The 57,671-nt window shown below is 54.7% G+C and carries 50 protein-coding genes (1 of these 50 running past the window's edge); 20 read left to right on the top strand and 30 right to left on the bottom strand.

Going from position 1 to position 57,671, the window contains the following annotated elements:
- The 4 genes from ACZM8Y_RS09105 to ACZM8Y_RS09090 form a co-directional block, all read right to left on the bottom strand.
- A protein-coding gene (locus ACZM8Y_RS09105) for an efflux transporter outer membrane subunit (protein ID WP_482330703.1) crosses the window boundary here: on the bottom strand, nt 1-483 show its 5' end (the start). The gene continues 2,610 nt to the left of window position 1, outside the view; 483 of the gene's 3,093 nt are visible here — the first part of the coding sequence; its start codon is at nt 481-483; its stop codon lies beyond the left edge, outside the window.
- Nucleotides 484-507: 24 nt separating this feature from the next.
- A complete protein-coding gene (locus tag ACZM8Y_RS09100; RefSeq protein ID WP_479858399.1) occupies nt 508-1,545 on the bottom strand; it encodes an HlyD family secretion protein in 1,038 nt (345 codons plus the stop codon).
- Nucleotides 1,536-2,147 carry a TetR/AcrR family transcriptional regulator gene (locus ACZM8Y_RS09095; protein ID WP_005027572.1) on the bottom strand — a complete coding sequence of 204 codons (612 nt, stop codon included), beginning with the start codon at nt 2,145-2,147 and terminating at the stop codon, nt 1,536-1,538. Before ACZM8Y_RS09095 ends, ACZM8Y_RS09100 begins: the two co-directional genes overlap by 10 nt.
- A gap of 808 nt (nt 2,148-2,955) precedes the next feature.
- Nucleotides 2,956-3,837 carry a YitT family protein gene (locus ACZM8Y_RS09090; protein WP_479858400.1) on the bottom strand — a complete coding sequence of 294 codons (882 nt, stop codon included), beginning with the start codon at nt 3,835-3,837 and terminating at the stop codon, nt 2,956-2,958.
- Nucleotides 3,838-4,131: 294 nt separating this feature from the next.
- Between ACZM8Y_RS09090 and ACZM8Y_RS09085 the strand changes: the two genes are divergently transcribed.
- A complete protein-coding gene (locus tag ACZM8Y_RS09085) occupies nt 4,132-4,554 on the top strand; it encodes a hypothetical protein (protein ID WP_479858401.1) in 423 nt (140 codons plus the stop codon).
- Nucleotides 4,555-5,237: 683 nt separating this feature from the next.
- Here the strand turns inward: ACZM8Y_RS09085 and ACZM8Y_RS09080 are convergent.
- On the bottom strand, nt 5,238-5,504 hold the full coding sequence (locus tag ACZM8Y_RS09080; RefSeq protein ID WP_479858402.1) for a hypothetical protein: 267 nt from the start codon (nt 5,502-5,504) through the stop codon (nt 5,238-5,240).
- Between the two features lie 190 nt (nt 5,505-5,694).
- On the opposite strand from ACZM8Y_RS09080, the gene ACZM8Y_RS09075 reads away from it, so the two are divergent.
- The 5 genes from ACZM8Y_RS09075 (at nt 5,695) to ACZM8Y_RS09055 (ending at nt 15,015) form a co-directional block, all read left to right on the top strand.
- Nucleotides 5,695-7,893, top strand: a complete 2,199-nt coding sequence (locus ACZM8Y_RS09075; RefSeq protein ID WP_482330704.1) for a hypothetical protein — start codon at nt 5,695-5,697, stop codon at nt 7,891-7,893.
- A 77-nt stretch (nt 7,894-7,970) separates the two neighbouring features.
- Nucleotides 7,971-9,200, top strand: coding sequence for an exonuclease SbcCD subunit D C-terminal domain-containing protein (locus ACZM8Y_RS09070; RefSeq protein WP_308771353.1), 1,230 nt, complete (start codon nt 7,971-7,973; stop codon nt 9,198-9,200).
- 10 nt (nt 9,201-9,210) lie between these two features.
- Nucleotides 9,211-12,909, top strand: a complete 3,699-nt coding sequence (locus ACZM8Y_RS09065; RefSeq protein ID WP_482330707.1) for an AAA family ATPase — start codon at nt 9,211-9,213, stop codon at nt 12,907-12,909.
- Nucleotides 12,910-13,061: 152 nt separating this feature from the next.
- The gene (locus ACZM8Y_RS09060; protein WP_302553169.1) at nt 13,062-14,444 is read left to right on the top strand and encodes a sodium-dependent transporter; all 1,383 of its coding nucleotides are present in this window, start codon (nt 13,062-13,064) and stop codon (nt 14,442-14,444) included.
- A 190-nt stretch (nt 14,445-14,634) separates the two neighbouring features.
- Nucleotides 14,635-15,015 carry a hypothetical protein gene (locus tag ACZM8Y_RS09055; RefSeq protein ID WP_482330709.1) on the top strand — a complete coding sequence of 127 codons (381 nt, stop codon included), beginning with the start codon at nt 14,635-14,637 and terminating at the stop codon, nt 15,013-15,015.
- A gap of 654 nt (nt 15,016-15,669) precedes the next feature.
- Here ACZM8Y_RS09055 and ACZM8Y_RS09050 read toward each other — a convergent pair.
- A complete protein-coding gene (locus ACZM8Y_RS09050) occupies nt 15,670-15,819 on the bottom strand; it encodes a hypothetical protein (protein ID WP_489501711.1) in 150 nt (49 codons plus the stop codon).
- Between the two features lie 182 nt (nt 15,820-16,001).
- Entirely contained in the window at nt 16,002-16,418 is a 417-nt protein-coding gene (gene ndk, locus ACZM8Y_RS09045; RefSeq protein WP_337432122.1) for a nucleoside-diphosphate kinase, read from the bottom strand.
- Between the two features lie 443 nt (nt 16,419-16,861).
- Here ndk and ACZM8Y_RS09040 point away from each other — a divergent pair, with 443 nt between their 5' ends.
- From ACZM8Y_RS09040 to ACZM8Y_RS09025, 4 genes are all read left to right on the top strand, one after another.
- On the top strand, nt 16,862-17,206 hold the full coding sequence (locus tag ACZM8Y_RS09040; protein ID WP_302551613.1) for a cupin domain-containing protein: 345 nt from the start codon (nt 16,862-16,864) through the stop codon (nt 17,204-17,206).
- 693 nt (nt 17,207-17,899) lie between these two features.
- Complete coding sequence (locus ACZM8Y_RS09035) at nt 17,900-18,907, top strand: methionine ABC transporter ATP-binding protein (RefSeq protein ID WP_302551612.1); 1,008 nt, start codon at nt 17,900-17,902, stop codon at nt 18,905-18,907.
- Nucleotides 18,900-19,562, top strand: a complete 663-nt coding sequence (locus ACZM8Y_RS09030) for a methionine ABC transporter permease (protein ID WP_308771239.1) — start codon at nt 18,900-18,902, stop codon at nt 19,560-19,562. Before ACZM8Y_RS09035 ends, ACZM8Y_RS09030 begins: the two co-directional genes overlap by 8 nt.
- A gap of 77 nt (nt 19,563-19,639) precedes the next feature.
- Nucleotides 19,640-20,449 carry a MetQ/NlpA family ABC transporter substrate-binding protein gene (locus ACZM8Y_RS09025; RefSeq protein ID WP_302551610.1) on the top strand — a complete coding sequence of 270 codons (810 nt, stop codon included), beginning with the start codon at nt 19,640-19,642 and terminating at the stop codon, nt 20,447-20,449.
- 396 nt (nt 20,450-20,845) lie between these two features.
- On the opposite strand, the gene ACZM8Y_RS09020 is transcribed toward ACZM8Y_RS09025, so the two are convergent.
- Nucleotides 20,846-21,076, bottom strand: coding sequence for a hypothetical protein (locus ACZM8Y_RS09020; protein WP_483971659.1), 231 nt, complete (start codon nt 21,074-21,076; stop codon nt 20,846-20,848).
- Nucleotides 21,077-21,545: 469 nt separating this feature from the next.
- Here ACZM8Y_RS09020 and ACZM8Y_RS09015 point away from each other — a divergent pair, with 469 nt between their 5' ends.
- On the top strand, nt 21,546-22,214 hold the full coding sequence (locus tag ACZM8Y_RS09015) for a YoaK family protein (protein ID WP_302551609.1): 669 nt from the start codon (nt 21,546-21,548) through the stop codon (nt 22,212-22,214).
- A gap of 323 nt (nt 22,215-22,537) precedes the next feature.
- On the opposite strand, the gene ACZM8Y_RS09010 is transcribed toward ACZM8Y_RS09015, so the two are convergent.
- The gene (locus tag ACZM8Y_RS09010) at nt 22,538-23,437 is read right to left on the bottom strand and encodes a GGDEF domain-containing protein (protein ID WP_487480030.1); all 900 of its coding nucleotides are present in this window, start codon (nt 23,435-23,437) and stop codon (nt 22,538-22,540) included.
- Between ACZM8Y_RS09010 and ACZM8Y_RS09005 the strand changes: the two genes are divergently transcribed.
- From ACZM8Y_RS09005 to ACZM8Y_RS08985, 5 genes are all read left to right on the top strand, one after another.
- The gene (locus tag ACZM8Y_RS09005) at nt 23,408-24,136 is read left to right on the top strand and encodes a hypothetical protein (protein ID WP_482330710.1); all 729 of its coding nucleotides are present in this window, start codon (nt 23,408-23,410) and stop codon (nt 24,134-24,136) included. The two genes, ACZM8Y_RS09010 and ACZM8Y_RS09005, sit on opposite strands and share 30 nt — an antisense overlap.
- Nucleotides 24,137-24,485: 349 nt before the next feature.
- Nucleotides 24,486-25,409, top strand: coding sequence for a DMT family transporter (locus ACZM8Y_RS09000; protein ID WP_308771235.1), 924 nt, complete (start codon nt 24,486-24,488; stop codon nt 25,407-25,409).
- Between the two features lie 13 nt (nt 25,410-25,422).
- Nucleotides 25,423-26,133 carry an SDR family NAD(P)-dependent oxidoreductase gene (locus tag ACZM8Y_RS08995; RefSeq protein WP_479858411.1) on the top strand — a complete coding sequence of 237 codons (711 nt, stop codon included), beginning with the start codon at nt 25,423-25,425 and terminating at the stop codon, nt 26,131-26,133.
- Between the two features lie 71 nt (nt 26,134-26,204).
- Nucleotides 26,205-27,086: an SDR family NAD(P)-dependent oxidoreductase gene (locus tag ACZM8Y_RS08990; RefSeq protein ID WP_337432306.1), complete on the top strand. Its 882-nt coding sequence runs from the start codon at nt 26,205-26,207 to the stop codon at nt 27,084-27,086.
- Nucleotides 27,087-27,136: 50 nt separating this feature from the next.
- Nucleotides 27,137-28,339: an amidohydrolase gene (locus ACZM8Y_RS08985; RefSeq protein WP_482330712.1), complete on the top strand. Its 1,203-nt coding sequence runs from the start codon at nt 27,137-27,139 to the stop codon at nt 28,337-28,339.
- Between the two features lie 152 nt (nt 28,340-28,491).
- On the opposite strand, the gene ACZM8Y_RS08980 is transcribed toward ACZM8Y_RS08985, so the two are convergent.
- Nucleotides 28,492-31,560: a sigma 54-interacting transcriptional regulator gene (locus ACZM8Y_RS08980; RefSeq protein ID WP_479858817.1), complete on the bottom strand. Its 3,069-nt coding sequence runs from the start codon at nt 31,558-31,560 to the stop codon at nt 28,492-28,494.
- Between the two features lie 364 nt (nt 31,561-31,924).
- Between ACZM8Y_RS08980 and ACZM8Y_RS08975 the strand changes: the two genes are divergently transcribed.
- The 3 genes from ACZM8Y_RS08975 to ACZM8Y_RS08965 all read left to right on the top strand — a co-directional run bounded on the left by ACZM8Y_RS08975 (nt 31,925) and on the right by ACZM8Y_RS08965 (nt 36,891).
- Nucleotides 31,925-33,565, top strand: a complete 1,641-nt coding sequence (locus ACZM8Y_RS08975; protein ID WP_479858816.1) for an FAD-dependent oxidoreductase — start codon at nt 31,925-31,927, stop codon at nt 33,563-33,565.
- Nucleotides 33,566-33,576: 11 nt separating this feature from the next.
- Nucleotides 33,577-35,292, top strand: coding sequence for an FAD-binding protein (locus ACZM8Y_RS08970; protein WP_302551600.1), 1,716 nt, complete (start codon nt 33,577-33,579; stop codon nt 35,290-35,292).
- 141 nt (nt 35,293-35,433) lie between these two features.
- Nucleotides 35,434-36,891 carry an SLC13 family permease gene (locus ACZM8Y_RS08965; RefSeq protein WP_479858815.1) on the top strand — a complete coding sequence of 486 codons (1,458 nt, stop codon included), beginning with the start codon at nt 35,434-35,436 and terminating at the stop codon, nt 36,889-36,891.
- A 467-nt stretch (nt 36,892-37,358) separates the two neighbouring features.
- Here the strand turns inward: ACZM8Y_RS08965 and ACZM8Y_RS08960 are convergent, their stop codons facing one another.
- The 6 genes from ACZM8Y_RS08960 to ACZM8Y_RS08935 all read right to left on the bottom strand — a co-directional run bounded on the left by ACZM8Y_RS08960 (nt 37,359) and on the right by ACZM8Y_RS08935 (nt 44,699).
- Nucleotides 37,359-37,601, bottom strand: coding sequence for a phage regulatory CII family protein (locus ACZM8Y_RS08960; protein WP_302551598.1), 243 nt, complete (start codon nt 37,599-37,601; stop codon nt 37,359-37,361).
- Nucleotides 37,602-38,555: 954 nt separating this feature from the next.
- Nucleotides 38,556-38,780 (bottom strand): hypothetical protein, encoded by a 225-nt coding sequence (locus tag ACZM8Y_RS08955; RefSeq protein ID WP_479858820.1) that lies wholly within the window; start codon nt 38,778-38,780, stop codon nt 38,556-38,558.
- A complete protein-coding gene (locus ACZM8Y_RS08950; RefSeq protein WP_479858814.1) occupies nt 38,711-38,923 on the bottom strand; it encodes an alkyl sulfatase dimerization domain-containing protein in 213 nt (70 codons plus the stop codon). Before ACZM8Y_RS08950 ends, ACZM8Y_RS08955 begins: the two co-directional genes overlap by 70 nt.
- A gap of 410 nt (nt 38,924-39,333) precedes the next feature.
- Complete coding sequence (locus ACZM8Y_RS08945; RefSeq protein WP_479858813.1) at nt 39,334-40,521, bottom strand: MFS transporter; 1,188 nt, start codon at nt 40,519-40,521, stop codon at nt 39,334-39,336.
- Between the two features lie 933 nt (nt 40,522-41,454).
- A complete protein-coding gene (locus ACZM8Y_RS08940) occupies nt 41,455-43,590 on the bottom strand; it encodes a bifunctional diguanylate cyclase/phosphodiesterase (RefSeq protein WP_487480029.1) in 2,136 nt (711 codons plus the stop codon).
- A 131-nt stretch (nt 43,591-43,721) separates the two neighbouring features.
- Entirely contained in the window at nt 43,722-44,699 is a 978-nt protein-coding gene (locus ACZM8Y_RS08935) for an ABC transporter substrate-binding protein (RefSeq protein WP_479859861.1), read from the bottom strand.
- Nucleotides 44,700-45,352: 653 nt separating this feature from the next.
- Here ACZM8Y_RS08935 and ACZM8Y_RS08930 point away from each other — a divergent pair.
- Complete coding sequence (locus ACZM8Y_RS08930) at nt 45,353-46,603, top strand: MFS transporter (RefSeq protein WP_482331925.1); 1,251 nt, start codon at nt 45,353-45,355, stop codon at nt 46,601-46,603.
- Nucleotides 46,604-46,926: 323 nt separating this feature from the next.
- Here the strand turns inward: ACZM8Y_RS08930 and ACZM8Y_RS08925 are convergent, their stop codons facing one another.
- The 14 genes from ACZM8Y_RS08925 to ACZM8Y_RS08860 form a co-directional block, all read right to left on the bottom strand.
- Nucleotides 46,927-47,106: a DUF6538 domain-containing protein gene (locus tag ACZM8Y_RS08925; RefSeq protein ID WP_482331929.1), complete on the bottom strand. Its 180-nt coding sequence runs from the start codon at nt 47,104-47,106 to the stop codon at nt 46,927-46,929.
- 270 nt (nt 47,107-47,376) lie between these two features.
- The gene (locus ACZM8Y_RS08920; protein ID WP_482331933.1) at nt 47,377-48,309 is read right to left on the bottom strand and encodes an endonuclease NucS domain-containing protein; all 933 of its coding nucleotides are present in this window, start codon (nt 48,307-48,309) and stop codon (nt 47,377-47,379) included.
- Between the two features lie 4 nt (nt 48,310-48,313).
- Complete coding sequence (locus ACZM8Y_RS08915) at nt 48,314-48,691, bottom strand: type II toxin-antitoxin system death-on-curing family toxin (RefSeq protein WP_302551590.1); 378 nt, start codon at nt 48,689-48,691, stop codon at nt 48,314-48,316.
- Nucleotides 48,688-48,933 (bottom strand): hypothetical protein, encoded by a 246-nt coding sequence (locus tag ACZM8Y_RS08910; protein ID WP_482331941.1) that lies wholly within the window; start codon nt 48,931-48,933, stop codon nt 48,688-48,690. Before ACZM8Y_RS08910 ends, ACZM8Y_RS08915 begins: the two co-directional genes overlap by 4 nt.
- 249 nt (nt 48,934-49,182) lie before the next feature.
- Entirely contained in the window at nt 49,183-49,311 is a 129-nt protein-coding gene (locus tag ACZM8Y_RS08905; RefSeq protein ID WP_482331946.1) for a hypothetical protein, read from the bottom strand.
- Entirely contained in the window at nt 49,308-50,855 is a 1,548-nt protein-coding gene (locus ACZM8Y_RS08900; RefSeq protein ID WP_482331951.1) for a vWA domain-containing protein, read from the bottom strand. Before ACZM8Y_RS08900 ends, ACZM8Y_RS08905 begins: the two co-directional genes overlap by 4 nt.
- A 25-nt stretch (nt 50,856-50,880) precedes the next feature.
- Nucleotides 50,881-51,858 (bottom strand): DUF3150 domain-containing protein, encoded by a 978-nt coding sequence (locus tag ACZM8Y_RS08895; protein ID WP_482331956.1) that lies wholly within the window; start codon nt 51,856-51,858, stop codon nt 50,881-50,883.
- 10 nt (nt 51,859-51,868) lie between these two features.
- Nucleotides 51,869-52,174 carry a hypothetical protein gene (locus ACZM8Y_RS08890; protein ID WP_482331960.1) on the bottom strand — a complete coding sequence of 102 codons (306 nt, stop codon included), beginning with the start codon at nt 52,172-52,174 and terminating at the stop codon, nt 51,869-51,871.
- 17 nt (nt 52,175-52,191) lie between these two features.
- Complete coding sequence (locus ACZM8Y_RS08885) at nt 52,192-53,181, bottom strand: AAA family ATPase (RefSeq protein ID WP_482331964.1); 990 nt, start codon at nt 53,179-53,181, stop codon at nt 52,192-52,194.
- 84 nt (nt 53,182-53,265) lie between these two features.
- Nucleotides 53,266-53,550: a type II toxin-antitoxin system RelE family toxin gene (locus ACZM8Y_RS08880; RefSeq protein WP_302551583.1), complete on the bottom strand. Its 285-nt coding sequence runs from the start codon at nt 53,548-53,550 to the stop codon at nt 53,266-53,268.
- Nucleotides 53,540-53,785 (bottom strand): type II toxin-antitoxin system Phd/YefM family antitoxin, encoded by a 246-nt coding sequence (locus tag ACZM8Y_RS08875; protein ID WP_227327165.1) that lies wholly within the window; start codon nt 53,783-53,785, stop codon nt 53,540-53,542. Before ACZM8Y_RS08875 ends, ACZM8Y_RS08880 begins: the two co-directional genes overlap by 11 nt.
- A gap of 78 nt (nt 53,786-53,863) precedes the next feature.
- On the bottom strand, nt 53,864-55,033 hold the full coding sequence (locus ACZM8Y_RS08870) for a hypothetical protein (protein WP_482331974.1): 1,170 nt from the start codon (nt 55,031-55,033) through the stop codon (nt 53,864-53,866).
- 64 nt (nt 55,034-55,097) lie between these two features.
- Complete coding sequence (locus ACZM8Y_RS08865; protein WP_482331980.1) at nt 55,098-55,793, bottom strand: ERF family protein; 696 nt, start codon at nt 55,791-55,793, stop codon at nt 55,098-55,100.
- A 690-nt stretch (nt 55,794-56,483) separates the two neighbouring features.
- Nucleotides 56,484-57,671: AAA family ATPase (locus ACZM8Y_RS08860; RefSeq protein ID WP_489501710.1), on the bottom strand; the 1,188-nt coding region annotated here is incomplete at its 5' end.

Here is a 57,671-nt window from a genome sequence, read left to right as displayed (position 1 = left end):
GATCGCCATCATGAGCCTGCGCGATTCCGGGGGCACGACCACAAACAGGATGCGCGCGGAAAGGCTCAGGAACAGCCCTCCCCCGAACCCCGCCAGCGCGTACCACAGGGTCATTTCGGTGAGCGAGCCGGAAGAGGCCGCCCCCACCCCGGCCACGGACACCACGCAGAGCGCGAGGAAGAGCGCCCCGCGCAGGCCGAGCCCGGCATGGATGTGGTTTACCAGCGGCTGCACCAGCCCCATGATCAGGAGGTTGCCGAGCGCCAGCCGCCCGAGGTCGATGAGATCCGCGTTGAAGTCGCCGGAAAGCGCCAGATAGGCCGAGCTGAGCATGGCCATGTTGGAAATCGGCAGCATCCCGCCGATGAAGGCCACAAGGATCAGGATGCCCTGCCGGGCGCTCCGGTGCGGGACCGAGCCGATTTCCGGCGCGGCGAAGAAACGGGCGAGGGCGTCCCCCGCCGCAATCAGGGAAACAGGCATGGCATCACCTTCCGGGCCGCCGCGTTAGAGCTGGATTTCAATGGTTCCCTGCATCCCGATGCGGAACACCACCTCGGGCTCGCCGGGGTCCGTTTCCGGGCTGTCGAGGCGCGGCAGGGAAATCTTCACCGGGACGCGCTGCATGATCTTGGTGAAGTAGCCCGCGACGTTCTCGGTGGAAATCAGGGAAAACACGGAGCACGCCGCCGGGTTGATCTCATAGATGCGCCCGGAGAAGGTGCGGCCCGGATAGCCGTCGATGGTGAACGTCACGTCCTGCCCCACGCGGATCTGCCCGATGCGGGTTTCCTCGATGCGGGCGTTGAGCCAGATGTCGTCGGTATTGACGAGCGTAAACAGCTTCTGCCCCGCCGCCACCAGTTCCCCGGCGCTCACGAGCTTCTGGGCCACGACGCCGTTGACCGGGGAAGGGATCACGCTGTCCTGGCACAGCACGTTGATCTCGTCGAGTTCGGCCTGCGCCTGCATGACCTGAGCTTCGGCGGCCCGGATGACTTCCGGGCGCGAGCCTTCCTTCTTGAGGGCAAGCTCCTCCTGCGCGGCGGCGACGTTGGCCTGCGCCGCACGGTAGGCGGAACTCGCGGCGTCCCGGTCGGCCTGCGTCACCCCGCCGTCGTTGCGGGCAAGCTGCTCCATGCGCCGGAAGTCGCGCCCCGCCCGCTCCAGCATGGCCTGCGCCTGATCCAGATGGGCCTGCGCCGCCATGATCTCCTGCCGCCGGAACCCGGCCTTGGCGTCCTCCCAGCGGGCCTTGGCAAGCTCGAGCGCGGCCTCGGCCTTGGCTTTGCGGGCCATGACGCTGCGGCTGTCGATGCGCACGAGCCCCTGCCCCTTGCGCACCGTGTCGCCCTCGTTCACCATGACCTGCACCACCCTGTCGGACAGGCGGGAAGCCACGCTGACGAGCGTCCCCTCAATGCGGGAGTCGTTGGTGATCAGGACGCAGTGGGTGCGGTACCACAGCCAGATGCCGCCGATGATCCCCGCACACAAAACCACGCCGAACGCATACAGCACGGGCTTTCTGACGCTTACCGCCATGCTTCGCCTTCCTTCGGGGCAACGCCGCCGATGAATACGGACACCGCGTTTTCGATGTATTCGTCCCGGACCAGCCCCGGGCGCTTGCGCCCGATCACCAGCGTCATGACGAAGCCGAAAATGAGGTTCCAAAACAGCGAGGAAACATACAGGCTGTCCAGCTGCCGGATGTGCCCGCGCCGGATCATCTCCTCGAAATACGCCCGCAGGCGCTCGCGGAACGAGGTGACGTCGCTGACCAGCTCCGTGCTGTGCTCGTCGATCTGCCCGATGGCGCTGAAATAAATCCGCCAGATGCCGATCCGCTGCTCGGCGATGTCCATGTAGCGGCGCATGAAATGGCGCAGGTCGTGCTCAAGCTCCCAGCGGACATGCGTGGTGAAGACGTCCTCGATCATTTCCGCATACGGCGCCCGGCGCATGGCCGCCATCAGCATGGCGTACTTGGAAGGGAAATGCCGGAACACGGTCATCTCGCTGAGGCCGACGGCCTTGGCGATTTCCCGTACAGACACGGGGTTGTAGCCTTTCGTATTCATGAGCCCGATGGCCGCATCAAGGATGCGGTCCGCCGTGGAAGTGGTACCCGGTTTCGCCGTCATGCCGTCCATCCTGAAAGAAAAACGTTTTGCCCTCTCCGCCCCGGCGGGGAGCCGCGCGGGGAGTCCTGACATTGCAAGCTGGCGGAGGGGCCCCCCGCGAACCCGGCGGGCGGGCAGGGAATCCCCGCAGCGCGTGAGTTAGTATAACTAACATTCCGGGCTGTCAAGCGGCCCTCCCCGCTTCCCTGTATGCCCTGCGCCAAGGTTGGAGAGGATTTCTTCCATCCCCTCAGCCGCTTCCCCCGCTCGCAATATATCCCAAGAAGAAACTGTAACGGCGGTTTCCACCCCCAGGATGCGGCGGAAGAATGTCTCCTAGGAGGAAGATGGAGAGGCCACACGCAGCGGGCGGCAGGGAACGGAACAGCGGCAAGGATGGAAAAAGGTCTTGGAGCTCAGCTATATAAGATATCTATCTGATTTTAATGCACTTCGCCATAGGCAACATCCATCTTTTTTGGGAGGCTCTGGCATAGCAGGTGGTTGTTTTATCTCCACAGTATAGTGAAAATACAGATGTTTTCTCCAGTTTTCCGTTGATTGACTCAGTGCTTGGGACATTTTATTGATTATTCCTTCGGAATTTCAAGAAATAAAGCATCAACTTTTTTCTATGACACAACCTTTTGGGAAAGCCATGCGCGATCCAGTACATGGCACTGCCTGAGCACAAGCACTCCCTTTCGGGGAAAGCAGTCCGAGGAGACGTTTCGAGCGCCGAGAAGAAGATAAGCGGGGGAACGGGCGGAACCAAACGGCCCCGGCTCGCCCGGCATGTTGATTCGACGCGCCATGCGCCCGTACCGCCTCACTCCCAGTTTTTGAAGCCGAGCCCCACCACTTCCGTCACATCGGAGAAAATAAGGAACGCTTCCTGGTCGATTTCCGCGATATACCGCCGCAAATCTACTGTCTGCCGCCGGGTGAGCACGACAAGCAGCATGTCATGGGGCCGATCAGAATACGCCCCTTTCGCCGGGATGACGGTCGCAGAACGATCAAGCTCCTTGAGGATAAAGTCCGCGATGTCCTGCGTGCGCTTGCTGATGATCAAAACCTGGCTGCGCCTGTCGAATGATTTCAATACCCTGTCGATGGTCACCGTCTCCACGTACAGCAAAAGCCCGCCCATGAGGATCTTTTCGATATCCACGACCACAAAGGACGCGAAGAGGATAACCACATTGATATAAAAGGACATTGACCCGATATCCACGCCCCAGCGCTTCCGGGCCACCATGACGATGACATCCGTCCCGCCGCTGGACGCCCCCACGCGGAAAAGCATCCCGAAGCCCACCCCGCCCACCGCCCCGGCCAGCAGCGCAGCGAGGATGGTATTGCCGATAACCGGATACTGGAACAGCTCGAAGGCAGGGATAGCCACGCTGGTCAGGGCCGTCACGTACAACGTCCAGAGCGCGAACCGGAGGGACAGCGCCTTCCAGCCCCACAGCAACAGGACGGCGTTGCCGATACTGAGCACCCATGCCGGGGATATCCCCCACGCATAATTGCTGATCAAAGCAAGCCCAAGCACGCCGCCGCCCGCGAACTGATACGGCACCGTCAGCCCGACGACCGCGAAACACGTCAACAAGGTGCCGAGGGTGGCGGCCAACAGGGTATGCCACTCACGCCGTAACGACAGGTGCGGGTTCCGCAGCACATGCCCCTTCAAAAGCCCCATATCTATATCCTGTAAAAAAGCTATGTTGTACAAATAGTTAGAGAGATGTCTCCCCTTCCTTAAGCCATCCCCAAAGCCTTGGCAATCCGCCCTGAAAGCGTATCCCACGGCCCGGACAAGAGCCACTCCCCTCTCGCCCCCTTTCCCGCTCCAGCCTTCACAACGCCCTTCATTACTCTTTATTTCACTATTAAGAGCAACATTTTTTGAAAGAGGTAACATAGCTTTTTTCCTAGGCTATTGACCTGTTATCCTGCGTGGGTTATGCTCAAATCAAACCTAACGGCGGATCTCATGACGTTGTTCCCCTTTGCCAAGAACAGGCTCTTTATCAAGAGTTTATTGAGCATACTGATGCTGCTTACGCTGTTCTGCACGCCTGACGTGCCGAGGGCAAATGCTTCTTTTGACACTCTCATCACAATAAGCCTCTCCCCCAGTGAATACCTGCCCCTCGAAACGGAGCAGGTCGCCGCCATTATCCGAACAAATAAGGTTCTTCTCCCTGAACGGGGACTCAACAGGGAAACAGGGTTCCCACTCCTCGCCCTGCTTTTCCTCCTGCTCTATCCGCTCTGCACGCGCTCGCTCAGGACGCTCTCATGGGCGGATCTCCTCCTGCCCAAGCTTGCTGAAATCCGTGGCATGCTGCCACTCCCCGGCGCGCCGCCCTTCCATCGGATCTCCTTCGTTTCCACTATCAAGGCTTGCGGATAACGCACATTTCCCACGGTCAGGGACGCCGCCAAAAGGGCGTGCCGGAGCCGCGAGGCGGCTAGCCCCGCCTTGGCGGGACACTTCGCCCTTCCCTGAAAAACGACAAGGAGTTCTTATGGATCTCGGATTGAAGGTTATCCTCATTTGCGCCGCTTTCATGCTTCTTAGCACGGTTCTCGGACTCATCGGCAAGAAGCTCGCCGACTAGCTCGCCCTGCAACGTCATATCCTCGGAATCCGGGAGGCTGCCGCTTCGGCGGCGTGCTTCCCGGTTCTCCCTCAACAAGCGATAACGGCACGCTTTTTCCTCCCTTTCTCCCCTTTCCAGCCTTGAAGCCGCTTTTTAAAGAGAAAGGCTCTGTCTCTGTTAGAATGTGGCTGTTTTATCTCCACAGTATGGTGAAAATAGAGACTTTTTCTCCAAGCTTTCCGTTGGCGGATTCTCTGGTTGGGGGATTTTATTGGCTATTCCCTTGGAATTTTGGAGAAATAAGGCATCAACCATTTCCTATGTAGTGCGGTGAAAATACAGCTTTTTTATACAGTTTTCCTATTGCGGAATCCAACGCTAAGGCATTCTGTTGGTTATTCCTTTGGAACTTCAAGGAAAAAAGCGTCAACCATTTTCTATGACACAGCCAATAAACAATAGAAAGGGGCCGAAACGATCCGGCCCCTTCAACTTATTCACCGATGGTGTATTCAACCCACGGCAGGCTGACCACACGCACCTGCTTGAGGAAGGCCACAACATCATCCGGGCCGTGATAGCGGGTCACCTTGAGATCATCGTAACTCAACATCGCTACCGGAACGCCGGGAAAGAGGGCTTGGGCGCGTTCCGAAAACGCTTCCAGTTCGCTGGAGTTCAGAAACAGCTTGGGGTCGACCAGCACCACCGCGAAATCTAATCCGCATTGCGTCACTCGCGCCGCTTGCAATTTCGGCATCGTCATATCCTTTAGGTTTCGGTTATGCCTTTTCAGGAAACTCCCCCTCCATTGAGGTGAGATTTTCTGTTTGTACGTCTTCTTTGTCCAAAAGGCTACGCCCCGCACGCACCCCCGCCGCACATTTTCATTTGAAACATCCCCGATCCGGGCTACAGCCAAAAGGACATTACACTTAGAGGAGAACGCCATGCCCAATCATGCGGCCTTCAGTTGGAAGTTTCACAGAATCGGCGGCCTGGATCAGGTGACCTTGCGGACGCCTGAAGAATTGCTGCACCTCGACGAGCTTGACCCCAAGCTCTGGGTCGCACTCAGTTGCCCCATCGACAAGCTCCAGTTTGACGCCCGGACGCTGGAACTGCTTGACGCCGACAAAGACGGACGCATCCGCATTCAGGAAGTCCTTGATGCCGTACGCTGGACTGTAGCCCGTCTCAGCGATCCCGCGCTGCTGGCCGAAAGCCGTCCGGGGTTGGCTCTTGAGGAAATCAGGCAGGATACGGATGAAGGCCGCCTGCTGTATGCCGCCGCAAGCCGTATCCTCACGCAAAACGGAAAAGAGGGGCCCCTCACACAGGAAGATGTGATGGGAGCCATTGACGCGGCGACACAGACGGCCTTCAACGGCGACGGGGTGATGACGCCGCACCCTTCCTTCGCTCCCGATATGAACCGCTTCATCGAAGACATCATCACAACCACGGGCGGAGCGACCGATGTTGGAGGCCAGCAAGGCGCCACGCTTGAACTGGCCCAAACATTTATGCGCAACATACAGGATTACAAGGCGTGGTTCAACGAGCTTGCGGCCTATGCGGACACGTTTCCGCTTGGTTCCGGCACGGACACGGCCTTCCGGGTTTTCCAGTCCGTCCAATCCAAAATCGATGACTACTTCACGCGCTGTCGACTTGTCGCCTTTGACGTTCGGGCCTCGGATGCGCTCAATGCCCCGGAAACGGTTTTTGCCCAGCTTGTCGATCACGACCTCAATACGAATGACGAGGCCATGCGCGAACTGCCCCTCGCGCATATCGCGGCGGATCAGCCGCTTCCTCTTGAAAAAGGCCTCAACCCCGCATGGCGCGATCAGATCATCGCTCTGAAAGATACGATTGCCGTTCCCCTCCTTGGCGTACGGGACGAGCTGACCTCCGATAAATGGCAAGCCATCAAAACGCGTTTCGCCCCGTATGCGGAACTGGTTGCCCGCAAACCCGAAAGCGGCGTGGAACAACTCGGCATGGAACGGCTTGAAGAACTGCTCTCCAGCGATCTCCCCTCCCGTTTCGAGACGTTGGCGCAACAGGACGAAGAGGCGGCGGGCCACCTCAAAACGCTCACGGACGTGGAGCGCCTCGTCCTCTACCATCACCACCTGCACCGGCTGTTGATGAACTTCGTTTCCTTCTGCGACTTCTACGCCCTTTCACGGCCTACGACTTTTCAGATCGGCACGCTGTTCATCGACGGCAGAGGCTGCAATCTCTGCCTGCGCGTAGACGACATCACCAGCCACGCAGCACAGGCCCAGCCCAGCCATCTCTGCCTTGCCTATTGCGAGTGCTCACGCCTCGACACGGGCCAAAAAATGAATATCGTCGCTGCGGTTACGGCGGGTGACTCCAACCTGCTGTTACCGGGGCGGCACGGCGTTTTTGTGGACACGCAAGGCCAAAGCTGGGAAGCCGTTTTGGTCAAGCTGGTGGATAACCCCATCAGCATCCGTACAGCCATGTTCGCGCCTTACAAACGGTTCGGGCGCATGATCACCGACCAGCTCGAAAAGCTGGCGTCGTCCAAAGATTCCGCGCTCATGTCCGACGCCTCCAAATCCATTGAAAAACTAGCCACGGATACCCAAAAGGATGCCAAACCGTTCGACATCGGGCGGAGCATGGGGATCTTCGCGGCTATCGGGCTCGCCCTCGGCGCCATCGGCACGGCGCTCGCCAGCATCGCGGCGGCGTTGTTCGCTTTGTCGTGGTGGCAGTTCCCCCTGCTTTTCCTGGGGATCTTCCTGTGCATATCCGGCCCCTCCATGTTCCTTGCGTGGCTAAAATTGCGGCGCAGGACGCTTGGGCCAGTCCTTGACGCATCGGGGTGGGCGGTGAACAGCCAAATCCCCATCAATTTCATGCTCGGTTCCTGCCTGACCGACGCGGCGGCCCTGCCTCCCAATGCCAGCCGCTCCTTTGACGATCCCTTCCGCAAACAGAACCGCTGGAAAAAATGGGCCGTGGCGTTCGGCGTCGCCTGCCTCGCCGCACTGCTCGCCGGAAGCGGCTATTGGGGCTGGAAAGAATATCAGAAGCGGCATTCGGCAAAACAGGAACAGGCCAGCGGCATCGCCGCTCCCAAGGTTCCCACCCCTCCGGTCAAGTAAGGGGCTTGCCCGCCCCGTGCTCAGAGGCTATCTGTAGCAACCGGCCTCCAACGGAGGCCTGCTACGGAGCCTTCAAGATGAAAACAACGTCCTTACGAATATTGCATACGTCCGACTGGCATATCGGGCGCACCCTCTACGGGCGCAGACGCTACGAAACCTTTTCCGCCTTCCTCGACTGGCTGGCGGATACAATCCGTGACCGGCAGGTCAATGTGCTCATCGTCGCCGGGGACGTGTTCGATACCAGCGCCCCAAGCAACCGTGCGCAAGAACTCTACTACCGCTTCCTCTGCCGGGTCGTGCCTTTCTGCCGCCACATCGTCGTAGTGGCGGGCAATCATGACTCGCCATCCTTCCTGACAGCCCCCAAAGAACTCCTGCGCGCCCTTAACGTCCATGTCGTAGGCGCAATCACGGACGACCCCAAACACGAAATCCTTCGGCTCAACGGCCCGGACGGTGAGCCTGAGCTCATCGTCTGCGCCGTCCCCTATCTGCGGGATCGGGACATCCGGGTGGTCGAGGCCGGCGAAAGCATTGAAGACAAGGAACGGAACCTCATCGACGGCATCCGCCGCCACTACGCCGCGGTCAGCGCGCAGGCCGAAACGTACCGGACGCGCCCGGATCTCCCCGTGCTCGCAACCGGGCACCTCTTCGCGTCGGGCGGCCAGACCGCCGACGGCGACGGCGTGCGCCAGCTCTATATCGGATCGCTCGCACAAGTGACCGCCGACTGCTTCCCGGACACCATCGACTATCTCGCCCTCGGACATCTGCATATCCCGCAAAAAATCGGCGGCTCCGAAACCCGGCGCTACAGCGGTTCCCCCGTGCCCATGGGCTTCGGGGAACGCGGCGCCAAGAGCGTCTGCCTTGTGGATTTCGCGGGCCGTCAGGCATCCGTGGAGTGCGTTCCCGTTCCTGTTTTTCAGGAGCTGGAACGCATTGAAGGGGCATGGGAGGCCATCGAATCCCGGCTGAAAGCTCTTGCCGCCGAGGGCGGACGCCCGTGGCTCGAAATCATCTATACGGGCAGCGAACTCATCAGCGATCTCCGTGACCGGGTCGAAACGCTTACGGCGGGAACGGACATGGAAGTCCTGCGCATCAAGAACGCCCGGCTCATGGAACGCGCCCTGGAACGGGATGACGATGCCGACACGCTGGATGCGCTGGACGTCTACGAAGTGTTTGAACGCTGCCTCGCCGCCCACGGCGTGCCCGACGAGCAAAGGCCGGATCTCCGTCTGGCCTACAGGGAAACCGTCGCCTCATTTCTCGAAGAAGACCCTCACGCCTAACGGAAACACCATGCGCATTCTCCAGATCCGCTTCAAAAACCTCAATTCCCTTGTCGGGGAATGGGCCATCGATCTTACGCACCCGGCTTTTCTGTCGGACGGCATTTTCGTCATCACCGGCCCCACGGGTGCGGGCAAGACGACCATCCTCGATGCCGTGTGCCTTGCCTTGTATGGGCGTACGCCGCGCCTGCCCCGCGTCACCAAAAGCGAAAACGAAATCATGTCCCGCCAGACCGGAGAATGCTTCGCCGAAGTCACTTTTGAAACGCGGGCGGGCACGTTCCGCTGTCATTGGGGCCAAAGGCGGGCGAGGAAAAAAGCCTCCGGGGAATTGCAGGCCCCCCGCCGCGAACTTTCCGACGCCGCTTCGGGCCGGCTTATCGAGAACTCTATCCAGGGTGTGAACGACAAGGTGGAAGAAGCCACCGGAATGAATTTCGAACGATTCACGCGCTCCATGCTCCTTGCGCAGGGGGGATTCGCCGCGTTCCTGCAAGCGCCTGCGGATCAGCGCGCCCCCATTCTGGAACAGCTCACGGGTACGGAAGTCTATTCGGATATCTCTAAATGCGTACATGCGCGGGTCGTGCTTGAGCGCACCAGGCTTGAAACGCTGGAGGCGGAGCTGGCGGGCATCCACCTCCTTGAAGAAGCGGAAGAACAGCGCCTCCATGCGGATCTGGCCTCCTTGATCGAGCAGGCTTCCGAAGCGGCGCGGCAGTCCGACCGGACGCAACAGGCCCTGCTCTGGCTGGAGGGCATCCGTACCCTTCAGGCTGAACTTGCCATGCTGGAAAGCCGCAAGAAGCAGCTTGCGGAACGGATTGAAGCGTTTCAGCCGGAACGTCATCAACTGGAACGTGCCAACAAAGCGCTGGAACTTTCCGGGGCGTATGCCGGGCTCGTCTCCCTCCGAAATGCCCAGACGCAGGATCTCCGGCAGCAAAAGGAATACGCCGAGGCGTTGCCCGCGTGCGAAACCGAATTGCGGCAAACGGAAGCGGCGTTCGCTTCAGCAGGGACAGTGCTGGAACAGGGCAAGCGGGAACGTGAGCAAGGCTTGCGGACAATCCGCGTCGTGCGGGAATATGATGTCAAAATTCTTGAAAAAGAGACGGCCCTGTCCGCCCTCAAACGGGAACTTGCCGAGCGGGAAAACGCCTTTGCCGCCGCGCAGTCGGCCCATCAAACCCTGAACGCACAGCTTGCCGACACACGAACCGGCCTCACGGAAGTGCTTGCCGCCCTGCAACGCACGGCGGCGGATCAGGGGCTTGTCGAAAACCTGTCCGCCATACAGCATTCCTGTGGACAGTTGCGCCAACTGGCCGAAACGGGACGCGAAAAGAAGCGCGCCGTCGAAACGGCGTTGTCCCGCCAGCAAGAGACGGCCCAAGCGCATAAGAACGCGCTTGCCCTCAAGGAACGGCAGGAACGGGAAACAGCCCGTCTGGAACAAGCGGTTGCCCTGCGCCGGAAAACGCTGACGGAGCTCTTGGGTGATCGGAACGTCGCCGACTGGCGGGCACGCCTTGTGGACGCGGCAACCCGCAGCGGCCTGCTGGACAAAGCGGAAGAAGCCCTGCGGCGCTATGAAGCCTGCCTCATGGGAATCAAGGGGCTTGAGCAGCGGCAAGAAAAACGTGCCCGCAATGAGGCCGAACTCACGCAGCGCCTGCAAGCCGCCGAAAAAGAGCACCTCCGTCTGGAGGCGGAATATGAAAAACGGGAAGCGGAACAGGCCGAATACTCTCGCCTGCGGGCTTTTGAGGAAGCGCGTCGGCATCTCCATAATGGGGAACCGTGCCCGTTGTGCGGAGCCACGGAACATCCCTTTGCCGGACTTTCCGTCCCCGCCCCCGCCGCGCCGGAAGCCCATCTTGCACGGCTCAAGGATGATCTGAAGCGATCTGGAACCGCTTTAGCTTCCCTCCAAAGCGATCTCGCCGGGCTTTCGCGCGAACGGGAATGGGTGACGGAACAACTGCAAAAAGAAGCCGCCGCACTGTCCGAACACGAAACGCACATGCGCGAATGCCTCACCGCGCTGGCGCATCCCTCCATCCCCCCTGCCCCCCAAGAGCAGCCGTTTCCTTCTTCCCTGCCCCTCTCGCTTCAAGGGCTGCGGGAAACGACGGAGGCCGAGCGGCGGCTGGCTGAACGCATCTTGCAGCAGGCCGAACAGGAGGACATCGGGCTGCAAGCCGACATGGCGGCATGGGAGAAGGCCCGGCACGAAGCGAACCGGCTGGAACTGGCCCTGCAAACCGCCCTCCACCATAAGGACAGTGCCGAACAGGAAGCCGTGCGCACCGAACGAGAGCGGTGTTCGCTGCTGGAACAGTACACGGCACTGCGCCAAGCCGTTTTGCGGGAACTGCGGCCTTACGGCATCGAAAGCCTCACGGTGGACGGGCTGGAGGGCTTGCTCCACAGCCTATCCGAACGGCGCGACCATTGGGCATCTCTGGAAAAACGGCGCGATCTTTTGCAACAAACTATGGGCGCGTTGGAGTTGGAATCCCAACATCTCGCTTCCCGGCTCCTCGATATGGGGAAGGATCTGGGCAAGCAGCGGGAGGCGGTACGTTCCTTGTCGGAGGGGCAGGAAAAGCTGCGGCTCGACCGGAGGCAACTGTTTGGGGACAAATCCCCGGATGAGGAAGAAAAACGGCTCAACGGGCTCGTCGAAGGAGCCGAAAAACGGCTTGAAAGCGTCCGCCAAACCGTCGATGCCGCCAGGCAGGGACTTGCGGGGCTGACCAGCAAAAAGGAGACGCTCGATCGCGCCATCGCGGAACGCCAGGCGCAGCTTGGGCCGCTGGAAGAGGATTTCCGGCTTCGCCTTTCGCAAACCGGCTTTGCCGACGAAACGGAATACCGGGATGCCTGCCTCACGGAAACGGTACGGAATACGTTGGCCCAGAAGGAACAGGGGCTGCTCACGGAGCGGGCCGAACTGGAAGCGCGCCTGGCCGACCGGATCGCGCAGTTGGCCGCCGAACGCGAAAAGCAGGTAACGGATCGCACCCAAGAAGAACTTGACGAAACGCTGGCAAGGCTTCGGGATACCCTCAAGAACCAGCAGGAAGCCATCGGCGGCCTGCGGCAGAAGCTCCATGATAACCATATGGTCAAGCTGGCGCATCAGAAACGCACGGCGGCGGTAGAGGCGCAGCGCCGCGAGTGCCGCCGCTGGAACAATCTGCACGATCTCATCGGCTCCGCCGACGGAAAAAAATACCGCAATTTCGTGCAGATGTTGACGTTTGAAATCATGATCGAGCACGCAAACCGCCAGCTCCGGCGCATGACCGACCGGTATCTGCTTCTCCGCAGCAAGGAACAGCCGTTGGAACTCGACGTCATCGACGGCTATCAGGCTGGGGAAATCCGCTCCACCAAAAACCTTTCCGGCGGCGAGAGCTTCATTGTGAGCCTTGCTCTCGCCCTTGGCCTTTCGCAAATGGCGAGCAAGAAGGTACGGGTGGACTCCCTTTTCCTCGACGAAGGGTTCGGCACCCTGGATGAGGATACGCTGGACACCGCGCTGGATACGCTGGCCGGGCTGCACCGGGACGGCAAGCTCATCGGCGTGATTTCGCACGTGACGGCCTTGAAGGAACGCATCGGGACGCAGATACAGGTCACCCCGAAAACCGGAGGCCGCAGCGCCGTCAGCGGCCCCGGCTGCACTTCGGCATAAGGGCCCGGTATGGAGACAAAGCCTAATCCCCGATAACGTATCGCCTTTCCCCTTACAACAGGAAACCTGAGCGTTTTCCGGCTATCAGTCTCCGCTTGCCTCAGACGCAAAAGTCACCTATTCATCCTCCCACATCCTAAGGAGGAACAACAGTGGAACAAGGTATTGAACGTGAAAAGCTGGGGAGCCGCCTTGGTTTCCTGCTGCTATCGGCCGGCTGCGCCATCGGCCTCGGCAACGTCTGGCGCTTCCCCTTCATCACCGGAGCCTACGGTGGGGCGGCATTCGTCCTCATCTATCTCATTTTTCTCGTTATTCTCGGCCTTCCCATCATGGTGATGGAATTCTCCGTGGGCCGTGCCGCCCAACAGGGCATCGGCCTGGCTTTCCGCAAGCTGGAACCCAAGGGAACATTTTGGCATCTGTACGGTTACGGGGGCATCATCGGCTGCTACGTACTGATGATGTTCTATACGACCGTCACCGGCTGGATGCTGTCCTACTGCTGGTATATGGGTTCGGGCCAGCTTTCGGGCCTTACGCCCGAACAGATCGGCGCATTTTTCGGCGGGACGCTCGGCGATCCTTTTGATCAGGTCGGCTGGATGGCCGTTACGGTCATCGCCGGGTTCATTGTCTGCTCCATGGGCTTGCAGAGGGGCGTCGAACGCATCACCAAAATCATGATGGGCTGCTTGCTGATCGTCATGACCTTTCTAGTGCTCCGCTCCGTCACCCTGCCGGGGGCTGAAAAGGGCATCCTGTTCTATTTGAAGCCGGACTTCGGCAAGATGTTCCAGCACGGCATTTGGGAACCCATCTATGCCGCCATGGGACAGGCGTTCTTCACCCTGAGCCTCGGCATCGGCGCCATGACCATCTTCGGCAGCTACATCGGCAAACAGCGTTCCCTGACCGGCGAGTCCATCCACATCATGCTGTTGGATACGTTCGTCGCGCTCATGGCTGGCCTTATCATCTTCCCGGCCTGTTTCGCCTTCAACGTCGACGCGGGTTCCGGCCCCGGCCTTATATTCGTCACCCTTCCCAACGTATTCAACAGCATGCCCGGCGGCCAGCTGTGGGGTATGCTCTTCTTCGTCTTCATGAGCTTCGCGGCCCTCACCACGGTCATCGCCGTACTGGAAAACATCGTGGCTTACGGCATCGACGTGCTCGGTTGGACCCGTAAGAAGGCGGTCGCCGTCAACTTCGTTCTGGTCTTCCTGCTCTCCCTGCCCTGCGCCCTCGGCTTCAACGTGCTGTCCGACATCCAGCCCTTTGGCCCCGGCTCCATGATCCTCGATCTGGAAGACTTCATCGTCAGCAACAACCTGCTGCCCCTCGGCTCCATGGTGTTCCTGTTCTTCTGCTGCTACAAGCGCGGCTGGGGATGGGACAACTTCATCGCCGAAGCGGACGCCGGCAAGGGCCTCATGTTCCCGAAAGGCCTGCGCCTGTATGTCAAATATATTCTGCCCTTCATCGTCTTCTTTGTTTTCGTGCAGGGCTATATCGACAAGTTTTTCAAATAGCGCTTCAGGCGCGCCCGTTTCCGTATGGGGAAGGCTCCGGCCTTCCCTTTTTTATGTCCTAATGACGCGAACCTCTGATTCCCACTTATCACTGACAGCCGCCTTTCTGGTGCGGTATGCTGCAAGCCTGCCTGTTCCTCGAATCCAGCCGAACGTTCCGGGAACGGAATCCTTTTTCTGCGGAGGGCCCATGCGGAACCCCCATTGTACCACGCAGGCGCTGTTCAAACGGTGCGACGGAATCAAGGGCGGCGCGTCGTCCTCACCTCGGCGTTCTTTCCTTTTTCTATCGAAATCCTCAATACGGGAAGCGCCGCCGTACCGCCCCCCATCAGAAACCGGGGAAGTGCGTATCCTTTGGGATTCCTGCAACGTCAACTGCGGCAGCCGCTGCGCCCTGCGGGTGCACGTCAAAGACGGCGTGATCACCCATGTGGAGACGGACAACAACGGAGATGAGCGCTACGGTATGCAGCAGATCCGGGCCTGCCCGCTCGGCCGCTCCATGCGTCAGCGCATCCATGCCGAACAGCGTATCCCCTATCCTCTGTGCCGGGTGGCTACAGGATAGAAGGAAGTTCGAGCGCATCAGATGGGAGGAAGCCTTCGGGGAAATCGGGCAGGGGCTGCGCGGCACCGTAGACACCTACGGCAACGAGGCCGTCCATCAGAACTACGGCACGGGTGCGATCGGCAGTACCATAGGCAAAAGTCGGCCTCCGAACGCTACGCCCGTTACCCGGCTCATGAATCTTGTAGGCGGCTCCAGACCGTTATGCGGGTTGCTGCTGCGGATGGAACTTTCCCTACGGCGCGCCGCAGTTTACTCCGATACGCGAGGAGATGACCAAACGCGACTTCTGCCGCGGTTATCTTGAGTAAGGCCAGCCCTGTCCTGCGTCGCGGCCTGCCCCCTGCCGCGCGCTGGATTACAATGAATACGAAGAACTTGCTCAAGCGTTATGGGAAACAGGCCAGCATCGTACCGCTTCCAAGGCCGGAATTCACCCGCCCCTACTTCACCTGTGCTTCCAACCTTCATTCCAAACCGCAGGGCAACACTGAAGGGCTGCACGGGAAACATATCAGTAACCCCGGAGGAGTTTAGCCATGCACGGTTATCAGAGCCTCGCCATCTTCACCCTGCACGGTATTGGCCTTCATCCTTCAACTGTCGATGAACCCGTTACAACTCTTGTTGGTACAATCGCCGTTCTCCACCTAGCTACCGATAGCATTCGACGATCCTGCTCTTCAGCGTAACGCCGAACCCTCTGCTGTTCATCTGTAGCGGCGTCAACAAGATGCTTCCGGGCGCTTGCCGGGCCTGCCCCTGCCCGCTCTGGAGCAGGGCCGGTATCATTCTCCTGCTCATCGTGGCGGGTGAGGTTTGCGGACACTTCCCGCTCTACAGCGGCTGCACATGGTTCGGCATGTAACGAAAAACCCCGGTATGACCGGGGCTTTTCACAAAGGGAGGTTTATATGATTACCACATCGTTGGTTTTATTGTTCGTCGTCCTTGTGGCCTTCATGTTCTTTTTGAACAGGTAAACCCTATACTATTTCAAACGCGTTGAAGAAATAGCGGGTTTCAAAGGCCGCCGTTTCCGGCGCGTCGGAACCATGTACGGAGTTCGCCTCGAGGCTGACCGCATATTTCTTGCGGATTGTCCCCTCAGCGGCTTTTTCCGGATTGGTGGCGCCCATGAGTTCACGGTACCGATGGATGGCGTCCTCACCTTCCAGAATGGAGCAGACCACCGGGCCGGAACTCATATAATCGGTCAGGCTGTCAAAAAAAGGACGCTCCCGGTGTACGGCGTAAAACCCTTCCGCCTGTGCCTTGGTCATGTGGATCATCTTGAGGGCCACGACCTTGAGGCCAGCCCCCTGGATCATGGCAAGGATTTCGCCGGTCAGATTCCGTTGTACGGCATCGGGTTTGATCAGGGAAAGGGTACGCTCGATCATGTTTGTTCACTCCTGTAGGTAAAAAGGGAGAGCCGACACATGTCTTCCTGCCTAAAGGACTCCTCGGCAAAAAGCAATCACTCCGTACCGCCGCCTTCATATACTGATACCTTTCCCTTGCTTCTTTTCATTCCCCATACATGAAAACGGGGACGTATTTTCCTTCATACTCACCCCGGACAATAGATCGTGTCATCAATTATATATAATTTGTTGAAATTACTTAACTATTTCTTCAGGCTATAAAAATTATTTTAAATAATCTCAAATAGTTATATGTACCGCAACGACACAGCCTACGGGATGGATCGGATTGATGCGCTGGACTGCGGCGAACATATCGAAGATGCTCCATATACATTTACGGGAATTAAGCAATGCTGCACGCCCATCATTCACAAAAGTCATGAAGTGCCGTATCATGGGCCGAAAGGAGCATTTTCATGATACGGCACTATGATGAACTGAACAAATTAGACATGCCGCACAAAGGCGGCAAAGGGCATATCCTCGCTGTGGAACTGCTCAGCGGCGATGACTTCGCGGGCAAGGGCCGCCTTTTCAACCATTGCGTGCTCAAGCCCGGCTGTTCCGTCGGCCGACATCGCCATGTCGGTGATTTTGAAGTCTACCATGTCCTCAGCGGCACTGGCCTTTATTTCGACAATGGCGAGATGAAACCAGTAACCGCCGGTGACGTAATGATCTGTAAAGACGGCGAGGAACACATGCTGGAGAATAACGGCACTGAAGATCTTGAATTTATCGCCTTGATCCTCTATACGTAATCCTCATTTCAACACCCGAATAACAATCACTCGCATAACGGGTTGGTTATTGGTTCGATCGCTTCACCCCCTCAATAGGCTAAAAGCCATAATGCAAAGCTCTCCTTTGAGGAGAGCTTTTTTGTTGCACAACCCCTTACTGCTTTCCAATATGGACAAAAACCGTTTGATGCCGTGATGTATAGCGGAATGTTGCAGCGTTGACATAGAATTACGGTTACGTCTTTATATTGTTGTAACAAATCTGGGAAGAGTCCATACATATTTCCTTGTCATTCCTCCTCTCCTAAGTTTCTTTCTCAGCTATCTGTGCCCTGAGACGTTCACTTTTGCAATGAAAGATACATTTTAACTATATGAAATTCAAAATAATTTTTTTAAAATCATCGAGAAGGTGAACGTCTCGTGTCCTTCGGGGATTGACGAAAACCGCACATCAAATCTATAAGTTTGAGATCACAACCCCCGCCCGCCGCGAAGCATGATGGGAATCACATTTCCCCTTTCGTGGGAAACATGATGACACCCTATTCTATCTATTAGGAATAATAGATTAATTTTTTCATTAGAAAAATAGTGTTTCCGGCGTTCTCAAAGAGCCAAAAGTAGGTAATAGTATCGCCCGCACGGACGTTTGACGGTGTGCGTGCACGCTACTATCGTAGCTCCTGATGTAAACGGAACAGGAGAAAAATGCGGATGACGGAAGCCATCATTCAAATCCAGAACCTCGAAAAACGGTTCAGGAGCAAAAATACCGAAGTCTATGCCCTCCAAGGCATCAACCTGACCATACGGAAAGGGGATATTTTCGGGATCATCGGCAAAAGCGGAGCAGGGAAAAGCACGCTGGTGCGCTGCATCAACATGCTTGAGCGGCCCACCGGCGGCAGCGTCATGTTTGAAGGCAAAGACATGTGCCGTCTGGGTTCGCGGGATCTGCAAGTGGCCCGCCGCAGCATGGGCATGATCTTCCAGCAGTTCAACCTCCTCATGCAGCGCACGGCTGAGGAAAACATCTGTTTTCCCCTGGAGCTTGCCGGGGTCAAAAAGGACGCCGCCCGCGAACGGGCGCGTGAACTGCTTGAGCTCGTCAACCTGTCCGACCGGGCGCAGTCCTACCCGTCGCAGCTTTCAGGCGGGCAGAAGCAGCGCGTAGCCATCGCCCGCGCTCTGGCCACCAACCCCAAGATCCTCCTGTGCGATGAGGCCACCTCAGCCCTCGACCCCGCCACCACGGAATCCATCCTTTCGCTGATCAAGGACATCAACCGGCGTCTGGGGATCACCGCCGTCATCATCACGCACGAAATGAGCGTGATCGAGAAAATCTGCAATCAGGTCGCCATCATCAGCCACGGGCGGATTGCCGAAACGGGATCGGTCGAAGAGGTTTTCTTCCACCCCCAGACCGAAGAGGCGCGCCAGCTCGTCATCCCCGAAGCCTTGCAGGATATGCCGCACAGCAGGCTGTACCGGATCATCTTCAACGGCCGTTCCTCGTTCGAGCCGGTCATCAGCAATCTGGTGCTGGAATGCGGGGCCCCCGTCAACATCATGTTTGCCGACACGCGCGACATCGGCGGGACGGCATTCGGCCAGATGGTGCTGCAACTGCCGGACAACGAGGACGTCGTCCGGCGTATCGTCGCCTATGCCGACTCCAAGGGACTGATGCTGGAGGAAATGAAGAATGTTTGATCAGGCCACCATCGAAATGCTGCTTGAAGGCGTCGTGGACACGCTGTACATGACGCTGGTTTCCACCTTTTTTTCCTATGTGTTCGGGATGATGATGGGGACAGTCCTCGTCATCTGCCGTCAGGACGGCATCACGCCCCGGCCCATGCTCTATGCCGTGCTTGATGTCGTGGTGAACCTGACCCGCTCGTTCCCTTTCCTCATCCTCATGATCGCGGTCATTCCCCTGACCCGCCTGCTCGTGGGGACGACCATCGGCAACAACGCCACGGTCGTCCCGCTGGTCATCGCCGCCGCGCCCTTCGTGGCCCGGCTTGTGGAATCCTCCCTGCTGGAAGTCGACGGCGGCGTCATTGAGGCGGCGCAATCTATGGGGGCGTCCACCATGCAGATCATCATGAAGGTGCTTTTGCCCGAAGCGTTGCCTTCGCTCATCAACGGCAGCGCCATCGCAGCGACCACGATCCTCGGCTATTCCGCCATGTCGGGAGCCGTCGGCGGCGGGGGCCTCGGCAAGCTGGCGATCATGTACGGCTACAACCGTTACCAGACCGACATCATGTTCATCACCGTCGTCCTGCTCATCGTCATCGTGCAGGTGTTCCAGAGCTTCGGCAACTGGGCCACGAAGCGAAGCGACAGGCGCATTTCCTGATTTTTTCCGCGATAAACGGCTTCTTGGGCCCACGCCCGCGGCCGTGAACCTCTAACACTTGATAAGGATACGGTATCATGAAAAACTTTCGCTCCGCCCTTCTGGCCGCGGCCTTGTCCCTCGCCGTCGCCGCCGGCTCTGCAACCGCGGCTCAGGCCGCCACGAAAATCCGCGTCGGCGCTTCCCCGACGCCCCACGCGGAAATCCTCAAGGTCGCCAACGACGTTCTGAAACCGCAGGGTTACGAACTTCAGATCATCGAATATTCCGACTACGTGCAGCCCAATATGGCGCTCGAAGGCAAGGAGCTGGATGCCAACTTCTTCCAGCATAAACCCTATCTTGACGACTTCAATAAAGAAAAGGGTACCAAGCTGATATCCATCGGCACCGTGCACTATGAACCTTTCGGCATCTACGCCGGCAAGACGAAGTCCCTTGACGCCTTGAAGGACGGCGCTATGGTGGCCGTGCCCAATGACACCACCAACGAAGCCCGCGCCCTGCTCCTCCTCCAGTCCAACGGCCTCATCAAGCTGAAGGACGGCGCCGGACTCACCGCCACCCGCCGCGACATTGCGGAAAACCCCAAGAAGCTCAAGATCGAAGAAATCGAAGCGGCTCAGCTTGTCCGCGCCCTGCCTGACGTTGACCTCGCCATCATCAACGGCAATTACGCCATCCTCGGCGGCCTCAAAGTGGCCGATGCGCTGTCTGCCGAAAAAGCCGACTCCATCGCCGCGACGACCTACGCCAATATCCTCGCCGTACGCGCCGGAGATGAAAACCGCCCTGAACTCAAGGCGCTGATCAATGCCCTCAAGGGCGATCAGGTCAAGGAATTCATGACCAAGAAGTACGAAGGCGCCGTGGTTCCCGCCAACTAAGCCGCTTTTTGTCTCCCCGCCTTTATGCCCTGCCGGGACTCTCGGCAGGGCTTTTGTTTGCTGCGGCGAACTCCCCATTACCGAACCTGTTTTTTCCTGAATATTTCCGTACCGTCCGAAGACATCCCTTTTAGACATCCTTTCAATATCCTATAAGACTGTATTTTACTATGCTGTGGAGATAAAACAACATACTATGCTAGAGCCTTCTATAAATAAGTTCCACATGTGCTGAATACAGACATAGCAACACAGGATGCCCTTCTTTTAAGCAGTCTTGCAAGCATGAAAAAGCCTCACCGACAAGTAGCGGAGCAATGTGAAATGCTCATCTTTTCCCTTTGTGATGTCTATAGCTTTTGTCTGGTTTCATGCAGAAATACAGCCGACATTTCTTCAACGCTCCAATAGGGATACCGTATAAGGAGTATCTCCTCTCCATGATGGGGTGGTGTGTTCCCCCAAAGACATGCTGCGTACGTTTTTATTGGCTCTGTCATAGTATGTGGTTGCTTTATCTCCACAGCACGATGAAAATACGGCCTTTTTATCCAATTTTTTCGCTGAAGGACTCCAAGCTTGGATCATTTCATTGGTATTCTTTTGGAATTTCAAGAAATAAAGCATCAACCATTTCCTATGGCACAGCTTTTTATTTTTCCAACGCGGAAAGGGATGGGAAAAGGATAATTCTGAAAAACGGAATACATTGCCCCTAATAATGTATCACATTGCTTTACTTGACTTCTCAATCCAACGGGGATACCTGTTCACCCCGTTGCGCCTTAAACGGTTTCTGTAAAAGGCTGCGGGGCGCAGGTGGACGGGAACACTGTCAGCCGTCCCCCACAAAAAAGGAAGGCTGTGTCATAGAAAATGGTTGATGCTTTTTTCCTTGAAGCCCCAAAGGAATAACCTGCAAAATGCCTTAACCAGGGATTCCGCAATGGGAAAACTGGATAAAAAGGCTGTATTTCCACCGTGTGTGGAAATGAAGCAATCACATGCTATGACAGAGCCAAAAGAAAAAGCTCTCACCGGCTGAAGCATCCGGCAACTTTCCAAGGGAAAGTCAGCCGTCCGGATTGGGTCAAGGATGAAACACAGCAAACACATTCAAGTATCAGAATCATTCCTGCTCTGCGCCCTGCTGACGATGACGGGAGGGTTCCTTGATGTCTACACGTACATCACGCGGGGAGAGGTCTTTGCCAACGCACAGACGGGGAATATCGTGCTCCTTGGGCTGAATCTTGCAGAAGGCAACCTCAAGGAAGTCGCCCTTTACTTTTTCCCCATCATCGCGTTTGCCTTGGGCATTCTGTTCACAGAGTGGATACGGGCCAAATTCAAGGAATACGATCTGCTTCACTGGAGGCAGATTGTTGTTTTCTTTGAGGCGCTTCTTCTCTTTTTTCCGGCCTTCATGGCCTCCGGGGTATGGGATACTGCCGTCAACATCCTGATTTCCTTCGTCTGTGCCGTACAGGTGGAAAGTTTCAGAAAAGTCAATGGGCACAGTGTGGCGACGACCATGTGCACCGGCAATCTCCGTAGCGCCACTGAGCAGATATTCCATTATGTCCGCACGCGAGACCCCGATACAAAGAAAACCATCCTCAGCTACTACGAAATCGTTGTCTTTTTCGCGCTCGGCGCAACGCTGGGGGCCGCCCTGTCCACCCTCTTCGCTGAAAAAGCCATTCTGTTCTGCTGCCTCTTTCTTATCATAGCCTTCTTGAGCATGTTTGCGAAAGAAATATGAGCCCAAAGCCGCATCTAGGCCGTGTGGAAAAAACTGACGGACGTTTCGAGCGGAGGGCAAGACGGCCCGGAAGCCCCGGCTCCTTGCGCTCCCTATGCCTGTTTGAAAAGGATCTGTCACAGCATGTGATTGTTTCATCTCTACAGCACGGTGAAAATACAGCCTTTTTATCCAATTTTTCCTCTGGCTGGCTCTATAGCTGAGGCATTTTATTGGTTATTCCTTTGGAACTTCAAGAAAGCATCAGCCATTTCCTATGATCTGGCCTTTAAAAAGCAGGCACGGCATCCGTAAAAGGACATCGTGCCTGTTTTCATATTATTTTAGGCCGTATCGCCACGCCGGGTACGGTATTCGGCCTTTTCCTGATACATACGCTTATCCGCCTGTTTCACCATATCCATGATGTGCACGTCCCCTTCGGCCCATACCTGCCCAAGCGACAGGGATTCAGGATATGCTTTATTGGCCTCGCGTCGAAGCGCGGCGAGCTTCTCATGAAAAACCCGTTTCGGAATGTTCCGGCAGAGGAAGACGAATTCGTCGCCGCCAATGCGGAACAGATCGTCCCCCCGGAAATAGCGGCTGAATATCCGGCTGATGTCCCGGATGTATTTGTCGCCGGAGTCGTGCCCTTGCTGATCGTTGATGCGCTTTAACCCGTTGAGATCCACAAAAACGACGCCAAGCGAATCCGGGGGATTTTTTTCAAGCTTCTGCAATACGGAAATATAGCTGTTCCTGTTATGCAGCCCCGTCAAGCCGTCGCAGTAGCTCATCCGCTTGAGCTCGCTCTGCATATTGCGCTTCCGCTGCTCATTCGTAACGAAATAGGCCAGCGAATGCAGCAGGGAATGATCGTCCTGATTGGCCTTTGGGTTATCCACGCCGATGAACCCGGAAATGACATCATTCAGGACGAGAGGGACAACGATGAGCCTCTCGATCCCCTGCGGCTTGAGTACGTTGTACATATCCAAATCGCTGTCCCGGATTGACTCAAGGTTGTCGATAACCACATCCTCACGCCGCTCAAACATCTTCTGCCAGCAACTGATGCAGCTGAAAGGCACATTTTGGAGGGCTTCTTTCTGAGGGGAAATACCTTCTGAGCACCATTCATAGGTGTTGTTGGCGATGAGTTCGCCACTTTTCAAAACGCTGTACTCGAAAATATAGGCGCGATCAGCCTGATGCATCGTTCCAAGGTTCTCCAGAACCATGTCCACGGCTTGCGGGAAATTTTCTTCCCTGTTCAAAATACGGATGCACTCCAACAGGGTACTCTCAATATCAAGCTTGCGCTGCACAGCTTGGCTGATGTTCTCCTTTTCCGTAATGTCGACGGCAAATTCCAGCCGGGCAAGATGCCCATTCCAGTGGATCAGCTTGTCTCTGAGCAAATAATGGCGGTGCGAAACGGGATTGGTAATTTCCCAAATGTAGAATGTTTCACAGTTGAGAAACGGATTGGTACAAAACGGGCATGGAGCATCAAGGCCTTGCAAGACTTCATAGCACTTTTTGCCATTTCCGATGTCCGTAATCCCGAATTCCTTTTTTCCGAACTCGTTCAGATAGAGGATCTCGTATGTGGTGGTATCGCTTACATAAACGATTTCATCCACTTCATCCATAATAATCTGCAACAGGCTCTCAGGGCAGTCTCGGCGGTTACCGGAAAGAGATTGCGCATTGGAAAAAAATGTTGTCATGCTGCGGATCCATTCACATTTTGGATGACGGCCATTTTGGGAAGACCCTGCCATAGAAAATGGTTGATGCTTTTTTCCTTGAAATTCCAAAAGAATAACCAACAAAATGCCTCAGCCATAGATTCCGCCAAGGGGAAGACTGGAAAAACTGCATTTTCACTGTGCTGTGGAGATGAAGCAACCACATGCTATGGCAGAGCCTTTTAAAATCCCTCAGCCACGAATGCCCCGGCTGCTCAGCCAAGGGGAATGGCGTTTCCCTCTACACGTTTTCCTTCTCATTTTCCAATAAGGAGAAACAAAAACATTCTTGGATTGCATTATCGGCTAAATTATTTTATTTTACAACAGAAATAATATGTTATCAAGATGTCTGGCAACCATCCAAAGGGCCTCGAGCATTCCTCAAATACGCACCAGCCGTTAATGCTATGGTTCTTCGGCATCGGCGAAAATAAGTACGTAGGGGGCCTTTGCCGTGCCTCATCGCCGTGTCACCGAAAAAGCCTCTTGAGCTTTATTGCATCCCCGGCCTTCTCAGGCTATCACACCGCCCATGAACACGTTGCAACTCAGGAACTCCTTTCTGCTGTTCCTCACCGCCGTCATTTGGGGAGTGGCCTTCGTCGCCCAGAGCGTAGGAATGGACTATGTGGGCCCCTACACGTTTACCTGCGTGCGTTCCTTCATCGGCGGCCTGTTCCTCATCCCCTGCATTGCACTGCTCAACAGGCTGAACCCCGTCTCCCCCGACTGCATCAAGCCCTCGGATACAAAAACGAGGGGGCAGCTCTGGATCGGCGGCGTGTGCTGCGGCGTGATGCTCTGCTTCGCAAGCTGTTTTCAGCAAATCGGCATCATGTATACATCCGTGGGCAAGGCAGGGTTCATTACGGCCTTCTATATCATCATCGTCCCGCTCCTTGGGCTGTTCTTCAAAAGACGGTGCGGCCTGTTCGTCTGGATCGGCGTAGTGCTGGCCATCATCGGCCTCTATTTCCTCTGCATTACGGAGAGCCTGACCATCCAGTTTGGGGATTTCCTGATCTTCATCTGTGCCATCCTGTTTTCCATCCATATTTTGATCATTGATTACTTCACCCTGCGCGTGGACGGCGTCAAAATGTCCTGCATCCAGTTTTTCGTCTGCGGCCTGCTCTGCGCGGTTCCCATGCTGCTCTTTGAGGCGCCGAACCTCACGCAGCTCTTCGCCGCATGGAAACCTATCCTCTATGCGGGGATCATGTCGAGCGGCGTTGCCTATACGCTGCAAATCGTGGGGCAGAAGGGCATGAACCCCACAGTCGCCTCCCTGATTCTCAGCCTTGAGGCCGTGGTGTCCGTGCTGGCCGGATTCGTCATACTGAACCAGCAATTGACCATGCGGGAAACGGTGGGATGCGCCTTCATGTTCTGCGCAATCGTGCTTGCGCAGCTCCCGCAGAAGAACGTAAAAAACGCTGGGGCGGCTCCAGCATAACACGGGGTGCGGCATGAGGGTATGCGTCATCACGGGCGGCACAGGCGGCATCGGTTTCCACCTTTGCGAAGGCTTCCAGCGTGCGGGGTATGCGGTCACGGCCCTCGACGTGGAACAGCACAAAGCCTTGCCTGAAGGCATTGGCTTCATCCGAACCGACTTGAGGCAGGCCGAGGCTGTCAATGATGCCTTCCAACGGGTGACGGAACGGCACGGCGCCGTCCACGTTCTCGTCAACAACGCGGCCCTCGCCCATTTCCACAAGCCCATCATGGAAATGACCGCCGACGAATTCGACAGCGCCCTTTCCGTAAACCTGCGCGGCGCGTTCCTGTGCGCGCAGGCATTCATCAAGGCCAATGCGGGGCAGGATTACGGGCGCATCATCAATATCGCCTCCACCCGCTGGAACCAGAACGAAGCGGGGTGGGAGGCCTACGGCGCTTCAAAAGGGGGCCTTGTCTCCCTCACGAATACGCTGGCCGTATCCCTGAGCGCCACGCCGATCACGGTCAACGCCGTGAGCCCCGGCTGGATACAGGCCGACGGCTATGAAGCGCTTTCCCCTGCGGATCATGCCCAACACCCTTCCGGGCGTGTGGGCATCCCCCGCGATATCGTCAATGCCTGCCTGTTCCTTGCCCACGAGGAAAACGATTTCGTCAACGGGCATAACCTTATTGTTGACGGGGGGATGACCAAACGGATGATTTACGTCGAATAACGGTTTCGGAACACGACGTCTCGTTAAACGGCACTCAGCAACACAACAAAACTACGCTGTCGGAGGCTCTCATGGATTGTCAACGCGATACGGAAGCACGCTCCCCTCTTCAGACGCACCTCTTTTCGCTCCAAGGCCATACAGCACTTGTCACAGGCGCGGGTTCCGGGCTCGGCAAATATATGGCCCATGCCCTGCTCCACGCTGGAGCCAATCTCATCCTCGTGGGCCGCACGCCGGATCGTCTTGAAGCCTCGGCGGAAGAGATCTTTGCCAGCTTGAAGCAGCAGGGCTGCCGCCTTGCGTATGACTCCGATCCCTCGGCACGCTCCGCCCATCGGGATCCGGATCAAGACAAGCGCATCGCCTGCATTGCCTTCGATGTGAGCGAACTCAAGGCGCTGCCGGAGCTCGTCCAAAGAGCGTCCCAGCCTTTCGGAGCGCCGGACATCCTCATCAACGCCGCCGGCCTGAACCCGCGCAAGCCGTGGGACGAACTCACGCCCGAAATTTGGGAATATACGCTGCGGCTCAACCTTTCCGCGCCGTTCTTTCTTGCTCAGGCCCTCGTACCCGAAATGATGCGCCGAGGATGGGGGCGCATCATCAACATCGCCTCCCTTCAAAGCAGCCGCGCCTTCCCCAACGGCCTGCCCTACGGGGCGTCAAAGGGCGGCATCGCCCAGCTCACGCGGGGCATGGCCGAAGCATGGTCACGCCCCGGAACGGGCATCACGGCCAATGCCATCGCGCCGGGCTTCTTCAAGACGCAGCTCACCGCCCCGCTCTTCGACAGGCCGGAAGTCGTCGAGGCCCTCGCCCGGCAAACCACCATGAAGCGGGTGGGCTTCGCGGAAGATGTTCAAGGGTTGACCATGTTCCTCGCTTCCCCTGCGTCCGACTATATCACGGGGCAGATCATCCATATTGATGGAGGCTGGACAGCCATATAAACGAGCCCTACGCGCTGATTGAGGAGGCGTTGGCCTCCTCATCATTTCTTATGGATGCCCGTTTTTGCGCCTTCCACACCTCACTGCGCCACATGGGGTATACAAACCCGCTCGGACTCGCCAAACTCGGCGTCACCGCTGATTTTTCCGTTGAGGGCGAGGTGGTTGTACTCGGCGATGACGGCATGCCGGAGGGCCTGCTCAAAGAAAACGCCTATTTCGCGGTATTCCAAAAAATTCCGGCCTGCCCGCCTGAGAAGCTTCCCGAAAAAATCGAATATGCGATCGCCGACTACAATCGCGCGGGTTTTACGATGTTTCAGGATGGCGGCATAACCCTCGGCAACGGTGCCCACGGCATACTCCGCGCCTACAACCGGCTGGCCCGGGAAAACCGCATGAATGCCCGGGGCTATCTGCACTTCATGCCCAACATCATGGATGAAATGCTCGAACTGGGTACATGGGACATGCCCGTTTCCGACTATCTCTACTACGGAGGGGTGAAATCGTTTGCGGACGGCTCGATCCAGTCCCTAACCGCCGTGCTCAAGGAGCGTTACGCCTGCAAACCCGGTTTTTGCGGAGATTATGTCCTCACACCCGAACAGATCGCCGAACTGATTGCCAAATACCATTGCCAAGGCGTCCCCGTCGCCTTCCACGCCAACGGCGACGCCGCCATTGAATTCGTCGTGCGGGGGTTTGAGGAGGCACTTCGGAAGTGCCCCCGGAAAATCCCCGGAGACATGATCATCCATGTACAGATGGCGACCGACGAGCAGTTGGCCCGGCTCCATGCCTGCGGGGTCACGCCGACGTTCTTTGTCCGCCACGTCAACGTCTGGGGCGAGCGCCACGTCAACCTGTTCCTCGGTCAAGAGCGGGCCGCGCGGCTCGATCCCTGCGGTTCCTGCGCTCGCATGGGAATTCCCTTCGGCCTCCATGTCGACTCTCCGGTGCAGCCCGTGGATGCCATCCGTTCCATCCATACCGCCGTCAACCGCACAACCACGGCGGGGCGTATTCTCGGCCCAGATCAGAGAATCTCCCCGCTCGACGCCCTCAAAGCCTATACCGTCAATGCCGCCAAGTGCAGCGCACGCGACCATGTGGTGGACACCATCGCTCCCGGATACTATGCGGACTTTGTGCTGCTCTCTGCAAATCCGCTGACCGTACCGCCCGAATCCATTGAGACGCTTTCCGTGCTCAAAACCATCTCCGGCGGGCGTATCGTCTACGAATCCTGAGAGCATCTCCGCGGCTGCCAGCCGTTCACGCAAAGGTTGGCAGCCTCTTTTCTCCGTCCCGCGTTTGCCTCGCTTCCCCGTTTTGAATGTTTTTATGTCGCTTATTCTTCATGTTTTACTTTAACTATGACAACCTTCAGAGGCATTAGTCCTCAAAAGGGCCTCTTCACTCCATACCGCCGCATCTTGTCGTACAATGCGGATCGGCTTATACGCAGCACGGCGAGTGCTCCCCTCTTCCCTTCAATCCGCCAGCCCGACTGCTCCAGCGTCCTCTCGATATACCGTTTTTCGAGATCCGCCAGAGACGGGTTTCCGGAAAACAACTCTTCGGGCATTCTCCTAGTTTCCGACATCTCGACATCTTTGAAAGTCTCGGTATGCTCCACCGTTTCAGGTAGCGTCAGGTGCCGCCCCCCGGTCAAGACGACCGACTGCTCGATGACGTTGCGCAGCTCGCGTATATTCCCCGGCCAACTCCAGCTTTCCAGAATACGGCGGTTTTCCGGAGAAAAATCCTGAACGCATTCCCGATGATGCCAGTGCGAAAAAAAATGCAGATAGTAGCGGGCAATGGCGAGGATGTCGGCCTTGCGTTCGCGCAGCGGAGGGATTTTCAGGTTGATCACGGCGACGCGGTAGTAGAGATCCGCACGGAAAAGCCCCTGCCTGACCGCATGGGTGATGTCCCTGTTGGAGGCCGCGATAAGGCGGAAGTTCACACTGATGGTCTGCGTTCCGCCCACGCGATGGAAGCAGCGCTCCTGAAGGACCCGCAGGAGCTTGGCCTGCACCCGCGTGCTGGCTTCCGTAAATTCATCCAGAAACAGTGTGCCGTTTTCAGCCATTTCCACAAGACCGGGCTTGCTGGTCATAGCTCCCGTGAAAGATCCCTTTTCATGCCCGAAGAACTCGCTCTCGAACAACTCGTCCTGAAGGCTCGCCATGTTGATGATGACAAGCCTGCCGCTCCTGCCGCTTTTCTCGTGGATGTACCGGGCCACCATCTCCTTGCCCACGCCGGATTCCCCGCAAAGCAGGATGGAAGCATCGGTTTTCGCCGCAAGTTCCACATCGCCGAGAAACCGTTCCATCTCATCGGAAACGCAGATCATTTCTCCAGAGCTATCCGCAAGCGTCTCAAGGCGATCCGTATGACGCCGCTCCCGCTCCATGACGCGGGAACATTCCCACGCAAGGACACGCCCGATATCTTTCAACACATTCTCTTCAAGGACGGTACGGACCTCCGGCAAAAAAGCCCCGACATGGCACAGCGCATAAACCCCATCGGGACGGCAGTCTATGGGGATGCCGATCAACATGCTTCCGAACCCCCATCCCCCTTCCTGCACATTGTCCAGAATAAGCGGAGTTCCCTCGGCTACGAGCTCCATGAGATCGGGCAGGGAGGCATAAGGATATGTCACGGATTCGAGCTTGCCTCCGAGAACGGCCACAAGGCGAAGCGGCGCATGCGGATACGGGACATGAAAGAGGTATCCCTGCGTAGTGCCGAGGATACGGGCCGACTCCGCCAGTAAAGCCTGCGAAAATGCCTCGAACTGTTCCCATGTCCTGTTGGGGGAAAAACTTTCACGGTAGGCTTCGAGAAGGGCCCGCGAGGAAAGATTGGCGTCCCCATGCTTGCGCATGTAGGAGGGAAGCAGAGCAAGCAGTTCCTCCGGCCAGAAAAAATCCTTGAGATAATCGTACATGGGCCATGCGTCGCTCACGAGCAGCACGGCCTTTTCCTTATCGTTGCGCCGCAACGCCAGTGAAGCCAGCGCCAGCCGCGTTTTCGCCGCCTCAAGCGGGCAGCCTATCTTTTCAAGCAGTGCGAGGCTGTCCTGATACAGGCCGAGCGCCCCATCCTCATTTCCTCCGCGCATCAGCGCATTGCCGAACAAGCGGGCCGCAACGCCCCGCAACATACGGTTGGGCCCCTTGAGGCAGCGTTGCAGCTCCTGCTCCGCCGAATAGCAGGGAAGCGGCGGGCATCCCTGCTCCTGAAAGGCGCACAAAAGCTCAAGCAGTGCGCCCCCCAGATAAATCGGGCGCTCATACCCCTGACGCCGTGCCTCATCCAGTGCCGAATAGAGCACCTTGTAGGCCGCCTTCGGATTTCCGGACAGCATATGGTAGTAGGAAAGATGGCGCGCATTGGTGACGCCGCTGACGATATCCACCTGCGGCGAAACACCTATTTGCGCTATGTCCAGCTGTTCCAGCGCCTTTTCATATTGCCCCATGCGCAAGTACAACGCCGCAAGCTGCCCACGTATGGAACGGGCGAGCTGATTGTCGCTGCGCGCGGCGAACATGCGTAGCCGCGAGAGCAACAGCTCGGCCGCCAGCTCAAAATTCCCCCGGCAGGAAGCCGCAAAGCTCCAGTGCCTGATATAAAACATTTCGACGAGATGGTGCTCCTGCGCGCGCAGTTTCCGGCTTGCGCGGGAAAAGAGGTTCATTGCCTGTTCGTAGTTCCCCTCAATGAAATGGTAAATGCCCAGATAGGGCGTCGCCTGTTCAAACAGATCCGGTTCTTTGAGCGCCTCAAGCGCCGCATACCCGCGGGCCATGATAGCGTGGAAACGCGGGTTCCCGTGTTCCGGCGTATTGCAGACGTTTATGGAGCCGATGAGCAGGTCGAAGAGCGCCATGTCGCGTCTGTCCCCGAACTTCACGGCCAGCCCCCGCGCCCGGAAAAAGAGCCGGGCGAGCGAAGGCGTATTGCTGCCCGAACAAACGATAAGCGGGTGCACGTCACGGCAAAGACGCCGGTACCGCGTTGCCCCATCAGCGCTTAACCCTCGCAGGACTATACCCAAAAGGCTCCGATGGACGAGACGGAGGACACTATTGATCTCCGCTGGGCGCAAGGTGTTCATGCGGCTTAATCCCAGCCCCAGCAACATTTCCAACGCCCCAAGCTCTTCCCCCTCCGCAGCCAGCCGCAAAAACGATTCGAGGCCGGAGCCGGAGGGCCGAGCCAGCAAAAACGAGCACGCCTCCTTGTGGGCTTGGACACGCTTCATCAGACGGAACCGGCGTTCCCTCCCGGAGGAAGGCGGACAGCCGGGGAACGTACCCCGCTCCGCTTCAGCGAGCGGGATCTGGGCAAGCTGTGCGAGCAATTCGGGGGAGCATTTCCCTTCAAACAGATCCGCGAGCAACGTCCCGACAGCACTGTCCGCATACCACGCCTTTTCTTTCGCCATATCCTTCTCCTTCGCCGCGGTCCATCGACCGTTCAGCCTTCGCCAGCATAGCCGTCCGAAAACAAGACGGCAATATACAAAATTGTATGTTTTTAAGACAAAAAAAGAAATATGAGGGAGTCCTTTTCAAATAAAACTAATAAAAACACTACAATAACGAGATGGAACGCCCTTTGCTTACTCTTTATCAACGACGCACAACATTTCGCTGCCGTGACGTTCATTCCCATGCATCCTAGAGGAGGGTTTCCTTTCAACTTGTTTTCCTGACCAAAGAAAAACACTACGGCGGCAGCCATGTTTCGGACGCACTGTCCCCACAGGGGCAGTCACCTTCCCAATCAGATGCGTAAAAGGAGTTCATATGATCCACAGCATCGATCCTGCGGCCTGTACCGGCTGCGGAACCTGCACCAAGACATGCCCACTGGATGTTTTCAGGCTCGAACCCGCGCAAGAGGCCCTTTCCCCTTGCATGGCGGCTTGCCCCGCCGGGGTCGACATTCGCGGCAACCATTACCTGATCCAGCAGGGGCACCTTGGCGAAGCGGCCCGGCGCTACCGCAGCGTCCAGCCGTTTCCGGCCATCACAGGCCGGGTATGTTTCCATCCCTGCGAGAAAAAGTGCGCCCGAAACCATGTGGACGAGGCGGTAAACATCAATGCCGTCGAGCAGATCATGGGTGACTGGGACCTGAAAGCGCCTCTCGAAAAGCCCGTCCGCAGACACATTACAAAGGTCGCGGTGATCGGTTCCGGCCCGGCGGGGCTTTCCTGCGCGTGGTTCCTCGCACAGATGGGATACCCGGTGACGGTTTTCGAGGCTATGCCGCTTCCCGGCGGCATGTTGCGGTACGGCATCCCCGCGTATCGGCTTCCCGACGCGATCGTTGCGGCCCACATCGCCAGGCTTGAAACGATGGGCGTCGCCTTCCGCTGCAATACGAAGATCGGCGAAGGCGCGGACCTGAGCCTTTCCGACCTGAAGCGGTTAGGATTCAAGGCCATCATGCTGGCCCCCGGAACGACGGTCAGCCGCAAGGTACACATGGAAGGCGTCGAGCTCCCCGGCGTCCACTGGGGCCTTGAGTTCCTGCGCGCCAACCGGGGCGATGAACGGCCTAGCCTGTCCGGAGACGTGCTCGTCATCGGGGGCGGAGACGTTGCTGTAGATGCCGCCATCACAGCTAAAAGGCTTGGTGCCGCCAAAGTGAGCATGGCCTGTCTTGAATCGCGCGAAACCATGCCCGCGTACCCGCACAATCAGGCGGACGCCCTGAGGGAGGGCATCGAATTCCATTGCGGGTTCGGCCCCGGCGTCATCCTTCAAGAGAACGGGCATGTCGCGGGCATGGAACTGAAAACGTGCATCCGGGTCGTCGACGAACAGGGGCGTTTCGCACCTCTGTTCGATGAAAACGCCACCATGCGCATCCGGGCCGATCATATTATCTTTGCTATCGGCCAAGCATCCGAACTGAACGGGTTCGCCAAGGACGTGCGCACTGAACGGGGACGTATCGAGGTTGAAGACGTCACCTTCGCTACCTCGACGTGGGGAATCTTCGCCGCGGGCGACGCCGCCACGGGCCCTTCTTCCGTCGTCAGCGCCATTGCCGGCGGACGCGAATGCGCTTTTTCCATCGACCGCATGCTCAAGGGCGCGGACATCCGGGGCGAACGCGGGCGCAAACGTCCCGATCTCCCTGAGGAACAATGGCCCCGCGAAGGCATCCGCCATGAACCGAGACAGGAGCGCGTCAGCCATCCAGCTCCCTCCAGCGATCCTTTTGCGGAAACCTTGCAGCCTTTGGATATGGAAGCCTGCTTTGCCGAGGCCCTGCGCTGCATGACCTGCGGCAGCAAGTCCCGCATCACCTATACCGACGACTGCATGACCTGTTTCAACTGCGAGCTGAACTGCCCTTCTGGGGCCATCTATGTGCATCCCTTCAAGGAACGTTTCGCCCGCACCCTTGATCAAATTGAAGCCGACAACCAGTAAGTGAGGCGCATATGAAAGAACAAGGCTATCAATATACGACGGATCTGCTGGTTATCGGCTGCGGTTTCAGCGGAATGTGGGCTGCCATGCGTGCCAAGGATTTTCTGGGCGATGTGCTGGTCGTGGACAAGGGGCCTCGAGACTGGGGCGGGCTAGGCGGGCTTTCCGGAGGGGACATGATCGTCAAGCAGCCCGATATGAAGCTGGACGATCTGCTCGACGATCTCGTGTATTATTACGACGGGCTTGCCGATCAAAAACTTCTCGGACAGATCCTGACGCAATCCTATGATCGGTTCATGGACTTTGAGAATCTGGGGCACAAATTCGTCCGCAACGACAAGGGAGAACTGTGCTTCATCCCCCAGCGCGCCCTTGATTACATGCGCTATTACTACTACCACCCCTACGGGATGGGCGGCATCGAAAAAGCCCGCCTGCTCAAGCAGGAATGCGAAAAGAGGGGCGTGCGGCGGCTTGGGCGCACGGTCATCACCGACGTCATCACCGACGGCGAACGCGTGACCGGGGCCGTGGGCTTTCACAGCCAGAGCGGGGTGCCCGTCTTCATCAAGGCCCGCGCCGTCCTGCTCGCCACCAATACGGGCGGCTGGAAGCCCTCCTACCATCAGAACACGCCAGCCAGCGAAGGCGTCAGCATCGCTTGGAACGCAGGCTGCGCCATGCGGAACTTTGAATTCTGGAAGGTGTGGAACGTGCCTGTCGATTTCGCGTGGGAAGGGCAAACGGGCCTTCTCCCCAAGGGAGCCCGGTTCCTGAACGCCAAAGGAGAGGATTTCATGAAGAAATACTCCCCCAAATTTGGAGCCAAGGCCGATCCCCATTACAATACCAGAGGCATGGTGCACGAAGTGAGAGCCGGAAACGGCCCCATCCGTTTTGACTGCAGCCAAATGAAGCCGGAGGATGTGGAAACCATGCGCCCCAGAGCGGGCTGGATGGGCCTCAACGACAAGAAGCTGCGCGAACTCGGCATCGATTTCTTCGGGCAAAAACTGGAATGGATGCCGCAAGTGCGCCATACGTACGGCGGCATTGTAGCTGATCTCGACGGTTCCACCGCCATAAAGGGGCTCTATGCCGCCGGGCTTGCCCGCAATCCCGATCCGGGCGTCTACATGGGCGGCTGGGCCACATGCATCACGGCGACGACGGGTTATTCGGCTGGGGAAGCTGCTGCGCAGTTTGTACAGGGGCATGATGCCGTGGCCTTTGATGAGGCGTACGCCGCCTCCCGGCTTGAAGCGTTCACCGGATACCTCGGCAAGGACGGCATCGCGCCCAAGGATGTCATCTCCGATATGCGCGAGGTCATGAGCGCCCCCGACATCGCGCTGATGAAGACGGGCAAGGGGCTTTCGCGCGGGCTCGACCGTGTGGAAGAAATCCGCTCGGAAGTGCTGCCGCACCTGGGAGCGCGAGATCCGCACGAACTCGCCAAGCTGTTTGAGGCCACGTCCACAGTGCTCCTTACCGAGCTGTGCCTTAATGCGGCCCTGATGCGCAAGGAATCCCGCGCCGGGCATTACCGCGAAGATTATCCTGAACGGGACAACGAACACTGGCTCAAGTGGATCGAGCAGAAGCAGGTCGACGGCAAGCGGGAAGTCCATACCGTCCCTGTTCCCTTGAACGACTACCCTATCAAGCCATACCGCTACTACATGGACAACTTCAACTGGCCGACGCCTCACAAGGCCGTCTGATTCCGAACCTATCCCCCTTTTATCCGGTTTTCAGACCCGCCGTTTCCCGTCTCCACAGAGGGACGGGAAACGGCCTCCCTCCCTTTTTGCCAACAGGCAAGAACCCCCTGTTACAGAGGCACCACGCAAGGAGAACCGGTCATGCAACTTCCTTCCTCTCTCAAAGACAAAGAGATCGTCTACTACGCCCACTCCCTGACAAGCCTTCTGATCATGTTCGGCTGCGGCCAGCTCACGCCCATACCCCCTTTGACTCCGCTGGGGATGAATCTCATCGGCATCTTCCTCGGAGTACTATACGGCTGGATTTTCATAGACATCATTTGGCCGAGCATGGCGGGCCTGCTGGCGCTCATGCTCATCGGCGGCATGAAGCCCAGCGAGCTGTTCCAGACCAGTTTCGGCGATCCGCTCGTTATGATGATGTTCTTCATTTTCGTCTTCTGCGCGACCATCAACTATTACGGCCTGTCCAAGTTCATCTCGCTGTGGTTCATCACCCGCAAATGCGTCGCGGGGAAGCCGTGGCTGTTCACCTATACGTTTTTCCTGTCCATCATGCTGCTGGGCGCACTGACCAGCGCATCCCCGGCGGTCGTCATCGGCTGGAGCATCCTGTACGGCATCTGTGACAAGTGCGGCTACCAAAAGGGCGAAGGCTATCCGACGATGATGGTTTTCGGCATCGTGTACGCCGCGCAAATCGGCATGTCGATCATCCCGTTCAAGCAGGTTCCGTTTACCGTACTCGGCGCATATGAAAACATGTCCGGCGTGACCATCGATTACGCGAAGTACATGATCATTGCGATAACATGCTGCGCGCTGTGCTCCCTGCTGTTCATCGTCATGGCCAAGTACGTGTTCAAGCCCGACATGAGGAAATTGATCTCACTGGATACCGAAGGGCTGGACACCGAGGGCGCGCTGCGGCTGAACAAAGTCCAAAAAATCGTGCTGGGTTTTCTGTTCGCGCTGGTCGTCCTGCTGCTTTTGCCTAACATCCTACCCGCCACATCCGGCATCGCCCGCTTCTTCAAGACCATCGGGAACACGGGCATCTGTATGCTCCTCGTAACCGTGATGTGTCTCCTCAAGGTCGATGGCAAGCCGCTGCTCCGGTTCAAGACGATGGTGGATTCCGGGGTGACGTGGGGGATCATCCTCATCCTCGCCGTGGTGATGCCCCTTTCCCATGCGATGGCCAACGACGAAAGCGGGATCACCAAGTTCCTCATGGCATTGATGACACCCTTCTTCGGAAACGAATCTTCGCTGGTATTCGCACTGTGCATGGGCTTTTTCGCTACCGTCCTCACGCAGTTCATGAACAACGGCGCAACGGGCATCGCCCTGATGCCCGTCGTCTACAGCTACTGTACAAGCATGAATGTTCCTCCCGAGCTTGCCATCATCATGGTGGTCATGGGAGTCCACATCGCGTTCCTCACTCCGGCCGCCAGCGCCAGTGCCTCGCTGCTGCACGGCAACGAGTGGTCGAATGCGAAAGCCATCTGGAGGACTGCTCCTATAGTCATCCTCGCAACATGGGCCACTATTTCGTTTATTGTCGTTGTACTGGGCAAAACCCTATTCTAACATTTCACAGAGCCTTTCTCCCAATACAGTATCCTTAGCCCGTGTAACTTTAAAAGGCAGAAAGGGTATACATGGGATGGTAATCTTCTCATGTATACCCAGCAATCAGTTAATGTGAAACAAAATATTAAGCTTCAAACGCAAGTTCAATACAGGAAGCGGCGTAACTCTCTTGATGAGTACCGGAAATGAACTCTACGCGGTAACAATACTTTCATCGACGGAAACTTTGCCGTAGGATGAAAATTCCAGATATTCCCGCACAAAAAAGAGGAGAAACTGTTGCTTCCCCTCTTTTTTCTATTCTGTTGCCAAGGGCAGTTTTCTACACCTCCAGATGGTGCGGCTTCACAACGGTTCGTCCGTCCTCCAAAGAGCTTCGTTTTCCCTGCGGGATAAGCACCGAAAAGAAACTTCTCACTGCGATGGCTTGCCTCCCTCGATACGCCCCTGCGACGAAGCCGACATCACTTGTTGGGGATAAGCTCGTAGCCAAGTTCGTGTGCCATCACTTTCAGAGGCGTGGTGTCTCCCGTAGTCTCGATGATCGCCATAAACGTCTCCACGCCAAGCTTCGCCCCCTTGTCATAAGGGTTGATCTCCCGCATCAGCGTCGAATAGGGCTTACCGACTGCTTCAGCGACACTTTTGGCAGGAACTTCCCCATCTCTCACCGTCTTCTGAATCTCTTTGATAAGCTGTTCGTGCATGTCCGTTCTCCTTTCAGTCGTCATTGCCAACATCCCTCGCCAGAGGGACATTTTCCTAACGCCGCCAGATGTAGAATGAGACACCTTATATCGTTTTTTTGATATATATAAAATGATAAATAGTCAAATACTCTTCACCGTAACGTGTTATATACAAAAAATGTTTTGTTACAGCATATTATATACAATCTTCAAAGTGTGTCCTTACCGGATCGGAGGAGGCGAAAACATGGGGCAAACATCTCCCCCAACTAGGCCGTGTCGTCATTTGACATGCAGCTATTTTAATTTATTGAAAACAATCTTTTTATAACTTAAAAATAATTTAATAGTATCAATATATTATACAATTAACAACACGATCTAAAGGAAAAAAACGAAATACTGCCACCTCAAAAATTCCAAAGGCATCGTCCTAAAGAACCGCGCCGCAACAGTATGCCGTTGACTCGCCCCATAAGAGAAATGGCGATTTCGGGTTCAGCATAACACTTAGCAGTCTCCACCCAATGCGAAAGCCCCCCCCTTACGGATAAGGGCCTCCCTCAGCAGTTTGCGACCCCAGTAAGCCGCTTTTTTCAACTGTTCCGATATCTTCCTAACTCTCTGAATGGTTGTTTCACCTCCACCACATGGTGAAAATAAAAGGCTGTTTCGTAGAAAATAGTTGATGTTTTTTTCTTGAAGTTCCAGCGGAATTATTGAAAACAATCTTTTCATGACTTAAAAATAGTTAAATAGTTTCAATATATTATATAATTAACAATACGGCCTAACCATGGATTTCGCCAGCGGAAAAACCGGATAAAAAAGCCGTACTCTTACCGTGCTGTAGAGATAAAACAACCAAATATATGACAGAGCTAAATAAAATTCCTTCTTGTTTTCCCGTTGGTGCCCCCCCATAGCCGAGGTGTTTTTGGTTACATCTTTGGAACTTTAAGAAATAAAACATCAGTCTTGTACTCTGACGAAGCCTTCCCTAATGACGATTTCCAGTTCATGGGCACAGACCAAATAGTAGTGCCTCTCGTTGGCGCTAGTTTTATAGGCGGCCAGCTTGGTCAGGACGACGGCTTTTTGCCGCCGGGCGTCCTTGGAGTTCACACCTATGACCAACAAAACCATGTACCTCCAGATACCATTGATATTCCCCTTTCCCACGCCCTCTTCCGCCACCCACAACACGGCATCCGTTCCACCCGCCAGAGCACAACGGTCTTTCCCGCACGCTCCTTCGGCGGCAGTGGGTGTAGATTGGTGGGGCTGCCGTCGAGCCATCCCAAATACGCGGTAAAGATGGCCCGAACCGTCCTTTTCACGTATTCGTACTACTCTCCCAGATAGGACAACGAAGCATATTCCTGCGGCAGCACGATTTCGGAATCCGATGTATCCATGTCCTTTCCTTTATTCATGCCAGCAAGCGTTTTCCAGAACCTACCGGATGGTATCGCGGAACCCGTCAGCCCCTCCGAACCTTCTCCTTACCGCACAAGGCCCGCGTATGTTCGGACAACAGGCAGTTTGCCGAATAGGATAGCCTCTCGTCGAGGCTGTCCAGCCAGCCCGCTATATCAGGGGAAAACGCCGCCACAGTAGAAATGTCCTCTCAGAACCATCCCCATTGGGCGGCTTTCATGCTATTTCTTCAAAAAGGATTGCGCACGGCAACGGCAAAAAACGGAGATTGTTTCTCTGAAAGGGTTTCCTATCCCTCATGGGGGAATGGTTAAGCGTGCATAGGTCGCCCAAACAGGACAGGGGCCACCGCAAACACGGAGACTATAGCCATCAGTACGTAGATGTATTCCGCCGAGAACGCCGAAGCGATGCCCCCGAACAACAGCGGCGTCAGGATATTGGTGGATCCGCGGGCGAACGTATTGACGGCGAATAGATCATCATAGGCCTGCGGATCCGTTACCGACTCCACAAACAACGTCTGGAGGACAGGGACAGTCCCCTTGGTAACAATGCCGAGCAGAATGGAGGCAGCGATAACCACGGGCAACCCCTGTGCCGTCACCAACACCATCAAAAGGACGGACATTATCAGCTTGGACGTAATAAAAACCTTGCGGGAACCGAAAATTCCAACCAGCCGCCCGCAGGCCATTTTCCCCGCAAAGCAACCTACGGTGAAGGCCAGCGCAAAACTGCCGATGACCTTGGGATCCATCCCCTTGGCGAACAACAGGAACGGCAGGAAAGCGAAAATCTGATCACCGCTGAACCCATCCAGAATATTGGCGGCGACCGTGGACGCCGTATGGCGATCCCGTAGGAGCGAAAGTGCAGGCAGCAGGGATTGCGGGCGTTCCTCGCAGCGTTCCCCTCCAGCGTCCCCATTCCGCAGCCAGATCAATAGAAAATACAACGCAATACAGCAGGCAATACCCCCGAACAGAGCGCAGACGATCCGCCAGCCGGGGATTCCGGCAAAGCTCCAAGCCGCGAGGAACCCCGCGAAAGCGGTGATCGGAATCCGGCCGATGTCGCCTATGGCCGTAAAATCCCCCAGCACCTTGCCGAGCATGGGCCGTTCGGTACGTACCGTGAGATACGAAAACGCCGCGTTGTGGAACACGCCATACCCCATCATGGCGATGATGAAAAAAAAGCCCGAGAACCAGATATTCTGAGAGAAGGTATTCGCCACATACCCCACACCGTACGCACCGCTGATCAGGCAGAGCGTACGCAAAAAGCCGAACCTCTGAGAACAGCCTTTCGTGCCCAGACCCGCCAGCGTCCCCAGCAGGGCCGCAGCCGACAAGATGACCCCGGCGTCCTTTTCCTGCGCGCCAAAGGCGACGATCATGAACGACAGTAAAATGGGCACGCTGTCATACAACCCGTCCACAATCACATGAAAAACCTGCAACAGCGCCGTGGTCCTGTCCGCGAAAAAACGCATATTGATCACCTTATCAGTAAAACGTCATTGTATTTTCAGAGAACAATATACTTTTCAATGAGATATATTGACGGCCGGAGCGAATCAACGGCGGGCCGGAGTAAAGGTGAACTTAGCGGAAATACAGCCAACTATGGCGTCACTAGAGTGGATGTCCGCCGTAGACCCGGAAATAAAAGAAGGCTGTGTTATAGAAAATGGTTGATGCTTTTTTCCTTGAAGTTCCAAAGGGATAGCTGGAAAATGCCTTAGCCGTAGATCCCGCCAAGGGGAAAACCGGAAAAAAGGCTGTATTTTCCACCGCACTGTGGAGATCAAACAACCATATACTATAAAGAGCCTAAAAGAAAAGGCTCTGCCATAGTATCTTGTTGTTTTATTTTACAATATGCTTACCATATAGATTTTTTCCATATTTTCTCACTGATGGACTCCATGACTGGGGCGTTTTATTCGTTATTCCGGTGAAATTTTAAGAAATAAAACATCAGCCGTTTCCTATGGCACAACCCCCAAAAGAGGTGGGGCACAAAAATGCGCGATTCCTAGGTGCCAAAGGTATCCGGGAATCGGGAACAGCGTTCCTACGCTGGCTTGATGGAGGGCTTACCGGCAGGCAAGCTCCCTGCGGACAGGGCTTATGATGCCAATAAATTGCTCGCGTCGGCGAAACGCCGAAACCATGAAGCGGTTATTCCTCCATGCTTGGCGGGCTGATCCGACGAGAGTACGACGCACATGCGAAAGAGTGTCATCTTGCTGAATGGTTCTTTGCTAATTTAAAATCATTCCGCATAGTTGCTGCTCAAATGATAAACTTGCCGTAACATTTAAAGCGGCTGCCATACTCGCCGCACGCCTGATTTGGCTATAATAAACTGTTTAGAGACAGCCCCTAGTCGCCCCGTTTACAGGCAAAACGCCTTTCTCTGGTCAAGCGCTCCGCGTGCCTTCCCTCCCCTCGTGCCTTCCCTCCCCTTCAAGAAGACCGGTGAACTCGGCTGCCGGCATTGGGCGGGCGAAAACGTAACCTTGGATAATATCGCATCCCGTCGTTTCCAGAAAAGCCACCTGCTCGTGCGTCTCAACGCCCTCAGCGACCGTGGACATCTTGAGTTCTGCGGCCATACGCATGATGTTTCGGATGACGATCTTGGCCTGTTCATCGTCTTTCGCCGTGCGGAAGAACATACCGTCGAGCTTGAGCACGCTTACGGGCAACGCTTTGAGCACATTGAGCGAGGAATATCCCGCCCCGAAATCATCAATGGCGCACTTTATCCCCGCCCAGCGCAACTCATGCACAGCGGAACTCAATAGCGCCACATTCTCGAAAAAGATGCTCTCGGTGAACTCCAATTCCAGCAAACCGTCGGGTATAGCGTACTGGGACTTTATCTTGATGTACCGTTCAACGAAGTCTGGCGTATGGAACTGCATGCGCGACACATTGACGGAAAGGGGGCAGGGCTCGATCCCTGCGTCGATCCACTGGCGCAACAGGACGCATACGGATGTGAACATAAACTGATCGAGCTTGACAATAAAGCCGTTTTTTTCAAAAAGCGGAATGAATTCGCCGGGAGAAAGGAATCCCTGATCCGGGCTCTTCCACCGTACCAAGGCTTCCCCACCCGCGAGGGCCCGGCTCCCGACCCAGTATTTCGGCTGGATGTAGACAAGGAATTCCCCATCGGCAAGAGCCTTTTCCATGCGTATTTCCAGATCCTTCTCCCTCAGCAGCTTGTCACGCATGGTGCGGTCGTAAAATTTCCACTGGGCCGCCCCCTTCCTCTTGATCGTCTGCAAGGCCATGTTGGCGCGATCCAGCAACGAATTGATGTCCGAAACGCCGCCGTCTTCCACGCAACAGATACCAGAACGCAGCTCCAACTGGTAGTTTTGCTTCCGGGACATGATGAAATCATTGAGCGCACGGGAATACGCCTCGCAATACGCCACCAAATCCTCTTTCTCCTCATAGGGGAACAGCACCAGAAACGCATCGGCCAGCATACGCGCGACGAGCACCGGGCGGGGCGCTTCGCGCTCCAATATCCGCGCAAAGGCCTTCAGCAGCGCATCCCCTTCCGAATACCCCATCACGTCGTTGAATATCTTGAAGTTGAGCATATTGATGGACAAGAGCGCACATGGGAGCCCATCCGCGGCTTGAAGCCTTTCTTCGCCATCCTGCCTGAACTTCGCAAAATTCCGCACTCCCGTGAGCTTGTCCGTAAACGCGAGCGCATACATCTCTTTCTGATAGCCCCGCGTGATGTACAGGTAAATGAGGAAGCAGATCAGAAAGCCCGCAAAAATCAGGAAACAGATAAACAGTGTTTTCTGAATGATGGAGTTCGCTTCCCGCATGATCTCCACGTTGGGGACAATGGAAACGACATACCATCCGTCCATCTCAGGCATGGGGACGTAGCAAAAAACATATTCCTCATGCCGGTTGTTGAATACGGCTATGCCCATCTTGCCGTTTTTCAAGGAATTACGGAACGATTCCACGACATTTGGGTTATTTTCGCCCTGGCTGATGAGATCGAACAGGTTGGAAAAGGTCTTGTTGCTGGCAGGATGAACCGAGCGCATGGCAATATTGCCGTCCGGAGCCACCACATAGGAAAACCCCGTATTGTTATAGAAGGACATGGCATAGGTAGCGTACAGCGTCTCGACGTTATAGCCCTTGAACAGGTATGCCTTGCGCCCGTCGGGGAAATCCACCGCCGTATAAATGGTAAGTGTCCTCCTCCCCGTCCCCCGGTTGTGGTACGGGAACAGCAAACCGCTGCGCGCATGCAGCCCCTTGAGGGTAACCATTTCCTGAGGCGTGAGCGTAACGGCAAGCCCGCTGTCCACATATCCGGTGCCATCCTCGAATATAAGGGCGGAAAGGTTGCCCGTGTCGGAAAGGAATGTCTTCAATTTGCTGCGGATGCGTTCCGAATCGGATGACTTTCCCTGCTCAAGTTCATTCGCCAGCATGCGCAGCATTTCAATATCTTTAATATAGCCACGCTGGAGCACATTCGCGCCGCGCGCGGTGCTCTCCATAATATTTTTGACTGAATTATCCCACAGGGACTGCTGCACCGACTCCATGAAGTCAAAAGAAATCCAACACAACACCCCAAAAAGCAAGGCAACGGCGGAACCGATAAACAAGTTTTGCTTTCGCGGCGTCATCATAGCTGTTTTCCTTCTTCCTGCCGGGCGTCGTGCAAGGCTTGAATGACGCTTTCCGTCGCTTCCTCGGCAGAGGCACCTGAAAGGATCACTTCGATACCGGAGTCAAGCCAACGCCAAAGATCGTGGTGCAGCCTGATATCCGAATGGAAAATCCCCCTCCCCGCATCCATACTCTTCCAAAGCGGATGCACAGCCTTATCCGCTGGAAGGGGCGCATCCTTCAACGGGCTGAAACATCCCTGCCCATCATTGAAAACCCGAATGCTCTCTGGACTCGTCAGCCCTTCCACCAACTGGACGGCCTGCGGCACATGCTCCCCCCGTGAACTGACCGAAAGCGGCGTATCAAGGCCAAGTACGGCGACAGCCCCTTGACTCGTTGCCGGAAGGGGAAAAACGGAAAAGCGAAACGCGGGCTGCGCCTTGCCAAGCACAGGGGAGAACCAGCTGCCACCGATCATAAACGGCTGTTCACTCGCCAAAAAGGACATGCCGGGCATGTTTTCCCGTATCTGGATGAGCCCGTCGACATCAAAATACCCTTTATCGCGCAGCAAAGCCAGAAAAAGGAAACCATTCAGCAATGTTCGCCTCAAAAAAGCCTCATCCGTGTTGAGCGAATGGAAGAAGGCGTCGGCATTCCCAAAGGCGGCAGGCTCAAAAGCTCTGGCAATGAGCAGGGCACGCAAACATTCCCGTGTTACGGCAAGGGGGATGAGCCCCGTGCGGCGGAAGGTTTCACAGGCGGCAAGAAACTCATCCAGCGTCTGTGGAACCTTCAGCCGGTTCCGCTCAAGCATATTCAGATTGCAGAACAGGCCGAACGCCCCGAGGCTGGTCGTCACATACGGGACGGCGTCACCATTCCGCATTTGCGCAAGGACTTGCTGGCGATATGCGGCCAAGGTCGGCAGGTTGGCAAGATCGACAAGCAGTCCCTCCGGTATTTGATACCGGGAGCCCAGTGAAAACATGAACACGTCGTCAAGGCTGTTTGACCGGATCCGCTTCTTCAGGATGCAAGGGTACGCACGTAACGGAACCCACTCGTAACTAACAAGGATGTTTTGATGTAACTTTAAATAATCATTTAAGACATGCTCTGTGGCCGTTTTATTTTCGGATGGATATTGAACGCCCAAAAATGTCAGCAGGACTTGCGGGTACAGGGCGGGGTTATCGTATTCCACGTTCTGATTGCCCCTTTGGAAATAAAAACCGGATAAAAGAAAACATTGTGAGAGGATGAACAAAAAAAGCAACTTTCTCATAAAAAAATACCGAAATGACTTTGCAGTGTTGAGGATATGTGTGTCTGTCACGCAAACAAGGTTGCTAAAAAAACGGATTGCCTATACAAGAAAGAAAAAACTGCCTGCTGGCTATTGTTATTTAAATGAGATAAGGGCAGCAGAGCTGAAATCATCAATAAAATAACTGTTGGATAACAAAAATACGGAAAGAGGGCAACCAAGCATGCCGGATTTCCTATTTTACTTTGTATACCACGCAACTACTTCACACGCAGTACTGCCATGCTCCGTCTTGTGCCTTCTTCTCAAAATGTGCCTTTTTTCTTATAGTGGCGATCAACCCGTTTTTATAATCAACTTATTGGGGACAACATATGTCAGATACGCCTTCAAAGCAGAAATCATTGCTTTTTCTTTCACTGCTTTGCTTCTATCTTGCAGATGTGCGCGACGGGTTAGGCCCCTTTTTGGGCGTTTACCTGCAAAGCCTAGGCTGGATGCCGGATGAAATAGGATTTGTCATGACAGCGGGCGGCTTGGCTGGGCTTGTATGCACAACCCCATTGGGAGCACTTGCTGATCACACTAGATATAAGCGCGGGCTTATTGCAACCAGTGTATTATTGATAGTAGTGGCGTGTGGTATGATTTTTTCATGGAATGGGGCCGCTGCCGTAACATTTTCCAAAATCCTGTCATGTACGGCCGCAGCAGCCATAATGCCCGCCCTGACTAGTATTACTCTGGGCATGGTAGGACAACAGGGGCTCCCTGCACGCTTAGGAACGAATGAAGCATGGAGCCATGCTGGAAACGCGGTTACCGCCATCTTGGGAGGCGTTATTGGATATACCTCCGGCATTCCCGGCGTCTTTTTTGTGATGGCACTCATGGGAGGCATGGCCATTCTCTGTTTATGGGGCATTGCCCCTAGGCACATAGACTATGCCGTCGCGCGTGGCCTCAATCCCGACAGTATTGGACATGCCGCGTTAAAATCAAAAAAGTTATATCCACTGTTCACCGACAAATCACTTTTGGTCGTGGGGATGACGCTTTTTTTCTTCCACCTTGGGAATGCGGCCTTACTGCCGTTATTAGGGCAGTCGGCTGTCGCCCGGTTCGAGGTAAATGCGGCAGCTTACACGGCTGGCACAGTAGTGTTAGCACAAACAACCATGATTCTGACCGCTCTGTGGGGTGCTCATATCGCACAAAGAAAGGGGTATGGGCCGCTTTTTTACATGGCCCTGTTAGCCCTCCCCCTACGAGGATGTATTGCGGGCCTATGGAACAGCCCTTGGAGCATCATACCAGTGCAATTGCTTGATGGTGTAGGTGCGGGACTGCTCGGCGTGGCGACACCCGGCATTGTCGCCCGCCTTCTGCAAGGCGGCGGGCATATCAATATGGGACTTGGCTTTGTACTGACTATTCAGGGCGTCGGGGCCTCCTTCAGCAACGCTTACGGCGGCCTTTTCGCCCACCATGCCAGCTATAGCGCCGCTTTTTTTGCTTTGGCGGCGGCGCCGTGTGCAGGACTGGCACTGCTCACGATAACGGCACTGTTTTTACCTGCCCTGCGCCATGCACTTAAAGGAGAACCAGTTTCTAGCGTTCAATAAAATACGCCTCTAATACAAAGTGAATACAGTAATAGCCGTATATACTGTTCATGGATTAATCTAGCTAAAGATGTTGTACATAAGTTTTCTCCTCAAAATATCAAAGAAAAATATTACTATAAATAGAATATTCTGTATGAATCAAATTATTGTACTATTGCTGTCTTGAAGACGTTCATTTATAAGGCGAGTCAACCTATTTTGATATGTAAAAAAATACCAACATTGTTGATTATCTTACTCATAGGATAAAGCATAACATATTAAACTATTATCTTTTACATTTGCTGTGAGCTGACTAAAAAATCAGAAGCAAAAATTTATTACATTGCCTTGGTACGGGCACTACGGCTGTCCAGACCATTCAGAGAACGTCTGATTTCGCGTTGACTAATCAGTGATTGCAGATAGTTAGGCACAAGAATGCGGAAATAAAGTATAGCGCGATAGGTCGTCAGGTAGGAACGGTACCGGGAGTGAGAAGATACCCCGACAAATGGCATGATGAGCTCCAAATGTATCCCTGAACTGTATCCGCAGGAATAAAGCTCATGCCAAAAACAAAAAACCCCCTGTTTCCAGTGGGTTCAAAATTTCTGGCGGAGAGGGGGAGATTCAGGCTTAACTCCCTTAACTCATTAAACTTTATACCCGTCTGGTTGCGTTTGTTGTACAGACCGTATCCATAAAATGGAGGTTTGGCAAGCCTTACGCATCTTCGGTTTTATCTATGACAGATAGGAAGCCTGACGTAAAAAGATACATATGGGAAGTTATGAAGGGATCAGCTTGAAACTCACCTGATAGCGGTAAAAGCTCACATTGGGCGTTACCGATAAGGCTCTTCTGAGGCGCAGGTCATCTTCCTGAGCAATGATGATACCCTTGACCGTTTGACCTTCCTCAGCCAATTCCTGAGCGGCATAACCCATATATCGGAGAATCTGTCCCACAACCTTATCCGCGGCCTGACCTTTTTTGAGTTCTACTACCAACAGTTCTCGCCTATCCTTGCTGATGGCGAGAATGTCCATGTTCCCGGTATCGGTAGCAAACTGTTGTCCAATGATTTCGCCGTCATCCTCGAAAATATCATACCTCCGCCCCAGTTCCGTTTGAACCCAGTTGGCCACAAGAAAATCTTCGAGATGCTTTTCGAGCACAAAGGCGACAGGGTTTTCGATGTCCGGGTCTTGAACCTGAATGGGATTAGGTTGATGCACAGCCAGCAATGCTTTGATTTCTTCCGCATAATCGGAAATGTTACAAACAGCGCCAATAGACCCTGCTGAATTCCTCAACGCGGAACTCATTTCACTCCGGTCGATGGCTATATCCAACCATCGTACTGGACGACGATGTGGAAGTACCTGCCCCGATTCGTAGTGGTATGGGCCGCTGATTTCTCCCACACGGTAACAGCCTGTTCCGTCAGGGCAAAGCACAATATCTCCATCGGACATACCTTTACAGACAGTCCAGAGCATGCCGCAGGCAAGTCCGGCGGCAACTTTGGTCTTTTCGGGATGCGTTTCTTGATAGACAGGAATGAACATCGCGTTGAACTGACGCCAGCTGTCAGGAAGCTCGCGAGACAGGTCGCGTTCTATGCCATAATCCGCACCAATGAAACGCTCTGCAAGACATTGCTCTGCATGGCGGCTACCCTTGCCGAGCATAAGGCGATAGTATTTCGTGTTTGCCATTGATTTACTCCAGAACAAAGGGTCGCACATCTTGCATCATATTCTGTAATCGCATTGAGGGAGGAAGCTCTATCCAGTGTATGATCAGGGTATAAAGTCTTGCCGAATCCATTTGGAGACGTTTTCCGTTAATACGCAGGAATACGTCAAATGCGGCGAATGCCGTCCTTTTGTTGCCATCCACAAAAGGATGATTGATCAACAAGCTTTCCATCAGGGCACAAGCCTCTTCCACAATATCAGCGTAATAACCGCATTGAGGCCGATAGACGGAAGACTCCAACGCACCCATATCCCTGATGCCGGAAGCCCCTCCGTAGCGTTCGAGCAATATGGCATGCAAACCAAGGACATCGGCAGTTGTAAGATAATCCCGGCTCATTTGGACAGAGCCTCATAGAGCGCATCATGTTCCGTCATACTTGAAAAAAGAGCGGCCATCACATGCGTGCGTGGCTTGGCATTCCTTTTGTTTTCAATGTATTCCCTCAGGGCTTCATCAAGGATGGATTGAATCTGACGCCCCTCCTCATGAGCCATTTGACGTAATTCGGCAAGAACGTCCGGGGAGAGCTGCGTTGCAAATTTGACTTTTTGTCCTGTTGTTGCAGCTGATTGCGTCATTTTTCCTTCTCCTTTTCTTGAAACTAGGCAGTTTATCTTGATTTGTCAAGAAACGTCATGAATCTTTCCAATTCCATGTTTAATACCCAAAAATCGGACACAAAAAATTTCTTACACTTTACAGAATGAGGAACACCCGAACACATCGGGTGCTCCTCGTTTTTCGTTTAATCCGATTCCTCACGGATGGCTTCAAGTATGGCAATGGCAACAGCGATCCACGCAGACCAGTTCATATGTTCCTCCTTCCTATCTGGTTATGAAACGGGACAAACGGTACTGGCGGGCAGTTCCGTAGTCCCACTCGATATGTTTTCCAAGGCACAGCGGCATCCTCGTCAAAAGCCCAAGGCGGCACAGTCGGCAGGTATCCGTCATGCGTTCCTCCTCAAGGCATCTTCGAGCAGTCCGAACAGTGCCGGGGCAAGCTGTGGAAGCGTCTCAATGACGCGGCTGGCATGAGGCAGCAAGGCTGCGATGCCCGGACACATGATGCCGAGGCCGCAGCATTCAAAACCTTTTTTCTGGGCCTGGTTGAACGCCTCCTGTGCGGCGGGGATGGAGTCGGGTTCTCCGTCCGTGATGATCAGGATGATTTTTCTGCTCTCGCGGAGGAAATACATCTGCTGCATGACCCACCAGAGGGATTCCGCCATCGGAGTCATCCCATAGGCCATTTCGGGGAATCTGGCGGTGAGCTTTTCACCGTGCCGAAGAACAGGCACCACCGTTGCCCCGCGTTTCGCCTTATTTGCGCCGGGAAACGCCGTAATGCCCAGATTTACGCCGGGGATACCCTGAAGGGCTTTTCCTACGGCATAACACACGGCATTCGCCAGCATGAGGCCGGAGTCCGTCATGGAACCGCTGCTGTCCAAAAGGATATGAACCGCCGTATCCGGCGATTCCCTGAAACCGTTCTTCACGAAAGCTCTGGGATTCCCGACCGCCAACCTGTGGCACAGCGAAGGGGAAAGGCGCCCCCGCACTCCCGGCATGACGGGCAGCCATTTCTGCGCCTGCATGACCCCTTGAAGCCTGAAACCGAGCCCGGCAGTCCGGCGTTCGATCCAACTGAGTTGTCCGGGAGGAAGCTCCGCAAGCCGCTTCCGTCCCGTGACGGCTACCCTCAGCTGCTTCCGCCTGTCCTTGGGGCTGTCCAGTTTGATCCGTTCCGCCAAAGACTCGCCAAACCCTTTGGGCAGCTCATCAGAAGCGGAAGCGTTCAGCATACTCGCCAGAGCGCCAAGGGAAACCTCGGCGGTATCCAACGTATCCTTTGTAATGGATTCATCTTTTTTTCTTCTTTGTTGGGCATCCGTTTGTTCGGAATACCATTGCAGGATGGCCTGCTCCAGTTCCAGCGCATACCGGATGCAGTCTCCGGTATCCTTGCAGGAACCCCTCATTCTACCGAGAATCCCGTCCAATGCCTTTCGGAGTCCGGGATATTGGCGTTCCATCGTCTTTGCCACGGATTCCCTGCGGGGGATAATCGCGTCCACCGACCACGAACGCACCGTCAGCAATATGGTGTTCAAAATGGAAAAGGCCGGGTTCGTATCCCCGGCCTTTTGTGCTCCAAAGAGCTTTTGAATCAGGTGCCTGAAGTTTTCCCGGCATCCCGGATACCGTGCCGAAAGGCGTTCTTCGACACGCCAATCCTCAAGGATGTTGAACAGATTATGCTGAAAAGGCGTTAATTGGGCCTTTCTCAGAATTTCAAAGTCCGTTTCCCGGATATGAGCGGATTCGTGATCGCAATATCCTTTTATCATTGTTATCAATTCCGGTTCAGAATCCAACGGAAGCGCGGGCAGGTGAATCGTTTTGCCGTCCGTATAGGCTTCACTTCCGCCGATTTCCACCGTTACGCCGTACTGGTTACCCAAAACGCTCGCCAGCAGCGGCAAGCAATCCATGATATCCTTTGGCTTCAACATGATGTTACCACAATCCTACGTTGGGGAGATTGGCATGGGGGACGGACATGACCTCCGGCAAGTCCTCACGCACAGGAATATCCCGCATGGCAGGAGCCGTTACCGCATCGAGCACGCTGGCGGGGCCATAGCCTTCGATAAGCCGCCCGGCATGGACAATGAGCGCATCGGGATCACGGAGCAGACACACAAGTCCCTGCAACATGACCAAATCCGCCCCGGTGATGCTGCCCTTCTTGGGAACCCGATTGAAGGCCGTCTGGATGATGTCCACCACGGGGCTCACATGGGGATTGATGAAGGTCAGGCCGGACAGTTTCCGCTGGAGTGTCCGCAGGGGGGACAACGCCTTGTGGGTCACTTCCGTTTTGCCCGCGTAGACGCGATTCCATGTTTCATCCGCGGAACGGGCAATCTCCCCGAAAAGCGTTTTGGCGAGATTCTCCACCTCCTCGTTGAGGCCGGACTCAGCAACGGCTTCCGGGACGGCATGATCCATGAGCGGCGCAACCCGGTACAACTGCCAGGAAAATCCCATACGGGAACGGACATACTCGGAACCCACCGTGGATTCCCTGATGATGCCGGCCCACTTCGTATGCTTGTTGATCCAGTTTTCAATGGACTGGTCGTAATCGGCAAGGAAGGCATCTTTTTCCTTCAGGAATTCATCCCGGATGCCTATGAGTTCCCTGATGATGTCTCCGGCCTTGTCTTCCGGGATGGCCCAGCCGGACATGAACCGGATGCCGTGGCGGTCAAGGAAATTGAAGGCACGGGCCTTCAGGGTGGAGAACACCTTGAGGCTGTTCGGATCAGCGATGCGCTTGGAACCCAGAGAGGCGAGGTCTTCCGGGGGAAGTTCCGCGCCGCCGAAGTCTTCCAGCACCATCTTCTTGCGGGCGGACCAGAGACTGACGTTAAGATTCAGGGCGAGAAGATTGTCGAGAACCTTGATGTCGGAAAGAATGGGGGTATCCATGACAACTCCGTTATTGGGTTAAAGGGGTTAAGAGTTCGATGTGATCGTCTTCAGAGAGTTTTTGGAGGGAGCGTTGCAGCAATTCCCGGACAGGGTTTCCATCCACGCAATCATCCGCAGGAATGGTCAGGCTTCGGCCTGATTGCCCGGAACATCCCCGGAGAATCTCCAGCGCATGGGAAAAGGCTTCCCCACGCCGGAAGCGTGAAGAAGCCTCGTTTTTCAAAATCACCTGCGGAAGCTGAGGAAGCGTGTCGAGATAGTCTGGGGCTGTCTCCATATGCCTGGGAATTGAGGCCAGCCATTGCTCCAGCATGGCTGCCGGAGCCGTTTTTACTCCCCCAGATGGCAATCCATCGGGAACATCCGCTGAAGGAGTTCATGCAGCATGGCGCGGGTAGGCCGGGACGCCCGAAAGCCCAAGGCCCGATCCAGCGCGTAGGACAACGGCTGGATGCCCTGATGCGCCAACGGCTGAAAGCGCAGGGTCAAGTCCGCCCAGCGGAGCAAGGTTCTCGTGGAGAGCGTCACCTCGATGGTATCCGTGTAGGAATCGGAAGCGCCTATGAACTGCTTCCTGATTTCATTGGCGAAATCCACCATCTTGACGGCGAGGTGTTCCGGCAGGGCCGGATGGAGCTTCGCCAGCAAATCCTTTTCCACTGCGGCATCCGGGTAATTGACCTCGCACAGCATGAAACGATCAAGCCACGCAAGGTTCATCCTCCCGGTTCCCTGATAAAGCCCCGTGTCGTCCCCGCCTCCGTTGGTGTTGCCCGTGCAGGCGATGCGGAACATTTCATGCGGATGAATGACTTCCCCACCGTTCTCCGGCAGACACAGGGGCGCACCTTCCAGAACACCGTTAAGACCAACAGCGACCTCTGGAGAGAGCAAATCCACTTCGTTTATCAGGAAAAGTCCCCCGTAACGCATCGCCAAGGACAACGGCCCGTACTCGTAACGCATGCTTCCCTCGTGCAGGGAAATATGACCACACAGGTCAGCGAACTCCATCCGTCCGTGACCAGTCACCTCGAAAACGGGATAGTTCAACCGAGCGGCAAGCTGCTTGATAAGACTCGTCTTTCCCGAACCCGTAGGGCCGTAGAGATACAGCGGATCAAGTTTGTTCATGAACCAAACGGCGGCATCCCGTGCCGATTCATGAAAGCTGTAATGTGGGTCGATAGCGGGGGTATACAGGCAGGGATTCTGGAATCCCCAAATCTTGTTCCCGGTCGGCACGCCGCTGAAGACAAGCCCGGCATCCATTTCGACGGGTGTGAGTGCTTCCAGTTCCTGAATGTTCTGTGACTCCATGATATTCTCCTTTTAAGGGTTAAAAACAGAAAATCCCGGCCTCTCCGAAGAGAAACCGGGATGTGATAAATCTTTTTTCTTATCTTACATACGACTGTGTGCAGTACCGTATACGATGTTGCGCTCTCGTTTCCCAACAGCGATTACGGTAACATACACAATATCGTCTTCAACACGGTATACGAGACGATAACCAGCCGCCTTCAGCTTGATTTTATAGCAATCAGACATACCTGAAAGAGCAGCGGAAGGAATTCTTGGCTGTTCCAAGCGTTCTGCGAGTTTCTTTTTGAATTGCTCCTGTAGTGTCGCCCCAAGTTTTTTCCACTCCTTGAGAGCCTGCTCATGAAATCGAAGCTTATAGCTCATTCAGTGATACCTCAACAAATGGGCCGTCACTGCGCTCAAGGACAAGTTTTCTGTCTTCGGCATCTTCCAATCGGCTCAAAAGTTGTTCGTAATGCCGGGCGGGAATAAGGTAGGCTTCCGGCTTGTTATGATTCAACACGGCAACAGGGTTCCCCTGCGCAGAAGCGAGAATACCAGCAAAATTTCGCTTCAGTTCCGTTACGCTCACTGTCATGTCTGCGTGGATAGTCTCCATTTTTAACCTCTTTTTCACATTTATTTATATGCTAAATTAGGTGCTTTTTATTGAACTGTCAAGCTGGAGTTCTGCCTTTCACATCCGAATCGCATACAACCTCTCAAAGGGTTCTCCCTGCTTTTCGCATCTCGCCATAAGCGTCTGGGCATTCTGTTCACCAAGCAGAGTGTCAAGCTCTTTAGCCAGTCGTTTTCGATCCAATGTCACTCTCCCGTTCTGGGGAATCACCCGGAACGTATGGTTTCCTGTGTTGATCCATTCTCCCCTCACCGTATGGGAAAGCTGGTAGGCGGCCTTCAAACGGACTTCCAGTTCACCGATAGCCTCATCAAGCGATTTTTTCTGTGCTTTCAACTCCATAAACTGTGCGAGAGTATCCTCCCACTCAGGATGCAAGGAGCCTTTGAAATGTGGGCAATCCTCCTTCCAGAAACATGACGGGCACAGGGGGGCAAGCCCCTGCGCCGTTTGAACCGCGTTCAGATTCAGCCTGTTTTCTCTAAGAGCATTCACCTTCTCCCAGAATTCGGAAGCCATATCCAGACATCGGGCAACATCCGTATTTTCAGGAAGAAACGGGCCAAAGGCCTTTGCATCATGCATGGACAGGCAGAGAACCCACCCTTGAACGTCGCAAGCTGAAGCATCATCAGAAAGGGATACGCCAAGGAGTTCTCTACAGATTTCAGGGAACGTCCTGTGGCAGAGCACTTCCCCCGTCTCCTGAATGATGTTGAAAACCGGATGGTTCCAGTAGGCTTTGAGCAATGCCGTCTGCCCGCCGATCTGCATGGCGTAGCTCTCGGAAAGCGTTGTCGGCAGCTTTGCTGTGGATTTGACTTCCAAAATCCGTACAGACGGATGTGGCTGGTCAGTCACCAGCGTGAAATCCAGATAGGCCTTGATCGGGATGTTCCCATGTCTGATCCCGATTTCCAGTTGAGAAAGCGGAGATAAACCATATCCCATAAGAGCCTGATGGACGCCCGTCTCAAACCAGTGCCCTCGTTGGAGGAGCAGTTGGCGTTTGAGAGCTTCGGCAGTATTTCCCCGTTCAGTTGTGCAGAGTTTGGCAGCCAGTGCCGCCCTTGGACAGTCCAGCATCCTGGCAATGTCGGACAGTCCGACATATCGGGAACGGTCGCCAAGCCGGATCGCCGTTTGGCGTTCCGCGTACCGTTCCAATCCACAGCGGAGGATTTCCAATAACCCTTCTGCTCTTGTAGTTCTGGTCGTTTCGTCCATCCGTTTCCCCCTGTAATAAGAACGAAAATGGAAAGAGCCGCCCCACCAAGGACGGCCCTTTCCCCTATGCGGCATACTTCCACCAGATTTTTCGTTGCGGGTTCCAGTGAAACCCCGCTGCCGAAAGCTGTTCCTTCTTCGCCGCCGTGTTTCCTGTGGCGAGAACGCACTCCCGGCCATCCTGTGCCGATACGATTTGATATGAAATTCCATCCAGATGAGGCAATTTTGAAAGTCCGCCTGACGTTCGATTTGAGGCGGGTGAAATATTTTTTGCTTGTCCTGAATCATCCTGAACCGTTTTGCCCCGCTGTGGGGCGTTTACGGCACTTTTCTGTCTCTGGAGGCGGTTGGGCTTGTCCGAAGCAAACTCTGCGTCCGTATCTTCCTCTGTGACGATGCCGAGCATGGCTGAAAGCGCATACCTGCGCATATAGGTCATGCTGATGCCTACCCCCTGGGGATCGGCCTTGGGCAGGGGGACCACGGCAAGGCTCGACTGCCATTGTCCAGACTCGGCATGGGTGAGTTTCGTGACCAACCCAAGATATCCCGGTTCGGCAGGAACCGGATACTGGCAAAGCCAGATATTGTTGGAAAGCAAGGCGTCACGGCACGAGTCCATGACACTGTTCAATGTGGCGTATCTGCTCTTGGTAAACGGGTTGTTGGCATCCTTGGTTGCTGGTTGAAGCTGGCGTTGAACTTTGATGAGGGCCTTGGCGAGTTCCGAAATTTCTTCTGAATTGTACTCTTGCATTTTTCCTCCATAAAAAGTCCCCTTCCATCCAGCTTATTGTGAATAGAAGGGGGAAAACGAAAAAACTTCTCTGTTCTATACTGTAATATAGATTCAAATTAATTTGATATACATCCTTTTATTTATCTATGACGAACAGTTTTGTGAAAAGCAAATAAAGATATAACCTTGTTTACATTCATATTGTTGAGTAATTGAAAAACTATATTGCTCTTTAACAAGCTCCATGAGCTCATGTACATGAGTTGCGATTTGGAACAGTCCATGTCAGGCAAGGCGCGTGGAGTAAAAATGATGGAATCCGCTTACAGGGCGGCTTTGGCGATATGAGGACCAGAGAAGGATGTGCCGGGCAATGGACAAAAACATACTCACTTGTCCGTGTGGGCTAGACAAGCATATCGGTATTCAGACTTTGCAGGATGAGTTCCTGCACAATCTGGGGATCGTCGCCCGCATTCAATTGGCGGCAGGTATCGCACTACTGTGGGACAAATAAGGACATTTCTCCCCTGTAAAACAAATCACCAATTCCCCAAGCGACGATAAGCCAGCCCTGAGCCTGAGGACTGGCTTATTTTTGATTTCAATGGAAGGGAACGGGAAAGCGTTTTGTGCAAAGGCTGTAAAAGGTGACAACCACCTATTCATAAATATAAATATGTTGCTGTAGCAGTACAGAAAATTTTATCACCCAGCGGCAGGTCTTACATTATATTCATTAAGCTTTTTTTCCATTAACTTAAATTTATTCTCAAGAGCAGAAGAAAGTGGTTTTATTTTCTCAAAAGCATTCAATAGATCTTCTTTATGAATAACATTCTCCATTTTTTCATTACTACTAGGATCAAGATACTTAATAAATAGTTCTTCAACAGCAGCAGCAATTCCAGCCTCTAAATCTGCTCCTGAAAACCCATTTGTTTTTTCGACAACTTCAGAAAGATTCAATGCTGCATAGTATTTTTTACGTTTCATAAGATGAATCTTGAGTATTTGTAAACGCTCTTGAGGCGTGGGGAGAGCCACTGAAAAAATTTCATCGAACCGCCCCTTTCGCAAAAATTCAGTAGGAAGTCGTTCCAAGTCATTAGCAGTGGCAACAACAAACACTGTAGAGGTTTTTTCTTGCATCCATGTAAGAAATTGTCCAATAAGTCTTGCTGTAACTTCGTGCCCACCGCTTCCTATACCCCCGGCAAAGGCTTTCTCCACTTCATCAACCCACAAAACACAAGGACTCACAGCTTCAGCCTGAGCCAAGGCAGACCGCATATTTCTTTCTGACTCGCCAACATATTTGCCAAGTATTCTTCCAACATCAAGACGAAGTAACGGGACTTTAAATAGCGCGGCTGTCGTTTTCGCCGTTAATGATTTTCCACAGCCTGGAAAGCCTACAATTAACATTCCTTTAGGGATATCTACTCCATTTTTTAAAGCACTATCCAAATTATGGAATATTTGCGCTTTCCGATAAAGCCATTTTTTTAGTCCCTCTAGGCCCCCAATTGAATCGATATCATAGTTTGAATCGATATATTCCAGTAATCCTGATTTACAAACTATTTGCTTTTTTTCAGAAAGTATAAAATTTTTGTCATTTATCGATATAAGACCGCCATTTGTATATGCCAAATCAAGAACTTGTTTTATTTGGAAAAATGAAAATCCCTTCAATTCTAGTGCGAGTTCTCCAATATCCTTTTCATCTATTTTAAAGTCAAGATTCTTTGCATATTCATGTATTATATTTTCTATATCATTTTGTGTAGGTTTATTTTGTGATACAATAGTGATTAAATGTTCAAGTTCACTTGGAATGATACATTCTCCAGAAACAACAACAATGGTTTGCTGGTATCCAGATGTATATAG

It is taken from the genome of Bilophila sp., assembly GCF_057864385.1.
The sequence above is the reverse complement of the archived record's forward strand: the minus strand, read 5'-3'. Positions and strand labels throughout refer to the sequence as shown.

Bases quoted from the DNA above. Each gene is read 5' to 3' on its own strand.
- ACZM8Y_RS08945 (WP_479858813.1), bottom strand. From the start codon at position 40,521: ATGCGTTTTTTCGCGGACAGGACCACGGCGCTGTTGCAGGTTTTTCAT.
- ACZM8Y_RS08895 (WP_482331956.1), bottom strand. From the start codon at position 51,858: ATGGATACCCCCATTCTTTCCGACATCAAGGTTCTCGACAATCTTCTC.
- ACZM8Y_RS08890 (WP_482331960.1), bottom strand. From the start codon at position 52,174: ATGCTGGAGCAATGGCTGGCCTCAATTCCCAGGCATATGGAGACAGCC.
- ACZM8Y_RS08995 (WP_479858411.1), top strand. From the start codon at position 25,423: ATGAGGGTATGCGTCATCACGGGCGGCACAGGCGGCATCGGTTTCCAC.
- ACZM8Y_RS09015 (WP_302551609.1), top strand. From the start codon at position 21,546: ATGAAACACAGCAAACACATTCAAGTATCAGAATCATTCCTGCTCTGC.
- ACZM8Y_RS09040 (WP_302551613.1), top strand. From the start codon at position 16,862: ATGATACGGCACTATGATGAACTGAACAAATTAGACATGCCGCACAAA.
- ACZM8Y_RS09090 (WP_479858400.1), bottom strand. From the start codon at position 3,837: ATGGGGCTTTTGAAGGGGCATGTGCTGCGGAACCCGCACCTGTCGTTA.
- ACZM8Y_RS09055 (WP_482330709.1), top strand. From the start codon at position 14,635: ATGCGGAACCCCCATTGTACCACGCAGGCGCTGTTCAAACGGTGCGAC.
- ACZM8Y_RS09010 (WP_487480030.1), bottom strand. From the start codon at position 23,437: ATGGTTCTGGAGAACCTTGGAACGATGCATCAGGCTGATCGCGCCTAT.
- ACZM8Y_RS08965 (WP_479858815.1), top strand. From the start codon at position 35,434: ATGCAACTTCCTTCCTCTCTCAAAGACAAAGAGATCGTCTACTACGCC.
- ACZM8Y_RS08870 (WP_482331974.1), bottom strand. From the start codon at position 55,033: ATGGACGAAACGACCAGAACTACAAGAGCAGAAGGGTTATTGGAAATC.
- ACZM8Y_RS08905 (WP_482331946.1), bottom strand. From the start codon at position 49,311: ATGACGGATACCTGCCGACTGTGCCGCCTTGGGCTTTTGACGAGGATG.
- ACZM8Y_RS09020 (WP_483971659.1), bottom strand. From the start codon at position 21,076: ATGCTTTATTTCTTGAAATTCCAAAAGAATACCAATGAAATGATCCAA.
- ACZM8Y_RS08925 (WP_482331929.1), bottom strand. From the start codon at position 47,106: ATGCCATTTGTCGGGGTATCTTCTCACTCCCGGTACCGTTCCTACCTG.
- ACZM8Y_RS09025 (WP_302551610.1), top strand. From the start codon at position 19,640: ATGAAAAACTTTCGCTCCGCCCTTCTGGCCGCGGCCTTGTCCCTCGCC.
- ACZM8Y_RS08875 (WP_227327165.1), bottom strand. From the start codon at position 53,785: ATGGAGACTATCCACGCAGACATGACAGTGAGCGTAACGGAACTGAAG.
- ACZM8Y_RS09100 (WP_479858399.1), bottom strand. From the start codon at position 1,545: ATGGCGGTAAGCGTCAGAAAGCCCGTGCTGTATGCGTTCGGCGTGGTT.
- ACZM8Y_RS09035 (WP_302551612.1), top strand. From the start codon at position 17,900: ATGCGGATGACGGAAGCCATCATTCAAATCCAGAACCTCGAAAAACGG.
- ACZM8Y_RS08880 (WP_302551583.1), bottom strand. From the start codon at position 53,550: ATGAGCTATAAGCTTCGATTTCATGAGCAGGCTCTCAAGGAGTGGAAA.
- ACZM8Y_RS08910 (WP_482331941.1), bottom strand. From the start codon at position 48,933: ATGACGCAATCAGCTGCAACAACAGGACAAAAAGTCAAATTTGCAACG.
- ACZM8Y_RS08920 (WP_482331933.1), bottom strand. From the start codon at position 48,309: ATGGCAAACACGAAATACTATCGCCTTATGCTCGGCAAGGGTAGCCGC.
- ACZM8Y_RS09080 (WP_479858402.1), bottom strand. From the start codon at position 5,504: ATGCCGAAATTGCAAGCGGCGCGAGTGACGCAATGCGGATTAGATTTC.
- ACZM8Y_RS09000 (WP_308771235.1), top strand. From the start codon at position 24,486: ATGAACACGTTGCAACTCAGGAACTCCTTTCTGCTGTTCCTCACCGCC.
- ACZM8Y_RS08915 (WP_302551590.1), bottom strand. From the start codon at position 48,691: ATGAGCCGGGATTATCTTACAACTGCCGATGTCCTTGGTTTGCATGCC.
- ACZM8Y_RS09005 (WP_482330710.1), top strand. From the start codon at position 23,408: ATGCATCGTTCCAAGGTTCTCCAGAACCATGTCCACGGCTTGCGGGAA.
- ACZM8Y_RS09085 (WP_479858401.1), top strand. From the start codon at position 4,132: ATGACGTTGTTCCCCTTTGCCAAGAACAGGCTCTTTATCAAGAGTTTA.
- ACZM8Y_RS08885 (WP_482331964.1), bottom strand. From the start codon at position 53,181: ATGGAGTCACAGAACATTCAGGAACTGGAAGCACTCACACCCGTCGAA.
- ACZM8Y_RS08985 (WP_482330712.1), top strand. From the start codon at position 27,137: ATGGATGCCCGTTTTTGCGCCTTCCACACCTCACTGCGCCACATGGGG.
- ACZM8Y_RS09075 (WP_482330704.1), top strand. From the start codon at position 5,695: ATGCCCAATCATGCGGCCTTCAGTTGGAAGTTTCACAGAATCGGCGGC.
- ACZM8Y_RS09070 (WP_308771353.1), top strand. From the start codon at position 7,971: ATGAAAACAACGTCCTTACGAATATTGCATACGTCCGACTGGCATATC.
- ACZM8Y_RS09065 (WP_482330707.1), top strand. From the start codon at position 9,211: ATGCGCATTCTCCAGATCCGCTTCAAAAACCTCAATTCCCTTGTCGGG.
- ACZM8Y_RS09050 (WP_489501711.1), bottom strand. From the start codon at position 15,819: ATGAGCAGGAGAATGATACCGGCCCTGCTCCAGAGCGGGCAGGGGCAG.
- ACZM8Y_RS08970 (WP_302551600.1), top strand. From the start codon at position 33,577: ATGAAAGAACAAGGCTATCAATATACGACGGATCTGCTGGTTATCGGC.
- ACZM8Y_RS09095 (WP_005027572.1), bottom strand. From the start codon at position 2,147: ATGACGGCGAAACCGGGTACCACTTCCACGGCGGACCGCATCCTTGAT.
- ndk (WP_337432122.1), bottom strand. From the start codon at position 16,418: ATGATCGAGCGTACCCTTTCCCTGATCAAACCCGATGCCGTACAACGG.
- ACZM8Y_RS08975 (WP_479858816.1), top strand. From the start codon at position 31,925: ATGATCCACAGCATCGATCCTGCGGCCTGTACCGGCTGCGGAACCTGC.
- ACZM8Y_RS08960 (WP_302551598.1), bottom strand. From the start codon at position 37,601: ATGCACGAACAGCTTATCAAAGAGATTCAGAAGACGGTGAGAGATGGG.
- ACZM8Y_RS08935 (WP_479859861.1), bottom strand. From the start codon at position 44,699: ATGTTTTCACTGGGCTCCCGGTATCAAATACCGGAGGGACTGCTTGTC.
- ACZM8Y_RS08865 (WP_482331980.1), bottom strand. From the start codon at position 55,793: ATGCAAGAGTACAATTCAGAAGAAATTTCGGAACTCGCCAAGGCCCTC.
- ACZM8Y_RS08930 (WP_482331925.1), top strand. From the start codon at position 45,353: ATGTCAGATACGCCTTCAAAGCAGAAATCATTGCTTTTTCTTTCACTG.
- ACZM8Y_RS08990 (WP_337432306.1), top strand. From the start codon at position 26,205: ATGGATTGTCAACGCGATACGGAAGCACGCTCCCCTCTTCAGACGCAC.
- ACZM8Y_RS08900 (WP_482331951.1), bottom strand. From the start codon at position 50,855: ATGGATTGCTTGCCGCTGCTGGCGAGCGTTTTGGGTAACCAGTACGGC.
- ACZM8Y_RS08980 (WP_479858817.1), bottom strand. From the start codon at position 31,560: ATGGCGAAAGAAAAGGCGTGGTATGCGGACAGTGCTGTCGGGACGTTG.
- ACZM8Y_RS09030 (WP_308771239.1), top strand. From the start codon at position 18,900: ATGTTTGATCAGGCCACCATCGAAATGCTGCTTGAAGGCGTCGTGGAC.
- ACZM8Y_RS08940 (WP_487480029.1), bottom strand. From the start codon at position 43,590: ATGGAGAGCACCGCGCGCGGCGCGAATGTGCTCCAGCGTGGCTATATT.